Source organism: Okeania hirsuta, from assembly GCF_003838195.1.
GTDB classification, from domain to species: Bacteria; Cyanobacteriota; Cyanobacteriia; order Cyanobacteriales; family Microcoleaceae; genus Okeania; species Okeania hirsuta.
Window position 1 is genome coordinate 1 of the sequence record NZ_RCBY01000023.1, and the last position, 55349, is coordinate 55349.

34 protein-coding genes are annotated in these 55349 nt (G+C 36.8%); 20 read left to right on the forward strand and 14 right to left on the reverse strand.

Annotated features, from left to right (window positions below):
- The 3 genes from D5R40_RS37475 to D5R40_RS06255 form a co-directional block, all read left to right on the forward strand.
- Positions 1-281: hypothetical protein (locus D5R40_RS37475; protein WP_205127612.1), on the forward strand; the 281-nt coding region annotated here is incomplete at its 5' end.
- Positions 282-784: 503 nt separating this feature from the next.
- Positions 785-1012 (forward strand): hypothetical protein, encoded by a 228-nt coding sequence (locus D5R40_RS06250; protein WP_124144119.1) that lies wholly within the window; start codon positions 785-787, stop codon positions 1010-1012.
- A gap of 552 nt (positions 1013-1564) precedes the next feature.
- The gene (locus tag D5R40_RS06255; RefSeq protein ID WP_124144120.1) at positions 1565-3616 is read left to right on the forward strand and encodes a potassium channel family protein; all 2052 of its coding nucleotides are present in this window, start codon (positions 1565-1567) and stop codon (positions 3614-3616) included.
- A gap of 100 nt (positions 3617-3716) precedes the next feature.
- Here the strand turns inward: D5R40_RS06255 and D5R40_RS06260 are convergent, their stop codons facing one another.
- Positions 3717-3992, reverse strand: coding sequence for a hypothetical protein (locus D5R40_RS06260; protein ID WP_205127613.1), 276 nt, complete (start codon positions 3990-3992; stop codon positions 3717-3719).
- Positions 3993-4674: 682 nt separating this feature from the next.
- Here D5R40_RS06260 and D5R40_RS06265 point away from each other — a divergent pair.
- The 5 genes from D5R40_RS06265 (at position 4675) to D5R40_RS06290 (ending at position 11555) form a co-directional block, all read left to right on the forward strand.
- Positions 4675-4860, forward strand: a complete 186-nt coding sequence (locus D5R40_RS06265; protein ID WP_124154374.1) for a hypothetical protein — start codon at positions 4675-4677, stop codon at positions 4858-4860.
- A gap of 130 nt (positions 4861-4990) precedes the next feature.
- Positions 4991-5248 (forward strand): transposase family protein, encoded by a 258-nt coding sequence (locus D5R40_RS06275; protein ID WP_124154375.1) that lies wholly within the window; start codon positions 4991-4993, stop codon positions 5246-5248.
- A 250-nt stretch (positions 5249-5498) separates the two neighbouring features.
- Positions 5499-5738, forward strand: coding sequence for a transposase family protein (locus tag D5R40_RS06280; RefSeq protein ID WP_161564942.1), 240 nt, complete (start codon positions 5499-5501; stop codon positions 5736-5738).
- A 154-nt stretch (positions 5739-5892) separates the two neighbouring features.
- Complete coding sequence (locus D5R40_RS06285; RefSeq protein ID WP_124154377.1) at positions 5893-8217, forward strand: slr1591 family oxidoreductase; 2325 nt, start codon at positions 5893-5895, stop codon at positions 8215-8217.
- Positions 8218-8705: 488 nt separating this feature from the next.
- Positions 8706-11555, forward strand: coding sequence for an NACHT domain-containing protein (locus D5R40_RS06290; protein WP_124154378.1), 2850 nt, complete (start codon positions 8706-8708; stop codon positions 11553-11555).
- Between the two features lie 173 nt (positions 11556-11728).
- On the opposite strand, the gene D5R40_RS06295 is transcribed toward D5R40_RS06290, so the two are convergent.
- The 3 genes from D5R40_RS06295 to D5R40_RS06305 form a co-directional block, all read right to left on the reverse strand.
- Complete coding sequence (locus tag D5R40_RS06295) at positions 11729-13987, reverse strand: WD40 repeat domain-containing protein (protein WP_124154379.1); 2259 nt, start codon at positions 13985-13987, stop codon at positions 11729-11731.
- Positions 13988-14860: 873 nt separating this feature from the next.
- On the reverse strand, positions 14861-16201 hold the full coding sequence (opcA, locus tag D5R40_RS06300; RefSeq protein ID WP_124154380.1) for a glucose-6-phosphate dehydrogenase assembly protein OpcA: 1341 nt from the start codon (positions 16199-16201) through the stop codon (positions 14861-14863).
- Positions 16202-17175: 974 nt separating this feature from the next.
- Positions 17176-17802 carry a TetR/AcrR family transcriptional regulator gene (locus D5R40_RS06305; RefSeq protein ID WP_124154381.1) on the reverse strand — a complete coding sequence of 209 codons (627 nt, stop codon included), beginning with the start codon at positions 17800-17802 and terminating at the stop codon, positions 17176-17178.
- Between the two features lie 99 nt (positions 17803-17901).
- On the opposite strand from D5R40_RS06305, the gene D5R40_RS34710 reads away from it, so the two are divergent.
- The gene (locus D5R40_RS34710; protein WP_161564943.1) at positions 17902-18060 is read left to right on the forward strand and encodes a hypothetical protein; all 159 of its coding nucleotides are present in this window, start codon (positions 17902-17904) and stop codon (positions 18058-18060) included.
- A gap of 363 nt (positions 18061-18423) precedes the next feature.
- Here D5R40_RS34710 and D5R40_RS06310 read toward each other — a convergent pair whose 3' ends face one another.
- From D5R40_RS06310 to D5R40_RS06330, 5 genes are all read right to left on the reverse strand, one after another.
- Complete coding sequence (locus tag D5R40_RS06310; RefSeq protein WP_124154382.1) at positions 18424-18630, reverse strand: hypothetical protein; 207 nt, start codon at positions 18628-18630, stop codon at positions 18424-18426.
- A gap of 147 nt (positions 18631-18777) precedes the next feature.
- Positions 18778-19914, reverse strand: coding sequence for a saccharopine dehydrogenase family protein (locus tag D5R40_RS06315; RefSeq protein WP_124154383.1), 1137 nt, complete (start codon positions 19912-19914; stop codon positions 18778-18780).
- Positions 19915-20913: 999 nt separating this feature from the next.
- The gene (locus D5R40_RS06320) at positions 20914-21363 is read right to left on the reverse strand and encodes a hypothetical protein (protein ID WP_124154384.1); all 450 of its coding nucleotides are present in this window, start codon (positions 21361-21363) and stop codon (positions 20914-20916) included.
- Positions 21364-21375: 12 nt separating this feature from the next.
- Positions 21376-21843 carry a class II glutamine amidotransferase gene (locus D5R40_RS06325; protein ID WP_124154385.1) on the reverse strand — a complete coding sequence of 156 codons (468 nt, stop codon included), beginning with the start codon at positions 21841-21843 and terminating at the stop codon, positions 21376-21378.
- Positions 21844-21996: 153 nt separating this feature from the next.
- The gene (locus D5R40_RS06330; RefSeq protein ID WP_124154386.1) at positions 21997-22635 is read right to left on the reverse strand and encodes a class I SAM-dependent methyltransferase; all 639 of its coding nucleotides are present in this window, start codon (positions 22633-22635) and stop codon (positions 21997-21999) included.
- 186 nt (positions 22636-22821) lie between these two features.
- Here D5R40_RS06330 and hemH point away from each other — a divergent pair, with 186 nt between their 5' ends.
- Complete coding sequence (gene hemH / locus D5R40_RS06335) at positions 22822-23985, forward strand: ferrochelatase (RefSeq protein WP_124154387.1); 1164 nt, start codon at positions 22822-22824, stop codon at positions 23983-23985.
- A 530-nt stretch (positions 23986-24515) separates the two neighbouring features.
- On the opposite strand, the gene D5R40_RS06340 is transcribed toward hemH, so the two are convergent.
- The gene (locus D5R40_RS06340; protein ID WP_124144130.1) at positions 24516-25058 is read right to left on the reverse strand and encodes a DUF4126 domain-containing protein; all 543 of its coding nucleotides are present in this window, start codon (positions 25056-25058) and stop codon (positions 24516-24518) included.
- 1042 nt (positions 25059-26100) lie between these two features.
- Here D5R40_RS06340 and D5R40_RS06345 point away from each other — a divergent pair.
- Positions 26101-27222, forward strand: coding sequence for a TauD/TfdA family dioxygenase (locus D5R40_RS06345; protein ID WP_124154388.1), 1122 nt, complete (start codon positions 26101-26103; stop codon positions 27220-27222).
- 872 nt (positions 27223-28094) lie between these two features.
- Positions 28095-29381, forward strand: a complete 1287-nt coding sequence (locus D5R40_RS06350; protein ID WP_124144133.1) for a Glu/Leu/Phe/Val family dehydrogenase — start codon at positions 28095-28097, stop codon at positions 29379-29381.
- A gap of 166 nt (positions 29382-29547) precedes the next feature.
- Here the strand turns inward: D5R40_RS06350 and D5R40_RS06355 are convergent, their stop codons facing one another.
- Positions 29548-29739, reverse strand: coding sequence for a hypothetical protein (locus D5R40_RS06355; protein WP_124144134.1), 192 nt, complete (start codon positions 29737-29739; stop codon positions 29548-29550).
- A 903-nt stretch (positions 29740-30642) separates the two neighbouring features.
- Here D5R40_RS06355 and D5R40_RS06360 point away from each other — a divergent pair.
- Positions 30643-31563 carry a sulfite exporter TauE/SafE family protein gene (locus D5R40_RS06360; protein ID WP_124154389.1) on the forward strand — a complete coding sequence of 307 codons (921 nt, stop codon included), beginning with the start codon at positions 30643-30645 and terminating at the stop codon, positions 31561-31563.
- 601 nt (positions 31564-32164) lie between these two features.
- Here the strand turns inward: D5R40_RS06360 and D5R40_RS06365 are convergent.
- Positions 32165-33841, reverse strand: coding sequence for an FAD-dependent oxidoreductase (locus D5R40_RS06365; protein WP_124144136.1), 1677 nt, complete (start codon positions 33839-33841; stop codon positions 32165-32167).
- 965 nt (positions 33842-34806) lie between these two features.
- Positions 34807-36957, reverse strand: a complete 2151-nt coding sequence (locus D5R40_RS06375; RefSeq protein WP_124144137.1) for a polyribonucleotide nucleotidyltransferase — start codon at positions 36955-36957, stop codon at positions 34807-34809.
- A gap of 861 nt (positions 36958-37818) precedes the next feature.
- Between D5R40_RS06375 and D5R40_RS06380 the strand changes: the two genes are divergently transcribed.
- The 4 genes from D5R40_RS06380 (at position 37819) to D5R40_RS06395 (ending at position 45853) form a co-directional block, all read left to right on the forward strand.
- Positions 37819-41001, forward strand: coding sequence for a sll1366 family intein-prone helicase (locus D5R40_RS06380; RefSeq protein ID WP_124154391.1), 3183 nt, complete (start codon positions 37819-37821; stop codon positions 40999-41001).
- 559 nt (positions 41002-41560) lie between these two features.
- Positions 41561-42397 (forward strand): SWIM zinc finger family protein, encoded by an 837-nt coding sequence (locus tag D5R40_RS06385; protein ID WP_124144139.1) that lies wholly within the window; start codon positions 41561-41563, stop codon positions 42395-42397.
- A 372-nt stretch (positions 42398-42769) separates the two neighbouring features.
- Complete coding sequence (locus D5R40_RS06390; RefSeq protein WP_124144140.1) at positions 42770-43531, forward strand: DUF928 domain-containing protein; 762 nt, start codon at positions 42770-42772, stop codon at positions 43529-43531.
- Positions 43532-43537: 6 nt separating this feature from the next.
- The gene (locus D5R40_RS06395) at positions 43538-45853 is read left to right on the forward strand and encodes a CHASE2 domain-containing protein (RefSeq protein ID WP_338043146.1); all 2316 of its coding nucleotides are present in this window, start codon (positions 43538-43540) and stop codon (positions 45851-45853) included.
- Positions 45854-46230: 377 nt separating this feature from the next.
- On the opposite strand, the gene D5R40_RS34720 is transcribed toward D5R40_RS06395, so the two are convergent.
- The gene (locus D5R40_RS34720; protein WP_161564944.1) at positions 46231-46374 is read right to left on the reverse strand and encodes a hypothetical protein; all 144 of its coding nucleotides are present in this window, start codon (positions 46372-46374) and stop codon (positions 46231-46233) included.
- A gap of 1037 nt (positions 46375-47411) precedes the next feature.
- Here D5R40_RS34720 and D5R40_RS06400 point away from each other — a divergent pair.
- The 3 genes from D5R40_RS06400 (at position 47412) to D5R40_RS41880 (ending at position 55265) form a co-directional block, all read left to right on the forward strand.
- A complete protein-coding gene (locus tag D5R40_RS06400; RefSeq protein ID WP_124154392.1) occupies positions 47412-50438 on the forward strand; it encodes a two-partner secretion domain-containing protein in 3027 nt (1008 codons plus the stop codon).
- A gap of 295 nt (positions 50439-50733) precedes the next feature.
- Positions 50734-54747 carry a two-partner secretion domain-containing protein gene (locus D5R40_RS06405; protein ID WP_124154393.1) on the forward strand — a complete coding sequence of 1338 codons (4014 nt, stop codon included), beginning with the start codon at positions 50734-50736 and terminating at the stop codon, positions 54745-54747.
- Positions 54748-55094: 347 nt separating this feature from the next.
- On the forward strand, positions 55095-55265 hold the full coding sequence (locus D5R40_RS41880; protein WP_339379448.1) for a two-partner secretion domain-containing protein: 171 nt from the start codon (positions 55095-55097) through the stop codon (positions 55263-55265).
- Positions 55266-55349 lie beyond the last annotated feature (84 nt).

Below are 55349 nucleotides of genomic sequence, written 5' to 3' on the forward strand. Positions count from 1 at the left end.
TGGCGTTGCTGAGTGGTAATGATTTTGAGATTAACTTTGGGCGCAAAACATCAGTTTTTCAATTTTACCTTCAGCTAATAGACATCTCCAAGAATCAAAAATCAATATCTATATCCCAAAGAAATTATCAATTCTTCCCCTCCTGGGAGGGGCGAGGGGTGGGTTCCCTACTGCCTACAGCAAAGCTGCCTACTCCCTATGGGTGGACTAGATGTCTAATTATCATTACATTTAAGCAACGCCGATATTATTTCTGTTCTTTACCAGACAAAGATGAATAAAGACTATATTTAAAGGTAGAACTTTCTGACAAGCGATCGCTCACTCTTAGTTATAGCGCTGCGCGCAGGCAACAGGCAACAGGTAACAGGCAATAGGGAACCCACCCCTCGCCCCTCCCCTTCCCAGGAGGGGAATAAAAAGCTTATAATATAAAATTTTTAGCTATTGGATAATTCCTGCAATTTGTAAATATGCCAGCGCACATTGCTATACAACATTACAGTAGTAATTGTATATACAAATTTTATCGGTGCAGTTACTAAGTTAGTTGCTATCCTTAAATCTAGCGAAAGATGGAGTTAATCATTAAAAAAAATTAAATACTTGACTAAGTTTAAATTAAAGCTATAATATTTGAGAAATAAATTTGCTTTATTGCTGATAGATAGTAAGAATAAAAATAGTATAAAATTATTCGATTCTCTTTAAATTGTTGATCTAAGTATTAAAGCAGATTTGATATATTCTAACTAAGAAAGATGACTTTTAGGAGCTGTATATAATGACAGATGTAATCATCAATCATGCTCAAAAATTTGGATTTTTTTGTAATCATGATTTACTCGGTTCTTGGCAGATAGTATCCCATCCCAGAACACCTATATGGAAACTACTCCAGCAAAAAGAAGACTGGTTGCTATTAATCTCGGATGAACCTCATCTAATTTTGTTACCAGAAGAAGTTATTGCTTTTTTAAGATGGCGTTGGTCAACCAAAAAAAATAATTAGCATCTACAAATTATTAATCAATTTATGTGTAGTGGATAATACCAATAAACATGATATAGCCACTGCCAGAGCAGTTAATGTATAGAGCGATGATGAATTTTAGAAGGGGAAAAATTTTTCCCACTGTTGCTTGTTGCCTGCTATATGAATAATTTATACCAGTTTAATAAATGTTTGCTATAAATAGCTAGAATCTTTCTAGGAGTCACCTAGTCAGAATAAATAGCTTAAATATCATTTCTTACTTTTAATATCCCTTTTTTATCTAAAGAAATATCTGACCAAAAATATTTTAATTCCTGTTATGATTAATCACATTTTTTTTTCACCCTTGGTATTATACCATTTATCAAAAATAATGGTATACTTATACAAGACTTGAATGACTAAATAATTAGCAGGATTCCATAACGTTAAGAGCAATTATTAGCCAGTGAGTGTATATTATTCTTATGTTTACTACTGTCTAGGGACTTTGCATGCAACGTCCCTACCCACCCCTCTGCTCAAGGAAACATAGAAAAGTGTTTGAAATTTGGTATTAGATACCCAATGTCCTCATCAACTCCTAACAATCAATATCACAATACAAATTCAACAACTAATACTTTATTCTCACCATCAATAGATAGGTTTTTAATATGTGGGTTAGGTAGTTTAGGACAACATTGTGTAGCTGCTCTAAAAAAGTTTGGTGTAGTTGTTAACGCCATCGATCTTATACAACCTCAACATTGGGAAGTTTCAGACTTATTTTCACAGTTGAACCAATTAATTATTGGAGATGCAAGAGAACCTAGTATTTTGACACAAGGTCAAGTTCAACAGTGTCGAGCAATACTTATTGTTACAAGTAACGAACGAATAAATTTAGCGATCGCTCTAGCAGCAAGATTAATTAATCCTCAAATTCGTCTTGTAGTCCGTTCTGCAAAAGAAAATCTCAATCAACTATTAGGTCAACAACTAGGAAATTATGTAGCATTTGAACCTACGGAATTACCTGCACCAGCTTTTGCCGTTGCTGCTTTAGATTCAGAAATTATCGGTTTTTTTTACCTAGAAAAATATCAAATAAAGATAGTCAAACGTAAAATAAAACCAGATATGCCTTGGTATAATCGTCATGTTTATCAGCTCAATAATCGTCATCGAAAAGTCATTAGTTACGCGACTAATTATACTCAATTATTATCAGAATTTTATGATTGGGATAGTGATGAATTAATTCAAGCAAACGACCGAATAATTTATATTGAAAAACCAGATTTTTTGACTACTACAAGTAATCAAAAAAAATCTCAGAAAAACCAGTTTAAATTATGGGAAAGATTTCACTCAATTTTAAAAATTCAACCAACGGATGTTAAAAATCTAGTCATTAACTATTGGAATTGGATTCACGAAAACCCAATTCGTAACTTAGTTTTTTCTAGTGCCTTAATTTTAGTAATTTTCTTATTCAGTGGTACATTACTATTTTTGCTTTACTATCCAGAGGCAACTTTAAGAGAAGCTTTTTATGGTACAGCAGTTTTATTACTAGGAGGATTTGGAGATATTTTTGGTGGTATTAAACTAGAGCAGGACTTTCCTTGGTGGCTGCAATTGTTTAGTTTGATCGTAACATTAGTAGGAATTATTTTTGTAGCTTTGTTAAATGGTTTAATTACAGAAAGATTATTAAGTACAAGATTTAAGTTTGCCAGAAAAAATCCTATTCCGACTCAAGACCATGTTGTGATAATTGGTTTAGGAAGGGTTGGTCAGCGAGTAGCTAGTTTATTACAAGGATTTAAACAGAAATTAGTAGCAATTAGTTCTACAGCAACTGAATCAGATATAACCCCTCAAATTCCTCTAGTTGTAGGTAATATAATTAAATCTCTAGAAAAAGTAAATTTAACTACTGCCAAAGGAATTATTGCTGTTACAAATGATGAAATGTTAAATCTAGAAGTAGCATTAATGGGTTACGCTGTTAATCCAAATATTCGTTTAGTAATTCGTACTTCTGAACAACGTTTTAGCAATAACTTAGCCAAACTTTTACCATATTCTACATTTATTTGTACTTCCGCTGTTGTAGCAGAAGCTTTTGCCGGAGCAGCATTTGGAGAAAATATATTAAGTTTATTTAGGATAGACCATCAAACAGTATTAGTAACTGAATATAATATTGAGCCAGGAGATACCTTAAATGGATTAATATTAGCTGAAATAGCTTATGGTTATGGAGTAGTAACAATATTATATCAAAAGCCACCAAATGAATCAAAATTAATGCCTTCAGATGATATTAGATTGACCGTAGGCGATCGCCTAATTGTTTTAGCAACAATTAATGGTTTAAAAAGAATTGAAAATGGCGAAATAAAACAACCTACTTGGCAAGTTATGATTGAATCTGCTCCATCAGAATATGCCATATTTCAAGGAGCAAATGAAATTATTGGTATTTCTGGATGTAGCATTAATCAAGCTAGAGAATTAATGAATAATTTGCCAGGAATATTACCTAAACCACTTTATAAACATCAAGCTCAAAGATTAGTTAGAACTTTGAAAAAAGCTTTTGTGAAAGCCAGATTAATCTCAGTATAGAACCAATTTGGGAGCCATTAAAAATCAGAAGATAGCTCTTATAAGTTGATATTTAACTGTAACGATTTGCAAACATTTATTTTTCAGTTCTACATCTCAATCATTTTGCTAATTGCTCATCTTGTTGGTAGTTTTCATTGTTGAGATGAACACGAAATTGACTTAACAAACTATAGACCAAAGGAGATAAAAGAATTCCCATCGCTATGACAAAAACCAAACCACTAAAGAGTGCATAGACAGAAGCAAATACTTTCGCGCTAGTAGTTGAGAGGGGACTAATTGGTCCCATACCACTAAGAATCATCGAAGCTTCTACTAGAGAATCTATCCAACTCAAACCCGCTACCCAATGATAGCCAATAATGCCCATCATAAGTCCTAGAGAGATAAAAAGTGCAGACAGGCCCATGTAGCTAAGAAACTTCCATAGAAAGAGGAAAATTGACCTTGTTCGCTCTGATGAAGTCCAAGTTTTCGGTTCTTGAATCACATTTAAACTAGAGGAACGGATGAGAAATATTATAATTACTAAAATTAATAGTCCATATATGAGCATATTTCTAAAATCCACTTCACGATTATCTTAATATATAGGGCTAAAACTAGAGAAACTGCTGTAAGCGTTCCCACCAATTTTGTAATCTTTTTATGGTAAGCTTTTTAAGCTCTTGGTTTCGAGCGTGGCATAGTCCAAAGCCTTGAGTAGCGTGAGGCTGACTACAACTAATATGCAGCGTGAGTTGTTAGAAAACCATTATAAGTAGGATAGATTTGTAGATTTGTTAATACGACAGCGCTTTCAATAATGGATAATTGATAATTGATAATTGATAATTGATGATTACCTCTCCCTAAAAGGAAGAGGATTGAATAAAAGCAAAATTAATTCATTGTTTCTCCTTTAAAGGAGAGGATTTTTACCTTAATTATTCGGTAATTGTTAATTATTAGACTTGTCGCTTTATAAGGTAAAGTATAGAGTTAGTAGGGTGTTTGAAATGGGACAATGTTAGATATCAATCGGGTGCTAAAAGAAGACCGCCTCAGTGCGGGCATTGACTGGACTAAACCGTAAGGCATTGGATGAATTATTACAAGCTTTTTGTGTCCAACTTGACTCGGAAGCGATACGGCGCTCCGCCACGCTCCGCGAACGCTCTTTTGCCAAAAATCAAGACTCCGACCTCTGGGAGGAGGAAGAAAAGCGCCATTGCTACAAGCTTCATACAAGTTATTTTTGATCTGGTTCTACTTTAAGTGCTACCCTACCTTTGATGTGCCAGGAGTGTTGTTTGACTTGCACCGCAGCAGAGCACACCGGATGGATGTTAAGACTACAGCCATTGCGCTTAGAGTGCTTTAGGGCAGAAAATGGCCTTGCCAAAACGTAAGTTACAGAGCATTGAAGAATTGATTACCAGGTTTCCATCTGCCACAGAGGTGATGATCGATGGTACAGAACGGCCAATCCAGGGTCTAAAAGACCACCAAAAGCAGAAAAATCATTACTCAGGTAAAAAAAAGTGCCATAGGAGTCAACATCTGGTCATGACTGACCTTGATCAAAGAGTCCTCGTCCGCTCGAAAGCAAGAGAGGGAAAAGTTGATGGGCATTCGGCAGTTATATAGAATCCGGGTAATTAGTTATCGTATCGCTCTAGGAGTCAGGAGTCAGTCCTCAGGAGTCAGGAGAAAGAAAAGATTGAAATAGCATGAATTTTTAAATTTGTATTCAGTAGAACATCTGTATTAAGAGAAAGTAATTTTGCAATTACTGTATAACCGGATTCTATATTAGATGAAGAAAAATTGGTAGATTTTGTACCTGATGAAGTGAAAATTCATGTAGATTTGGGTTTCCAGGGATGACAGAAGGAATTTGTCAACATCAATCCGACCCACGAAAAAACCTCGATCTCAGGAATTAACTGACCAACAAAAACATCTCAATCAAGAAAAAAGTAGCGACCGCGTCAAAAGTGAACAGACAATATCTGGCGTAAAGAGATATAATGCAGCGAGAGGATTGTATCGAAATCACATTAAAGATGCGCGACGATCGCTTCATGTTCACTGCGGTTGGACTCTGGAATTTCTACTTAATGGCAGGATAATTTAATGATTGAAAGCCAGAATTTTCCCATTTCACTTTAAGGTTTTATTTCGCGACAAGTCTAATATACCTATTTAGATTGTTTTTCCTTTTTTTCTGATTTGTTTATTACTTCTTCCTTCTTCCTTACTGATACTATAACTAAATATTATTAATAACAATGAAATCATCCATAGCAACAGAAACAGACCTTGTACTAATAGGGGGCGGTCATAGCCACGTGATCGCCATTAAAAATTTTGCGATGAACCCCATGCCAGGAGTAAGATTAACCCTAATTACAGATGTATATCATACTCCCTATTCTGGGATGCTACCTGGATATGTGGCAGGTTTATATACCTTCGACCAATGTCATATTGACCTGCATCCCCTCGCAAAATTTGCCGGAGCTAGGATATTTGTAGACCGCGCCATTGGTCTAAACCTGGAAAAAAATCAGGTAATTTGTGCTAACCGTCCACCCGTAACTTTTGATGTACTATCCATCGATATTGGCAGTACTCCCGCTAGCTTAACTGTACCGGGAGCAAGAGAATATAGTATTCCTGTCAAACCCATATCAAAATTTCTCACCTATTGGCATCAGATAACAGCAACAGTTGCTCAGTTACCAGAACAAAAAATCTGTATCGGAATAGTTGGAGGTGGTGTCGGGGGTGTGGAGTTAGCATTTGCTGTACAAAGTCATCTCCACAACATTTATCAGAATGCTAGACAACCGACTAATAACCTGGAGTTGCATCTGTTTCATCGAGGTACAAGACTATTACCCGGACGCCATCGTTGGGTGGGAAAGCAAGTTGAGAAAATTCTGAAAAGTCGCGGTGTGGTATTGCATTTAGAAGAAAATGTGACTGGGGTGAAGAGTAAGGATGGGCAAGACAGTGATTTTGCCACGGATGCACGGATGAGTGAGCGGAAAATTCTAGACTTTGCACCCAAAATTATTGAGTGTAATTCGGGATTACAAATAGAATGCGATATCCTATTTTGGGTAACTCAAGCATCTGCTGCACCTTGGTTACAAACAGCGGGGTTAGCAACAGACGCCAGTGGCTTTATTTTAGTCAATGACAAACTACAGTCAATTTCTCATCCGCAAGTGTTTGCTGCTGGAGATGTGGCAACAATGGTTAACCATTCACGGCCAAAAGCTGGAGTTTTTGCAGTACGACAAGGAAAACCCTTATTGGAAAATTTACAACGCGCTCTCCAGAGAAAACCTCTGAAGTCATTTATACCTCAGAAAAAATTCCTGATTTTAATTGGCACTGGAGACCAACGAGCGATCGCTTCTCGTGGCCAAATTGGATTTGGTCCTGAGTCTTTACTCTGGCGTTGGAAAGACCACATTGACCGCAAATTTATGGATAAGTTTACTAACCTGAAGATGGAAGGTAGAAGTTATCCCTCCTCTGGGAAAGGGAAGAGTAGAAAGAGGAAAGATTCCGAAATTATGCACTGTGCTGGTTGTGGAGCAAAAGTAGGTAGTAAGGTTTTGGAGAAAGTACTGCACCGTATTCAACAGCAAATACAGAGGGATGATATTTTGATTGGTATGAATACTCCTGATGATGCTGCAGTAGTTAGGGTGCCAACAGATAAGGTGATGGTGCAGACTATTGATTATTTTCCGGCATTGGTAGATGACCCCTATTTATTGGGAAAGATTGCGACTAATCATTGTTTGAGCGATTTATTTGCCATGGGAGCAACACCTCAAAGTGCTTTGGCGATCGCTACTATTCCTTATGCTTCATCTACTAAACAAGAGGATGATTTATATCAATTGTTATTAGGAGCAACGGAAATTCTTAATCAAGCAGGTGCTGTTTTGATGGGGGGTCATACAACTGAGGGAGCAGAATTAGCTTTTGGTCTTACCTGCAATGGTTTAGCATTTTCGGAGAAACTATTGTACAACAGTGGGATGCAGTCGGGAGATGTGTTGATCTTGACGAAAGCGTTGGGTACGGGAGTGTTATTTGCTGCGGATATGCGTCTACGAGCAAAGGGACGTTGGATTGAAAGTGCGATAAAATCAATGTTGGTTTCAAATCAGAATGCTGCCAAATTGTTATTGGAATACGGTGCGACTGCTTGTACGGATGTGACGGGATTTGGATTAGTAGGACATTTGCTGGAAATGGTGAAAGCTTCTCAAGTTGCTGTGGAATTGGAAATGGAGGCGATTTCTGTGTTGCCTGGAGTGGCAGAAATTTTGCAGCAAGGTATTTTTAGTTCGCTGTATCCGGAAAATCTGCGGATGTCTGCATCAATTCAAAATTCGGAGCAGGTAAGTACCCATGTTCTTTATCCATTGTTGTTTGATCCACAGACTTCTGGTGGATTGCTTGCTACTGTACCTGCGGAGTCAGCAAGTGCTTGTTTGCAGGCGTTACAGCAGGAATATTCTGAAAGTAGAATTATTGGCAGAGTAGTAATGTTGGATACGGGAGTACTGCCAATAAGAATTTGTTAGTAAGGGAGTGAGGGAGTAGGGGAGTGGGGGAGTAGGGAAGTGTGGGAAGTGTGGGAGGCAAGTAAACATACAATAGTAGGGGCGAGTTCCGCCTTAAGTTAATGGTGTCACCCACGACTGGGTAAACTCGCCCCCACCTCAATAATCTAATGCATAAAATTAGATGTGTCAGTCCACTACTGGACTACAATTTTTGGCGTTGCTGAATTGAAGTATGAATGCGCGATTGTTTGGTTCTAGTCAAGCCCCCTAAATCCCCCGTTCAACAAAAAGCGCAGCAACATCTGGCTTCCCCCTTTCCAAGGGGGACGGGAGGGGGATCACGAGGGACTTTTAGAGTTTTATTCCCCCCAAAATTGGGGGGTTAGGGGGGCAAAATCAGACCCATAATCAGCAACGCCCAATTTTTTTAACATCGGGAATTTACAGAAATCAAACTGTAGATATCCAAATATATTGAGCAAAAATTAAAGGAGGAAATATTAACTATGGCAAGTAAACTCTGGCGGAATATTTGGCAATTTCTCAACACAGAAATAGAATTGAATTTATCTGAAACTGTTAAAGGTGGAGTTGAGTCTGGTAAGGCGGTTTTGGAAATAGCAAAAGCTCTACAAGAAAATAAGGATGCTAAAGAGTTAAAACCTTTTATTGAAAATATTGATTCTGTTTTGGATGTACTAAATTCTCCCCTGGGAAAAGTTGTTGGAGCAGGTTTACCTTTTTTGCCTATTGCAACTGGAATTATTACTTTTATTATTGAAAAAACTCGTCAGGAGCCTACTTTAGAAGATGAAGTACAATTGGTGGCTCAGGTGGCTTATTTAGAAAGTTTACGAAGATTTTTAATAGACCATCCTGAAATATCGGAAAAGCTGACAGAAACTGAGGCATCGGAAGCGGTACAAAAACAGATTAAAAATTTGGATGAAGAAATAGATTTTAATGACCGAGATGCTAGGGATACTTTAATTTGTTTCTATGATTCGCCTTTGAGGGAAAAGTTTGATGAAATTTTGGTGAAACGTCTACAAGAATCTGGTTTAGATGAAAATACTGCAAAAATAGTCGCTGAAAGAATCTCTCGCAGTACCCACCGTTATCTGAAAGAAGCAGTGGCAGTGGTGAAAGACAATGCTAAAAAATTAGCCGGAATTTATGGAGATGGTTGGCAGAAAGATTTGGAAATTTATGGCAGTATCGATAAATATTTAGAGAAGAATATTGCTACTAAACCAGACGAACAAGTATTTGATGAAAAATTCACTTTTCGACAAATTTATGTACCACTTGAAGTAAAAACTGTTAACTCTAATGGAGAAATTGAACAAACAGCAACACCTCAGAATATTGAGGAGTGGGCAAAAACAATTTTGTTGGATGAAAAGAAACGCAAACAGGTGTTATTTATTCAAGCAGGACCGGGAAGAGGAAAAAGTGTATTTTGCCGAATGTTTGCCGACTGGGTGCGCCAGGAATTACATCCTATATATACACCTATTTTGATTCGGTTGCGGGATGTGAGAAATTTTGCAGCAAATATTGATGAGACTTTAGCTGATGCAGTAGGTTGGGATTTTGTTAAGACTGATAGTGGTTGGTTGACAGACCACAATACTCGATTTCTGTTTTTGCTGGATGGGTTTGATGAATTGTTGTTGGAGCGTGGTGCAAGTAATGAGTTGAAAGTATTTTTAGACCAGGTGGAACAGTTTCAGAAACAGGCCGCAGAAAATAACGAGCGCGGTCATCGGGTTTTAATTACAGGTAGACCGTTGGCGCTTTATGGAATTGAAAGGTTGATGCCACCAAATTTAGAGCGGGTGAGTATTTTGCCGATGGATGACGAAATTCAGCAACGGTGGTTTGACAAGTGGCAGACTATTGTTGCGGAGGAGGAAACAAAAAAATTTCGGGAATTTTTGCAGAGTGAGGAATGTCCGGAGCAGGTTCAGGAATTGGCGCGGGAACCACTTTTGTTGTATTTGCTTGCTGCAATGCACCGGGATAAGCAGTTAAAAGTAGAGATGTTTGCTAATGCTGATGTTGGTGGGGCGAAAGTCTCGGTCTATGAGCAAGCGTTGAAGTGGGTGCTGGAGAAGCAGCGAGTAGAAGATGGCAGAAATCTTAATCCTGAAATTACGAAGTTGGAGCCAGAAGATTTAGAAATTTTGTTGGCAGAAGCAGGGTTGTGTGTGGTGCAGTCTGGTGGAGAATATGCTGCAATAAAAATGATTGAAGACCGACTGGTGAAACAGGGATATAAAGATTTGCAAGATTTAATTGAGAATGCTCGGCAAAATAAGCGAGAGGATGGATTGAAAAATGCTTTAGCTGCTTTTTATTTGAAATCAGCAGCAGCGGCAGAAAATTCGGTGGAGTTTTTTCATAAGAGTTTTGGTGAGTTTCTCTGTGCAAAGCGGATGGCAGAAAGTCTGAAATATTTAACGGAGAAAACTGAGAAACGACGTAAAATTACTTATTCTGTATCTGATGAAGAGTTGGAATGGCAGGTTTACGATCTGTTTGGTTATGGGAGTTTGACAGCGGAAGTTGTGGAATATTTGATGGCGTTGTTGGTGAAAAGTCAGGTTGAGTTGGTGGTGTTGTTTGAGCGGTTGCATGGGTTTTATCTAGACTGGAGTGATGGGAAGTTTATTGAGGAGAGGGAGGAAGTTTTACCTCAGAAAAAGACGAGGCAGTTGTGGCAGTGGGGTATTGAGTCTGGGCAACGTCGGGTGGATATTTATACGGGGTTGAATGTGATGATTTTGTTGTTTGAGTTGCATCGTTATGGGCAGTCTCAGGAGGAGTTGCGAGAGCAGTTGCATTTTTATCCTTGTGGTAAACGTGGTAGTGAAGATTTTGAGGAAACAAGACTATTGGGGATTATTGGTTATAGTCAATGTCTTGGGAAGAATGCTTTTGTGGAAATAGTAGGTAACTTTCTCAGATATGCCGACCTTAGTTATGCTGACCTTAGTTATGCTGACTTTGAGAATGCCGACCTTGAGAATGCCGACCTTAGTTATGCTGACCTTAGTTATAGCGATTTTTTTGATGCCAAATTCAAAGGTGCCAACCTCAGACATGCCGACATCGGTTATGCCAGCCTTAGAGGTGCTGACCTTAGTAATGCCGATCTCAGTGGTGCCGACTCCTTTCTTACCGACCTCAGAGGTGCTGACCTCAATAATATCACATGGGATAATCAAACCAACTGGTCAAATACTATCGGTTTAGATGAAGCAAGAGAAGTTCCAGAAGACCTACAACAAAATCCAGAATTTGCCGCAGCAGTTGCTCAGTCGGAAGCAGCAAGTCAACAACAACAGTAAATTTTAAAGTAGTGCAATCAATGTAGGTTGGGTTGAGGGACGAAACCCAACATTAGACGAAACCCAACAGTAGTAAGATTTTGTTGGGTTTCACTGCCGTTCAACCCAACCTACATTTTTAGCAATATTTTTCCTTCTTCCCTCTTCCTTCTTCCCTCTTCCCTCTTCCTTCATTAACCTTCTAAATATAAAAAATGTAATCTCCCAAAATAATCACCAGCAACAATAGTTCTCCCATCCGGTGCAACTGCGCAACGTTTGAATCCACTACTTCCGATAAAAGTAGCGATCGCCTTCTTAGCTTTTAAATCCCACAATTTCAAAGTATTATCTTCCGAAGCAGAGATAGCTCGACCATTTGCTAATCCTACAACATCTAATACAATTGCTTCATGACCTCTAAACACACCAACTTTATCCCCTGTTTCCAAATTCCAAACTCTCACATCATGATCATAAGAACCTGAAATAACATACTTACCATCGGGAGTCACTGCAACAGAATTAACGAAGTCATCATGACCAGTCAAAACCAAAACTCTTTCTTCTGTTTCTAAATCCCAAACCATAACATTTGTATCGTGAGCACCTGAAATAACATACTTACCATCAGGACTTATTGCTATACAAGATACCTCCTCTTCATGACCTCCTAAATAGCCAACTTCTTGCTTTAATTCTAAATCCCAAATCTTCATTCCACGGTGTTCCCAATATCCAGAAATAAGAGCTTCACCTTCTGGAGTTACTACCATGAAATTGCCTAAATGTAAAGGGGATAAAAAACAAAATGTTTCTTGTTGAGTTCTGGGATTACGACATTTCATTTTTCTGATTTCAGTACTAGGTTCTGAACTACTAAAACCAATAAATATCTGTTTACTATCTGGAGTAATTGCAAAACAATGTACTACTCTAAAGCCTTCTATTTCTATAGTACAAACTTCAGAAAAATTTGTTAAATCCCAGACTTTTAATTTAAAGTCACAAGCAGCAGAAATTGCCCATTTACCATTAGGAGCAATAGCAACAGCATTAATCTCTTCTATATGACCAATAGGAGTATAATTTACCCGATTATTTTCCCAAACTTTTGTTAAATCCCAAACTTTTATACTGGGGTCAGAACCACAAGAAATTGCTAGTTTACCATCCCTTGTAATGACAATATCATTTACATAACGACGATGGTCTCTAAAAGTAGCAATTTCTTTTCCTGTTTCTAAATCCCAAACTTTAATTGTTGAATCACCGGATGCAGAAACTAAGTGTTTACCATCAGGAGTTACTGCTACAGATTCAACCACACTATCATGACCAGATAATTGAAATATTTGTTCTCCTGTTTTTATATCCCAAACATAAATCCAACCGAAAAGGAAATCCCATTCTCCATCAAGGTCGTACCCAATAATTCGTTTTCCATCTGGCGTAACAGCAGCTCCTTCAACTTCTGCAGTATGACCTTTAAGTGTCTTAATTAATTTCCTTGTTTTTCGACTCCAAACTTTGATAGTTTTATCAAAGGAAGCTGAAATTATTTTTTTTCCATCCTGTGTAATTGTGACAGATTTTACTTCTGCTTTATGAGCTTTAATAGAGTGAAGAAGTTCCCCTGTTTCTAGATTCCAGATTTTAATAGTACCATCATCAGAACTAGAAATAAATTCTTTTTCGTCTGGTGTAATAACTACTGAAGTTACTGGTGCATCATGTCTATTTAGGGTAATTATTGGTTTTTTTTCGATTAAATCCCAAATTTTTATTGTTTCATCTGCTGAGGCTGAAATAAGTAGTTTTCCATCAGATGTTACTGCTAATGATGTGACTTCTTTTTTATGACCAGTGAGAGTAAATATTTCTTTTCCTGTTTCCAGATTCCAAACTTTAATTTGATTATCTCTAGCACCGGAAATTATGTATTGATTATCCGTTGTAACTACTACAGCATTGATAACTGCGGTATGACCTTTGATAGTACGAATTAATTCTGTATCGGGGGGTGGGAAAGTAGGAACTAAAGGACGCAACCAAGCAGTTCTTCTACTTTTTTTTGCCCGATCTAATAAGTTTTGAATATCTGGATTTTCAATACCAACTAAACGACTCCAAAGTTGTTCTATTAGTTGTTTTTTATCTTGTTTTATAATATCTTCTGAGAGACGAAATACTCCTTGAATTAATCTCAAAGTCTCTATTTGTTGAGCAGTTATATCTGAGGGTTTTGAAGGGTGTAATACTGAGTTATAATCTTCTATTAATACCTGTAGGTCATCAACAGCAATTTTAGCCTTAATAAAATCAAAATCTATTAAATATTGATATAACTGTTGAAAATTTCCAGCTTCTAATAACTCCCCAACTTTCATTTGAACAGCAGTTTTTTTGTCTTGAGCAGGAATACTTTTCAACCAGTTACGGACTTCACTCATTCATTACACTCCTCTAGAAAAGTTATCAGTTATCAGTTATCAGTTACAGCGTTTCCCGTTGTTATGAGGTACAAAATTTTAGGTTTGAGGGAACAGGGAACAGCGGTGCGACCCCGCGTCGGCGTCAGACGCAAGCGGTCAGACCCCGCGACGACGCCAGCTCGCTTGCGGAATGCTGACCAAGAGAGGGAACGCGCACCAAGAGAGGGAACAGGGAACAGAAAAGAATAAAAACAACTGTACCTCATAGCTTCGGAAACTGCTATATCAGTTATCAGTCAAAATTAAAAAATCAGGCGTTGGTGAATTTAGCTATGATTTTCGTCCTTAGGGGGTAGGAAATAGGTAGGGACGTTGTATGCAACGTCCCTACAGATTAGTTTGCTCCTTCCTTTTAAACAAATTTCCTCCTCATCTCCTATTACCGAATAATTAAGGTTTAAAACCTCTCCTTTAAAGGAGAAAAAAGCGGTCGTTTTGCTAGCGCACAACTCCGTTAACGCTGCGCGACATGTTTGCGTTTGCGCAGCATCCTGTAGGGAAGCATTCCGTAGGAAAAAGCGGAGCTTCCCGTAGGGTGGGATGGATGGGTTTCCTAACCATATCCAATCGACCAAGAGAAGAAAAAATTATCCTTTTAGTCAATCCTCTCCTTGAAAAGAAGAGGTAATTATTAATTATTAATTATTAATTATTAATTATTCATTATTCATTATTAATTGTTGAACCATTACCCATTACCTATTTTCCGTTTAACAGCTTTGAGCATATCTGGGTTGAAACCCCCGGTTTATAGAAACCGGAAGGTGCGCGGAGGGGTTGAAATCTCCTTTAAAAATTTACTCCTGACTCCTGACTCCTGACTCCTGACTCCTATTTTCCGTTTAACTTCAGTATCTGTGCTGTCATTTCTAAACTTTCCTCATATAAAACATCCCTTCCCCAACGTTGTAACTGTTGCGCCATCAAAGCTTCTGCCTTCTGATCAGTTAATGCTGTTACCTGCTCCGTCAGACAAGACTGCGCCTTACCGCCAGATTCCAAACGCATACAACCAGTAGTTTCAGAACACAAAATTGTACAACAATTAATATCAGCATTAGGATTAGTCGAACCCAAACGCACACCGACTAAATCTCCAGGAATCTCACCAAAGTCAGCAGTAGGAATAGCTGCTAATTCGGCAACAATTTCTTGATTATTTTGCCCATGAAATTTTATATGAGTAAGATCATAGTCACCACCCACTTCTGCATAAGAAACTGGTTTCCAATCAAGACGACTAGCAAACCAACCTAAAAACATTAGTGCTTGAGCAGCATTTCCTTTTTCATAGTCAAGTGTAATAGTATCAACTTCCCATAAAGCTGCTCTTCGTTGGGGAGGGTCAAAAGTAGCAGCAGTTAACTCTTGCCAAGCTGAAAGACGGTGCCAGTTGAGATCGGCAATATAGGTTTCATTATCAATCAACTCCTGCATCTTTAAAAACTCTGATTCTGGATCGGAAAAGTAACAGGAATCCATAATTATGCAATTACTGCTCTCACACAAACTCTGAAATAGTTCCTGGTCTGTGTTGGGAGTTGCTTTCCACCATACAAATTTAGGTAGATCGGGAATCATTAATGATGTTACCGTTTCACCTACCCTTTCCATTGCTGATTTTGTTCCCCGTAGGGTTACATATTCACTACAAACTAGATTTGAGGTGCTTTTCTTCTGAATTGGGCAGTAGGCAGATACTTGAGCTGTTACCCCTGTATCTTCTTCCCCAATATTTGGGCACAGAGTAACTATACGACAGGGGTTTTGAGCTGCGATCGCGTCTGCTAGACTAAATCCTCTAACATTAATGTTTGCGATTTGTTGTCGGTCTTCTGGTTGTTTGGCAAATTCCTCGCGCAATTTGGCTAGGGTGTTGGGGTCTACTCTACCCGTGATTGGCAGTTGATATGTCTTTTGTGCATTTCTAATTCCATCCCTGGTTTGTGGCCCATGAATCCCATCAATGGGGCCTTCATAGAATCCTAATCCCCCTAGCAATTGTTGAAATTCTTCTGGTTCGTAAATTACCATGCTAAAGGTAGCAGCTCTGGTAGCAATGGGTGCTGCTTTTCCTCCATTTTGACTAAGCCAAATTTTACTTAATTCTTCTTCTATTTCTCCTAGAGAAATATCTTTTGGTTGTTGTAAGGCAACAATGGGTGTAGTCATTTTTTTGCTTGTCCTTAGTATAGTATTAGTTTTTCTTGATTTAATCGTTGATGCTAACTAGACTTGGTAATCTTGTCCTGATTTTAGCGCTTGTCCTTAGTCTTCGAGACTGATTTGAGTATTTATGCCATACTTTCTTGACTAACTATTACTAAGTAGATTTTTGATATATAGAGTAGCGTAAATTGGCAAGTTATACCTAGTTACTAATTATAAATTATTTTCTATTGTCCAGTGATTTAAACTTTTTTTAATAAATTTTACCCCTAAATTTTTAATAACTAATCATATATGTTGATTTTCAATAGTGTTTAAATATCTCTCAATCTATAGCAATATGATTTTAGTTGTGAGATATTGGAGACTTTTGTTCTAGGGAATAGGGAATAGGGAATAGGGAAGAAACGAATACATAAGAATAAGAAAACTGCTATAGCAATATGATTTAAAGGAACACCTCAATTCTCACATCTGATTCCTGATTGCTATAGTTAATAATTATTACTCTGATTTTGATTTAATTTGATTTAAGTTACTTTTCCTCAAACCTAACACCTTATTCTGTATCCTCAACTACACTCCCCAATTTTTTGATTTTTGGTTACCGAATAATTAAGGTTTAAAACCTCTCCTTTAAAGGAGAACCAAGAAAAAATTTTCCTTTGAGTCAATCCTATTCGCTTTCAAGGAGAGGAGAGTTCATTAATTGATAATTGATAATGGATAATTGATAATGGATAATTGATAATTACCTCTGGTTAAAACCGTTACATAATTGAATATAAGGAAATATTATTTCTTCTCTTGGTCGATTGGATATGGCGAGGAGACCTCGCCATCCCATCCTACGGAATGCTCCGCAAACGACCGCTTTTTTTTCCTTAAAAGGGGAGGCTTTAAACCCGAATCATTTAATTATTAATTATTAATTATTAATTATTAATTGTTGAATAACCTAACACCTAAAACCTTCTTCAAATCGTTTTGTTTTTGATTTTAATAGAAATTAAACCTACTAAATTATCAATATAACGCCCAGCTTCCATTGGCATTACTTCCATACCATGGAGTACTTTTTGATTCAGAATAAAGTATACTAAAGAGCCAACAAAAATTCTAGCAGTTGCTTCTGGATCGTCAAGGTTTAATTCTTGATGTTCTTGCAAATATTTTGTCAGAATTTCCACTGCTGGTTTTGCTATTTGAGTTAAAAATAACTTGGATAAATCTGGATATTTTCCTGACTCAGCAATAATTAATCTGACAAATTCTAAATATTCAGTATCGTTGATGTTTTCTGTGAGTAATCTATCAGCTAAATTGCGCAATACTTGTTCCGGTTCTCCTTCAAGTGGTTGTGACCAGACAAAATTAAATTTCTTGGTAGCTATTCGCTTGACTAAAGCTGTGAATAATCCTTCTTTATCTGTGAAATGACTATATAGTGTCTGTTTAGATACCCCTGCTGCTTTAGCTACTTTGTCCATACTGGTACAAGCATAACCATTCTTCAGAAATTCTGGTATTGCTCCTCTTAATATTTGTTCTGCTTTACAGACAGCACCCTGGCCTTGTTTTTTCAACCTCTTGATTTTGGTCATTAGCTTTTTTTCTTTCTGAGTTGACATTATCAAACTTGTAGTTATATATTGTAATTATAATCAAACTATACGGTCTAGTCTAAGTATAGAATTAGTAATATGAGTATAATTTGTATCTCCATATTGGCAACCACAATCATCTTGTCTGACACAATTATTAACGGTAAGCTACAAGTCTCAAAGCGGTTATTCAACTGGATAGAAAAAGTTAGCGATCGCTCTCACAAAGAAGGAAATTTTACTGCTAAGTCAGAATAATTTTGCTAGTAGTATTTGAGTATCAAAATTTTCACTACTAATGGCTAATATTAGTCAGGACTTACACAAATTGACTGTTAAACCACTATCTGTAGGGGCGAATGGCATTCGCCCTCATTGGATTTAGTGTCTGTGCGTAAGTCCTGATTAGTAAAGGAAGATTAATTAGCCATTAGTATGTTTATTGGAAAAAACTTCCCAAAGAGTTTTCTAAAGGTAAAATACAGATATACAATGTCAAGATGAAAAAATTATGTTTGAAAATTCTTCCATAATTAGTACATCTCCTGAAATTATGGGAGGCACTCTTTCAGTTATCAGTTATCAGTTATCAGTTATCAGTTGTCAACATGGAGTATAAGATTATAAACTAAGGAGTTGTCTTGCCTTATTTTTATAATCTTCTGGACATTTATCTAACAATTTTTGCTTAATACGATCGCTAAGATTTTTTACCTCAACCCACTCTTCGTTATTCAATGACCATTGGTTTCGATCATAAAACCTTTTAACTTGTCCGTCTTCATAAAGAGTATAGTCATCATCAAGCATTGAGTTTCCTAGGTACACAGTGCAAATTTCTTTGATTTCTGACATAAATTTCATCTTTGAGCTTAGTAAATTATGCGAGGAAGTCTTACTTTTTTAAACATTATGGAGAATTATACACTTATTTAAAGTAATAAAACCCTCAACATTAATTATACCGAAATAGCCCTAACTTTTCAGTTGATAAACCACAGATTTCTTACCACATATTTTCACAAAACCACGATTCTTCATTACTTGTTCAAATAATTCAGTAGACAAACTATTTTCCACAGACCAAACACCTGGTTTATTCAACTTTCCAGACAATATTAATTCGGCAATACCACCAGCACCAATGCCCGTAACAGTTGCAGTATCTTTATGTATAATTGACGAGCAAAAATTAGCTTTTTTCCCTGACTTTTTACCAATAACTTTCGCTTGAATTGCTACACCAGTACCACTATATTTATCTGTAACTTGAGTCATTTTATAACTAACTTGAGATAAAAATTCTACTACCCCTGAATTCTTTAACCAACTAACAGGAAATAAATGAGCAGTCATCCAAGTCAGATGATTATAAAAGTCTGGAAAAGAACCAAACTTTGTAGTTACAGTTTTCACGGGAAAAGAGGTCGGCAAAGTCAAACATTCTGGCAGATCAAACCAGTAAACTCCAATTTTTCCGTAGGGTTTGGGGAAATCAATAATTTGGCGATCGCTATAAGGTTTAACAAATTCCCACTTGTTATTTTTCCACACCTCAAAATGATTTTGTAAACCTAAAAAAGTAGTCCGCATAACTGTTACTCCCGCTCCACCGGAACCACCTACGACATAACTTAAATGAATTTCTTCTGGTTCATCAAATTGTTCTACTGATTGACGAGCCAAACTATTAGAAATTCCTGGAAAAATACCTGTATTAATAATTGCTGTAACTCTAGCTTGTTTGGCAGCTTCAGAATATTCTAAAGCTTTAGAAGTAAAACCTCGATAGTCACTAACATCAACATAATTAACACCTACTTCAATGCAAGTTTTCAGAACATTAGTATCGCGATGATGAAATGGACCTGCACAATGAATAACTAAATTTTCAGAAGATTTACTATAAGAATGAATAATATTTTTGACTCTTTCTTTATCTGTTAAATCTAGAGCTAAATATTTAACTCCAGGAATAGGAATTTCTTTGATATTTGCCTCTGGTTTACGTCCGGTAATAGTAATTTCTGAGTTTGTATAAGTAGCTAAATCTCTGGCAACACTACTGCCAATTCTGCCATATCCACCGATGATTAAAACTTGGTTTTTCATTTCGGTTATCAGTTATTAGTTAATAATACCTCTAGCTGTTTGCGTAGCATTCCATAGGAAAGCCAGAAGTGAGTTTTTCTAAATCAGACTTGCTATGAAGCCTGATTTTTTATTCATAATTAATATTAAATTATAAGAAACATCAAGACGTACATTAGAGGATATCTGAAAAGTTGTTTAATACTGAATTTTACCCCCAAACGCCCCCAATTATGGGGGGAACAAGAATCCATTAGCTGGTAAAAGTTCCCCAATTTTGGGGGATGCGCGGGGGCTATGAAGCCTGATTTTTTATTCATAATTAATATTAAATTATAAGAAACATCAAGACGTACATTAGAGGATATCTGAAAAGTTGTTTAATACTGAATTTTACCCCCAAACGCCCCCAATTATGGGGGGAACAAGAATCCATTAGCTGGTAAAAGTTCCCCAATTTTGGGGGATGCGCGGGGGCTATGAAGCCTGATTTTTTATTCATAATTAATATTAAATTATAAGAAACATCAAGACGTACATTAGAGGATATCTGAAAAGTTGTTTAATACTGAATTTTGCCCCCCTAGTACCCCAATTATGGGGGGAACAAGAATCCATTAGCTGGTATAAAGTCCCCCAAAATTGGGGGATGCGCGGGGGCGCGTGATGTAGCAAATGAGACTTCTCAGACAACCTCTTAAAAAGTGCGAATTTTGTTTCCTTCCCTACTTCCTTTTATTCCTATTATTAAAGATGGCAGGGAAAAGGAAGCAGTAACAATAAATTTTGCTTTCTTTGCCCACTCTAAGATTATTAAATACCTTTCACAGGGATTGATAATAGCCGCCTAAAACACCCTACACGAATCGATTTTAATTATCAAAAATAACTTTTAACAATTAATTAGTAAATTTAAAAGTATAAATTGTCCTTGATTGAATCAATCTGAGAAAAAGCAAACTTGAGTGAAGCAACTTTACAAACCTCACCCAAGTCTTACCGTTGTATTAAACTTAATTTTTAATCAATATCAAAAGGTTTAATCTCAACTTTTGGTTTTCCCCCGTTATGATTGAAAAAGCAAAGATTTTGAAACGGAATCATTGACCAATTTCCGATTTCTTCTGTCAATGGTTCAGATGAAATAATTACAGAACTAATATCTTCATTTCCATTACTAGAAGGTTCCATCTGATATCCTTCATAATTACCAAATTTTTTCCCTTTCAATGACCAAACTGGACCTTTTAACCGAGACAAAGAAAATTCTTTTGTTCCTCTAGGATATTCTTTTAAATCTTCCCAGTTTCCTTCCACATTTAGTTCTCGATTATAGCCAATTCCAACATTAGCTACAAGTACATCATTACTATCTGCTAAAAATAGTTTGAGAGTACTTAGTCCCGTACAATTATGTTGAGTTTGAACATCAAGAATAACTTTAATTGTTTTCTTAATAGCTTCAATCATCTCATCAACTTTTCAATCTTTAGTTGGTTCATCTAACTGAGACATTAGCAGTGCATAAACAACCTCAGAATCTGTGCTACCTTCTACATATTTGACAATCTCTGGTTTACACCTATTTAATAAATCTAGACGAATTTCCTTGAATCCATTTACCCCACCATTATGAGCCATAGCTAACCGAAATCCTGGAAAAATAAAAGGATGGCAATTATTTTCATTAACAACAGCTTCATAATTAAGGCTATCATAGCCACTAGCACGAATATGACACAGAAGGACATTTGTTTCGTGACGCTCACATAGGGAGCCTAAATTGCGGTCATAAAATGGAGGTTTGATACCCTTATAAATAAAAGGATAATCTTCACTAAGAGTCCCTTTACTCCAGGTAGCTAAACCAAAGCCAGCTAATTGAATCATATCATGATCTTCTGGATCGAAGCTTTGATTCACTATAGAATTATCAGGTCTCAGAAGCAATTGATAAATTTGTAGTGGTTCACCAATATATGCTAAAACTCTACACAGATTTTTTCCTGTGGGTAATTATTAATTATTCGGTCAACTTTAAACATAATTATCAAATTATCATATAACTCACAGGTTAAACAGATTTTTAAGCAACTTTATTTTTTATTTTTTAACTTGAACTATCTGAAGACTACCACCAGCATATAAAAGGGGTTTAGGTGAGTCAGTATCAACTAAATAAAACCCTACTTCTTGTAATAATTCCAAGATATTTGTATTAATAAAATTCCAAGAAGTTTCAGTTTCAAATAACCATAAAAATATGGCAAACCCCGGCCAAAAAAGAATATTTACCGGACGATGAAAGTCAACAAAAGTAAAAATTCCGCCAGGCTTCAGAATGCGATAAACCTCTTGGATAATTTGCTTTAATTGTTCAGAGTTCATCTCATGTAAAGCAGCGCTCGTATGTACTAAATCAAATTGATTATTTGAGAATGGCATATCCTCAGCAAATGCCTCTACATATTTAGCCGATGGTACATTTTTTTTCGCTCTATTAATTGATAGTGGTGAAGCATCTAATCCTGTAACATTTTGGGAGTATTTAACCAGAAAATTAGTTGCTTGACCACTACCACAACAAAGGTCAAGTATTTGAGTATTTTGCTCAATGGTTAAACCTTGTAAAGCTAGTTGACGAAAGTTACTTTCTCCGCCAACACTAAGAGCTGCTAAACGGGAAATACCGTCATATAACCATTGATATTTATAGCTCCAGTCTCTTAAAATTGTTGCCATGAGATTAATAAGTCAAAAGTCAAAAGTTAAAAGTCAAAAGTGTATAAATTTTATTTATAGTCGATCGCTCAATTGGAATAGATTTGGGGTAGTAGTTGACTCTAAATTTATTAGAAAATATACTTAAGAAAATATTAATATGTTAAATTTAGTAACAAATATTAAAATTGGAGCCTGATTAATATTATGAGTCGTGTTGGAGTTTTATTACTTAATTTAGGTGGGCCAGAACAACTAGAAGATGTCCGTCCCTTTCTATTCAACTTATTTTCTGACCCAGAAATTATTCGTTTGCCCTTTCCTTGGCTACAGAAACCTTTAGCATGGCTAATATCCACCCTACGTTTTCAAAAGTCTCAAGAAAATTATAAAGAAATTGGCGGTGGTTCTCCATTAAGGTCCATTACCGAACAGCAAGCTTTGGCGATCGAAAAACAGTTAGAAGAAAAAGGATTAACAGCTCAAACTTATATAGGAATGCGTTACTGGCATCCTTTTACAGAAGAAGCTCTCACTAGAATTAAGCGCGACCAAATAGAAAGGTTAGTAATTCTACCACTTTATCCTCAATATTCTATCAGCACTAGCGGTTCTAGCTTTAGATTACTTGATCAACTCTGGCAAAAAGACCCAGAATTACAGAACACTGATTATACCGTTATTCCCTCTTGGTATCAACGACCAGGATATATTCAGGCCATGGCAGAATTAATTGCTCAAGAATTAGATAACTGTCCAAACTCAGAACAAGTGCATATCTTTTTCAGTGCCCATGGTGTACCAGTTAGCTACGTTGAAGAAGCAGGAGACCCTTATCAGGCAGAAATTGAAGACTGTGTCGATAAGATTATGAAGGCTTTGAATCGTTCTAACTCTCATACCTTAGCTTATCAGAGTCGGGTAGGTCCGGTGGAATGGTTGAAACCTTACACTGAAGAGGCCATTCAAGAATTGGCCAGTGATGGGGTTAAAGATTTATTAGTAGTTCCCATTAGCTTTGTTTCCGAACATATTGAAACTCTGCAAGAAATTGATATGGAATATCGTGAGGTGGCAGAAGAAGCTGGAATTAGTAATTTTTACCGAGTGCCTGCTCTAAATACCCATCCAGTATTTATCAACGATTTAGCAGATTTAGTTGTTGAAGCTCTGGATGCTCCTACTCGTCTTTTTTCCGATGCTATCCAGATGAAAAAAATTATCAAAATGTATCCCCAAGAAAAATGGCAATGGGGTTTGACTACCACCGCAGAAGTATGGAATGGACGGTTAGCAATGCTTGGGTTTATGGCTTTGTTGTTGGAATTAATTACTGGTTATGGCCCATTACACTTGGCTGGTTTACTTTAGAATAGGGACATTTGGCATCTAGCGATGCCCTTTCTAAAATTAATCTATATAGCTATCAGCTATCAGCTATCAGCTATCAGCTAAAGTCAAAACATTACAGTGAAGAGTTTTGAAGTTTCTTACTTGTCCTCATCTTCATGGGTAGTGCTATATCCTTAAACCCACATTTTGTAACATGAAAATTAGTATAAAATCCTTAGCTTGTTTAAGTATTTATACTATATAAATTATCTTCATTTACCTCGATCAGGAGTCAAATTCTCAGTGAAATATTAAGCATAAATACTTACTTAATCGTTGATTTCTATTGACCACTATAATTTACTTCTAACTTCTAACTTTTGACTTTTGACTTCTTACTTGATCTACCTCGATCAGGAGTCAAATTCTCAGTGAAATATTAAGCATAAATACTTACTTAATTGTTGACTTGATCGCGGCAGCTATGATTTTCTTCTAAATTCTGTCTCCTGTCTCTTGTCTCCTGACTCCTTCTTCTATGCTACATTTTGTCGTGCGGAACGTAGGTTCTAAAGTCCTTTATAACACCGATACCAATCCTGATAGCTACGAATTGCTAGCCACAACAATAGTAAGGCAATTAATCCTCCTTGTTGTGGTGCGTCAAAGGCAAAAATTACCAGGCAAATACACAGAACATCTTGCACTAACAGCATCCAGAGAGGCAAACCACGCCATCGATAAAACCATCCGACCTGAACAAGTTGCAGCACTAAGGCAAGTAAACCACCAACTACTCCCATCACGATCGTTAACCAGTCTTCTAAATGAGTGGCCTTGGCGATCGCCATACTCATAATTGCTCCTACTATTGGACTGAATAAAAGTTGAATTAAATTTAGAATGCGTTGGCCTAACAGCCGTTTTGAGGCAAATATTTCAAATAAAGACCAACTAACTAAAACTCCCACTACTATTTGTGGGGAAATATTGGACAGCAGAGGTACTTTCGACCATAAATCATTTTGCCATAAACCGATTAACAGTAACGGTAAGGCTATTCTGATACCTGCTGCTGCTGATGCAGACAAAGCTGCTAGGACTTCTACCATAAACGACAACACAGAGTATTACTACTATTACTATCTATTTTAGTATTTAGTTGCTGATGTCCGGGAGGAATCTCTAGACTCAGGTATTTCACCCCTTTAAAGTAATATTTAAGGATAATTTTTCTGATATTTTTGACTGATAGATAATAGACATCTCCTCCGAAAGAGGGAGTAGGGAGTAGGGAGTAGGGGGAAAGAATCCATAGTCTCTGTGGGATAATTGATTTGATTTTTTATTCTTGGAGATGTCTAATATAGGGCTTGCTGATTAAATATCAAAGCATTGACTGATATTGGTTTTAGGCTTTTTATGTCTTGAAAAAGTATGAGCTTTTCAGTTGCTCAGGTTCATGCTTATGAGCATTTTCGGGAAGCAAAAGCCGAAAAATCACTCTTAATATTATTTTGGCCACTTACTCTGTAATTCCCATTTCTTCTACGTCCTAACTACTCCCTACTCCCTTTTTCCCCTCCTGGGAGGGGGAGGGGCGAGGGGTGGGTCTCTACTCCCTACCTCAGCAAAAAGACTTTACTCCGCAAACCCTAATTATAGATATCCGCGCAGGATTTTGGAAAAAAAACTGAAGTAACAGAAATTGATGAACTGATCGCTTATATCATGTCCGGATAAGAGCGTGATCAAAAAAACTTTCTCCTCTTTGATTCTTTCTTCCCTCCTGACTCATGACTCCTGACTCCTGACTCCTCAGTCGTTTATTTATAAGTATTCAACCGGACATGATGTTATCTGGGAAAAAAAATAAAAAGTGGCGATCAATAATGGTCAACCATTTTCAACCAGGAATTATCGGATGGGTTACGGCGAGACCGTTGAGGAAAAACTTTTAAGCAATTATGGTCTCGTATTCCAGGTGGGAAATGCTTTTTTTTTCTGTTATTGAATACCAGCAATTAGATTTATTCTATCAGCCTATGTAGCCAAAATTAATATAAATTTTCGTCTAAGAATGTCAAAAACTTAATAAAATTTAATTTAATTTGTATTCCTTAGTTTTGAGCTACCAAAAAGTAGGAGTTTTGAATGAACAGTACAACAATTTTAAATGAAAGTTTTATTAAAGTCAGAGGCAAAGGTTTCCACTATATCTGGTTGCGTGATAATTGCTTGAATCCTCAGTCTCGTAATCCAGATACTTTTCGGAGAATTTATGATTATACTGAGAATCCACAACCAAAGCCATTATATGTGGAATTAAATGAAGAAGAATTGATTATTGATTGGGATGAAAAGCCTTCTCATCGCAGTATATATCCTATTTCCTGGCTGATGAAATATGCCTACGACCCAGATCCAAAGCAAATCTGCAACGAACCAAAACTTGTATTATGGGATCGATTTTGGTTCGATAAGCATCCTATAGAGCGACACGACATTCATTCATGTCCACAATCACTGTGGATGGACGAACTTTGTGCCTTGGGATTTACGTTACTCAGTAATATGAGTATTGAGGAAATGGAATCTTTTCTCACAAAATCTATTGGACCAATCAATGCTACATTTGAGATAGTGAGTGATGTTAAACCTACTCCAGATGCTAAAGATTTGGGCGATTTAATGACAGGTCCAGAGGTATTGCCTCACAATGCTCATAACTATAAATTGAGCAAGTTCTTGATGCCGTTTTTCTATTGCGTCGAACATAATGCTAAAGGTGGCGAATCAATACTGGTTGATAGTTTTCGGGTTTGTGAAGACTTTCGTCAAAAATATCCTGAATACTTCAAAATTTTGAGCGACACTCCGATTGTTTTTCATAAATTTGACCCCCAGAATAATTATTACTTTTCTGATACTGCTCCGATTATTCAATTAGATACACAAGGTAATATATATCGCATCTGCTTTAACGAAAAAAACTGCGAACGAACTATCCCATTTGAGAAGACAGAAAGTTTTTATGAAGCTTACTCAATCTTCTATCACTATATGAAAAATCCAGCATATCAGTACCGCTTCCGTCTCAATAATGGGGACTGTTTGCTAATACATAATGTGAGGGTAATGCATGGACGGACAACATTCGATCCTAGATCGGGAATTAGACATCTGAAAGCAGGATTTGTGGATTGGGACTACTTTACAGCGCGACGTAACTTCTATCAAAGCAAGCATTTTTACTTACAGCAGTTTTCTAGTTGATGAGGTACAAAGTTTTATTGCTCTAGGGAACAGGGAATAGGAAATATAAGAATAGTCCTATAAGTAGGGCTTGCTGATTAATTCTAAAAGTATTGACAGATAAAGGTTGTAGCGTTTTAGAGTTGAAAAAAGTACCAGCTTTTCGGCAGAAAAAGCTCAAAAAGCTAGTATCTTAGGATGATTATGGCAGGCAGAAAAATTGAGAGACAATTCTTACTCCTACCTCTTCTAAATTCCCATTTCTCCTGTCTCCTGTCTCCTGTCTCCTGTCTCCTACCCCAGCAAAAAGACTTTCCATACGCAAACCCTAAGTGTACCTCACTATCCTCAAAAGTGCTGTAAGTTAATAGAAATCTTCAGAAAAGAGGGAGTAGGGAGTAGGGGGAAATAATTGATAATTGCTGTGCCATAATTGATATTAAATCCGGTAGCATCAGTGTTATTCAGTACTTAAAGATAAGAGTCCATATTGTAGGGGCAAATGGCATTCTCCCTTAACCACTATATGACGACAATAGAACTATATTACTCCGAAGCCAACGGATTTGATATGATTTTATTTTTTGGCGTTGGTGAAAAGAGGTATGATATCTGTCCGGATAAGAGCGCTATAGAACGACCTTCCGCTTACCTGACCAAAAAACTTTCTCCTTATACTCGGGATTTCTTCTTCTTTCTTCCCTCCTGACTCAGTCCGACTGAATTCCCCTCCTGGGAGGGGCAGGGGTGGGTTGACTCCTAAGTAATTAAGATTAATATCATACACGCGCTTCAGCAACGCCGTTATTCTTTATTTTTCTTAATCATTACAGTGAATCAAGAGATTTATGATCTAAATACCAACATAATTTTATTCATCAAAATAGGTATTTATGTCAGATTCTTTATTTGCTGATGCTAGTCTCAGGTTAGAAAAAGCATTAAAATATGTCTCTCTTTCTGAAGATACAAAAGAGCGTCTCAAACATCCAAAAGCTAGTTTAATAGTTTCAATTCCTGTCCGAATGGATGATGGTTCATTACGAGTTTTTCAAGGTTATCGAGTTCGTTATGATGATACTAGAGGACCGACAAAAGGTGGTATTCGTTATCATCCAAATGTTTCTATTGATGAGGTAAAATCTTTAGCTTTTTGGATGACTTTTAAATGTGCAGTTGTGAGTTTACCTTTTGGTGGAGCGAAGGGTGGAATTACTGTTAACCCGAAAGAGTTATCTCGGATGGAATTAGAACGTTTGAGTCGTGGATATATTGATGCGATCGCTGATTTTATCGGTCCAGATGTGGATATTCCGGCACCTGATATGTACACTAACCCAATGATTATGGGTTGGATGATGGATGAGTATAGTATTATTCGCAGACAATTAATTCCGGCAGTTATTACAGGTAAACCTGTTACTATTGGTGGTAGTTTGGGCAGAAATACGGCAACATCAATGGGTGCTTTTTTTACTATTGAAACTATCATGTCCAAGTTTGGATATATTCCGGAAAAAACTACAGTTGCAGTACAAGGTTTTGGTAATGTAGGAGCATTTTTGGCAGAGTTACTTTGTCAAGCTGGTTATAAGGTAGTTGCTGTTAGTGATTCTCAGGGTGGTATTTATTATTCAAAGGGTTTAGATATTCCTAGTATTCGACAATATAAGGAGTCTAATAAAGGTATTCAAGCTGTTTACTGTAAAGGCAGTGTTTGTAATATTGTTGAGCATCAAATTTTGACTAATAAAGAACTTTTAGCTTTAGATGTTGATATATTAATTCCTGCTGCTTTGGAGAATCAAATTACTGAGGAAAGTGTCAAAGATATTAAAGCAAAATTTATCTTTGAAGCTGCAAATGGTCCGACTACTTCTGCTGCAGATATAATTTTAGAAGACCGTGGAATTTATGTATTTCCTGATATTTTAGTTAATGCTGGTGGAGTGACTGTAAGTTATTTTGAGTGGGTACAAAATCGCAGTGGTTTGTATTGGACTTTGGATGAGATTCATCAACGCTTGAAAGAAAAAATGTTGGCAGAAACAGAGCAAATTTGGCAAATATCTCAAGAGTTGTCTGTTTCGATGCGAACTGCTGCTTATGTGCATGGGTTAAATAGATTGGGAGAGGCAATAAATGCTAAAGGAACTAGGGCATATTATATGAAGGATTAATGTATACCGAGAGTTTTAGACCATTCTTTGAAAATCATCATTATTAAAGAATTAAGAGTGGGAACTTTACAATCTGTTATTCGTAATTCAGGTTTACCTCATTCCTTGTTTGAGGTTGATGAATGAAGAAGCGATCGCCCCTGGCAGCTATAAAGTTACCCACTTATCAACAGATATCACGAAGATGTTTGGCAAATTGTCTGAGAATACTTACTGCTAAAAATTCTGGAGATTCTAGCTTTTCATTTATGCGGTTGTCATCTTTATCAGTCTTTTTCCCCGTAATTATTTCGCCTTCCCCTTCTTTAAAGTCTAAAAACTTAAAAGGTTTTCCTCTTTGCGATCTTCTCCACCGCAACAATTCTTCAGTAATATAAGGACTTTTTATTCTTTCAGGAATGGCAAGATGATATGTAATGCCAGTTTAATAAATGTTTGCTACGAAAGTTAGGCTATTTCTTAGGAGTCAACCCACCCCTCGCCCCTCCCCCTCCGGTGGAGGGTGACTCAGTCGGACCTAATCATATCAAATCCGGTAGCATCGGTGTAATTAGATAGTTAATCTAGGAGGACCGAGTCAACCCACCCCTCGCCCCTCCCCCTCCGGTGGAGGGGAAGGACCTCCTCAGGAGGGAAGAGAATGCGCGAAACATTTGCTCTTGGATGAAGATGAAAATTTTTTTTATACCGAACCCGAGCGGATTTGATATCACACGGGAATTGCTTCAATACCAGTTTTAACGGTCGTAAATTCTCTTTTTCTCTTGGTGCGCTACCAGATGCGACTAGTGTCGTCGAGGGGTCGCACCGCTCTCTTGGTCAATGGTCAACCAGCGAGGTTCCCTCGCCATCCCACCCTAGGGGAAGTTCCGAAGATCGACCGCTTTGTCAAAGTTACATTTCCTGCAAAATCTTTTGATCGCACTTATTATTCAAACACATTATTTTTTCACGCTTGGTATAATTAAAGGCGATTTTTTTTCTTTATATTTGAGTTCAAATACTATATTTCCTTGAGTATTTCTAGTTCGTAGTTATCGAAATTTACCTCTTTTTTTCCAAGCTTTTCTCAGCCCATCTGGGGATAATATTCATCAGGATTGAATATCTGTTATAGTTATGGAATTTCTCAGATATATATTTTGGCAATAAATTTTGAGCAAGAAGAAAGAATTAGGATACAATGACTGGAGTTTTCTAAAAAGAACTTATTTAGATAACTTAGATTGCCTACTATAAAAAATTGAAAATTTTAAATAAAATGACTTTTATAGAATTATTTATTCTGGCTGTTTCTGGATTATTTGCTGGTGTATTGGCTGGATTTTTAGGTATTGGTGGTGGTACTATTCTCGTACCTTTATTAGTGACATTAGGATATGAACCTATACAAGCAGTTGCTACTAGCACTTTATCAATTATAATTACGGCTACTTCTGGTAGTATTCAAAACTGGAAAATGGGATATTTAAGTATTAGTCGAGTGCTAGGAATAGGGTTTCCGGCTTTGATTACTGCTCAGTTGGGGGTATATTTTGCCAATTTATTTGCTTCTCGTTGGTTGTTATTTGCTTTTGGATTATTTCTAGCTTTGAATATCTATTTAGTGGAGTTTCGTAAACAAATAACAATGAAGAAAAAGCAAGACGAAGAATTACAAAATAATCAGCAGGAAAATCTTAAAGTCAAAGCAGAAAATACTAATAATCAAGATTTTGTAGTGGAATTTATTTTGCCATTTACTCCCCATCCTTTACCATTAATGTTTGAGAAAATAGTCAAAGAAATAAATTATCAATTTCCAGATAAATATATCAAGGTTATTGCTAGAGTTATTACTGGTAGTTTAGCTGGATTATTAGCAGGTGTATTTGGTGTGGGAGGTGGTGTAATTATAGTACCTTTGCAAATATTATTATTAGGTGAAAGTATTAAGGTAGCTATTCAAACTAGCTTAGGAGTGATTGTAATTACAGCTTTTTCTGCTTGTATAGGTCATGGGATTAGAGGTAATGTTTTATGGGAACCTGGAGCATTATTAGGATTTGGTGGTTTATTAGGTGTTCAATTTAGTACGAGATTTCTGCCTAAATTACCAGACAAAGTTATCAGTTTAGCTTTTCGTGGATTATTAGCAATTCTATCAATTTATATTTTTGGGCAAGCTATTATGAAAGATTAGGGTTTGCGTATGGAAAGTCTTTTTGCTGGGGTAGGAGACAACCCACCCCTCGCCCCTCCCCCTCCCAGGAGGGGATAAATGGGAATTTAGAGGAGGTAGGAGTAAGAATTGTCCCTTGATTTTTCTGCCCAACTCTTGCCTAAAATACTAACTTTTTGAGCCTTTTAGACTGAAAACCATGCACTTTTTTCGACCCCAAAAAGGCTAAAGTCTTTATATGTCAATGCTTTTAGATTTAATCAGCAAGCCCTAATTAGATTTTATAGCAGAAGGAAGAAGGAAGAAAGAAGAAGGAAAAACCTTGCTTTGTTTGAGTTTTAAGCTTTTTATCTGTCCTAACCTTTGCTTCGACTACTATATATGAAATACCAAAAATAATGCTATGCTTATTGATGACTTTATTATATTAAATAATAAGTTAAATTCGGTAATGCGAGTGAAGAATTATAGCTATGAACTTACAGGAGATTCGGTCGTATATGAAGTCAAATATTAGTGTTTAAATCTCTGTAGTGCGGGCATATTGCCCGCTAGTACTGTACCTAACTGAGATGAAATTTTCTATAAGATATATTACCCCCTACTCCCTATTCCCTTTAGGTTATTTTACATGACTATAATCTCTACTTCCAGTTCGATTTTCACCTCTTAATTTTGTCTTTTTACCAGTTAATTGTTCTAATTTTTCCCGAACTTCAGCAGAAGTGATTTGATTTAAGGGTATACCTTTTTGATTTGCCATAGCTGCTGCTACTCCTATTGCTTGTCCTTGATAAATACTCATAGTTTGAATTCTTGCTACTGCTACAGCAATTCCTATATATCCAGATGAGCGTCCGACAACTGCTAAATTATTCACATTTTTAGCTAAAGCACTTTCAATTCCAAAGTTATATATCGGTAGAGGTAAATAATTAATACCTAAACCTTTAACACCACCCCTAAAATCAAATTCATAAGAAAAAGTACCAATAGAATTTTCTGCTGAAGTACCCCCTTGAAGAATTTCTTTTCCTGTCAATGGATCAACAACATCCGTAATATTTAAACTATGTCTAATATAAACTTCAGAAGGTAAAATTACTTTGACATCTTTCCCTGACATTTTTCTCAACCAAGCTTCAAGTTCCTGCATCTCTGTAATCATGTCTTGAGTTGGTTGAAAGTTATTATTTTCTATTTCTCTCACTTTTTGACTGTTATATTTAAACAAAAATCCATTCAAAGATAATTCCCGTTGACCCACACGACAAATATTCAGCTTATCAAATAAAAATACTGATGATAAATCTAGATTAAAAGAGTGTTTTCTATGAATATGATAAGCCCCTGCTAAAGCAATACTTCTGTTAATATAGCCATCTTTATATGTTTTAATTATTGGCAATCTAAATTTTTTTAGGGTAAATTTAGCATCTGTTGGTGCTTGGTCTGCTTGAATTTTTGTCTTAATTTTTGCCATTTTTTGACGGTTAAACAGTATTTTTGATTCTATTTTTTTGAATTCGTAAATACTTAAACCAGTCACTGTGGGAACAATAGAAGTTGCGATAGTTTCATCCCATAGTTGTGGGTTTTGTGATGCAAATCCTAAATAGTAAGGTACACCAGCTTTTCTTGCTAGTTCTGCATCTTGAGTGCTGTCTATAAAAGCAGCAGCTTTGACTCTAATATTTGTGTCGTCGATCTGTACAAATTTAATTTTTCTATTCTCGACATAAGGTGTAAGAGAAGCATTAGAAATAACTACAATTCCCGCCGCTTCTAACATTTCTTTCATTGCTTTTGTTGCTTTGTCTGGAGCAACACAAGCTTCGACAACTTTTGCTTTTTTCAAAAAGTTAAGAAAGCACTGAGAATATGGTCGATATTGCCAATCTGGTGTTTTATCATAGTCAAGATAAGCTAATCCACTTCGTGTGAGTAAACCACCTAGAGCTGCATTTTCAGAATTGGAACGTATTAGTACAACTTTACCTGTCTTTCCTAATGTTTTTTTAGCCGAAATAGCAGCACATATTCCTTGAAGTTCATCTCCATAAATTACGATGTCGAAGTTTTTATAAGTTGCTAGTGGAGGTTTTGGTAGTTTAGATACTGAAGGGGAAGGAGCTGCAGTAGTAAGTGAATTATTGCTAGTATTTGCTGTTGTTAATTTCTGCCAAAATGTAGAGATAAAATTATTACTAACTTGAGGTAAGTATTGAGCAGTGCTTAATGGAATTAATGATAGAAGTGCTGTAATTAAAATTAATTTTTTGGGGAAATTAGAAGACATAATATTTTGAGTATTTAGAGAAAATAATACTTTTCAATATTGATTGACAAATTTTTATTTGTCAGGTGGGCAAATTTTATCAAAATTACTATTTTCATAAATAAATATGGAATCTTTGTGTAAGTTTTTGTCCGTTTTTCTACCCGACTGCTAATTTCTTTTTGGAGCTGATTAACAATTTCATTAACTGCTGTTTGGCTATGAACTAATGACAACCATCCTAGTATGCTAATAAAAGCGCATATTTGTCATACTACTGGTAAGGTCTGAACCAAACGTAATGGCAGTTGTTTTTTAATTCTGGGGTGAAATAGTTTCTTAAATTTTGCCATGATCTCTTTTTTCTTCAGATATTATAGCGCTGTGCGCAGGCAACAGCTCATCTGGCAACCCACCCCTAACCCCTCCCAGGAGGGGAATAAATTGCCGATAATATAAGACTTTTAGCTATCATCGTTATTTATAAGTATTCAACCGAACATGAGAACAGTGGTTATAAATAAATATAAAACTTTAAGAGGTAGATTTCAGGTAAAGTGAAATACTTTTTAATCAAAATTTCCTGTTTTCTGTTCCCTCTTATAAGCATTTTATATTTAATTTTACCAACCTACTTACCAAGTCAAAAGTGTGCCAGTTAATGGGATATTTCCAAAGAAAAACTTAAATTTTCTATCGGCACAATGACAACAGAATGATTATTACCCATTTCTGAGGTTTTACTTTTGACTTGTAACTATCCTTAACTAGCTATTAGCTTTTAGCATTCAGTTAGCCTCTTGCAGAGGAACTGCCTCTTTTCCTACGGAATGCTGCGTAAACAGAGGATCTTTCCTATCGGAATGCTGCGCAAACGCTAATGTTAACAGCTTTTTGCAGCTCTGGGTTTAAATCCTCATTTCCATTCCGGAATGCTCCGCAAACGCACACATTTACTGCTGACTTCTGATTGCTAATTTAAGAACTCATTGCATTGCATTTAGTTTAGCAGCAGCAGCTTCATCTGGATGAATATTCAAACGAGTTAAATTCACCCGACCCTTAGCATCAATTTCTCGTACCTTAACAATTACTTCATCTCCAACTGCTAACTCATCTTCAACTTTACCAACACGATAATCTGCAATTTGAGATATATGAACCATTCCTTCCTTTCCTGGAAACACTTCCACAAAAGCACCAATAGGAATAATTCGAGTCACACGACCAACATAAACATCCCCAGCATTCAGTTTCTTGGTCATACCTTGGATAATATTGCAAGCTTGTTTCGCCTTTTCGCCATCAGTCGCTGCAATAGTCACTGTGCCATCATCATCAATATCAATTTTGACACCCGTTTCCTCAGTAATACCCTTAATAGTTTTACCACCAGGTCCAATCACTAAACCAATCATGTCTGGACTAATCTTAAATGTTAATAGTCGTGGTGCATAAGGTGACATATCTGGACGAGCTCGATCGATAGTACTAAGCATTTTCTCCAAAATATGTAACCGTGCAGGTTTAGCTTGATGAATTGCATCAGAAATCACTGTTAGAGGTAAACCTGTAATTTTCATATCCATCTGCAAAGCTGTGATACCACTATCAGTACCAGCAACTTTGAAGTCCATATCACCCAAGAAGTCTTCTATACCTTGAATATCTGTGAGGATACGAACTTCATCATCTTCTTTAATTAAACCCATAGCTGCTCCACTCACAGGTTTCGTAATGGGAACACCAGCATCCATTAAACCCAAGGTGGAAGCACAAACGGAACCCATAGAAGTTGAACCATTTGAAGAAAGCACTTCTGAAACCACTCGAATAACATAGGGAAAAATCTCTGCTGTTGGTATGACTGGGTTCAATGCACGTTCAGCTAGAGCACCGTGACCTATTTCACGACGACCAGGCGATCGTAATGGTTTAGTTTCCCCTACAGAAAAAGGAGGGAAATTATAGTGGTGCAGATAACGTTTTTCGTCCTGTGGATGTAAGTCGTCTGCTAATTCTTGAGCATCACCAGGTGTTCCCAGAGTTACAGCAGACATTACTTGAGTCAAACCTCGATTAAATAGAGAGCTACCGTGGACTCGTGGTGGCAAAACTCCTACCCGACAAGAAACAGGACGGACTTCATCCAATTTACGACCGTCAACCCGGATACCTTCATCAATAATTTGTTTACGCATCAGTTTTTTGGTGACACCCTTAAAGACATTCCCTAATGCCATACTATCTGATTCAATGAATACCTTTACAGGTTCCTCTTCAGGTAGTTCAGCGATCGCTTCTGCAATAGACTCTTTAATTGCATCAAGTTTTTCATCGCGCTGATTTTTATCCAAATCGTATTCAGATAATACCTGTTTGATCGACTCTGTTGCTTTGTCTTTGATATAATCTTCTAAAGTGGGGTCTACTTCCGGAGGTTCCGATTCAACAAGTTCAATACCCATTTCAGCAATAATTTCTCGTTGAGCTTGAATGAGGTCACAAACTGCTTCATAACCAAAATCAATTGCCTCAATAATATCTTGTTCCGGTAACTGATTTGCCCCTGCTTCTACCATAATCACCCCTTGAGGAGACCCAGCGACAACCAAATCTAAATCGCCATTTTTGACTTCACGGTAAGTTGGATTGATAATAAAATCGTCTCCTACCAAACCTACCCGCACTGCTGCCATTGGGCCATAAAATGGTAATTGAGCTAGTAATACTGCCACAGAAGCACCCGTCACAGCTAGCACATCTGGTGGCACCTCTTCATCCATGGACAAAGTTGTGGCCACAATTTGAATATCATTACGCAACCAGCTTGGAAATAAAGGGCGTAGCGGCCTATCAATCAAACGACCAGTAAGTGTCACCTTTTCTGGTGGGCGACCTTCCCTACGCAAAAAACCACCTGGAATTTTACCACCAGCGTAGAGTCTTTCTTCGTAGTCCACCAAAAGAGGTAGGAAATCTATTCCTTCTCTACCTTTGGAGGTGGTGGCCGTCACTAACACTGCTGTGTCTCCTGACTCTATCATCACGGCACCACCAGCTTGAGGCGCAAATAAACCAACTTTTAGTCTAATATCCCGTCCATCAAAGGATATGGATTTGTCTATCTCTTCCATCCAGTTTTTTTTCCTTCTCTAATCATATTATTCTTTCGCTTCTGTGGAAATCGTAACATTGTTAATGGGGCAATTGTAAGGAAGAAGGAAGAAGGAAGAAGGAAGAAGGAAGAAGTTAAGAAGGAAGAAGTTAAGAAGTAAGAGGGAATAAGTAAGAAGGAAGAAGGGTTTAGTTATCTACCAGAGTCAAGAAAAATCTGGCATTGTCTAAGTTTTAAGCTTTTGATATATCTGCGTCCTTTCCTTTACACATCTCCAAAAATTAAAAAAAAATTAAAAATAAAATGGAAGAAGCAGCAAGGGGTTTAGTTATCTACCACAGAAGGAACAATCTGGTATTTCCCTATTTTCTAGAGATGTCTATTAATTTCTACTACCTCTCGTAGAATTTTGATGAACAGAAACCGCTATAATACTTTTATTTTATAACCTTCTATATTCAATTACGGAGGCTGCATCCAGTTATTTTAACTAGGATGCCATTTTTGATTTCTATAGTTAAGGAACGAGTTGGTTAGGACTTATGTTGATGATGAATCGGATACAGAGAAAAGCTTTTGCCACGATTCACTATTCCCTGCTATAAAGTTTGATTATTCAACAATTTTTATTAGAAAATATTAGTAATCAAAATATAACCTTAAGCATTCAGCCGTCAGCTATTAGCTATCAGCTATTAATTTTGAGGGAAGGTAAAATAATTGAGAAATTGAAGCAGAATAAAAATTACTGTTACAGTCTCCTTCCTAAACCTTAGAAGTAATAATTCATTACTAATTGCTGATAGCTGACTGCTAATAGCTGTTTGCGCGGCATTCCGCAGGAAATGCTTACATATAACCTTTTTGATAGATATTTAATATGGCGATTTTACATGGTTTTTGGTTTGCTCAGTCTGAACAAGATAGTTATTTCTTTATTTGGGGAGAAACTTGGCGCAGAATTACAGAAGAGGATGCTGGTGAAACAGGAAAAATTACTAATAATCCTTATGCAATAAATGTAAATGAACTGTTAAATGTATGTCAGGATAAAATTAATTTATCTTTAAAAAACCAGAAAATCACAACAAACCAAACTTTAGCTATTCCCACAAAATCATTAGAATCTAGCCAAAAACTATACCCACTTCATTCTGCCAGTAATTTCTCAGAAACCACAGAAAAGTTATATCTTTATCCCTGGCAAATAGAAGGAATTTGCCTAAACCCTATACAAACAATAGAATTTTTACGCTCTTTTCCTCTGGGCAACATCACGGAATCTTTCATTGGGGCAGATTTAAGGTTTTGGTCTCATGTTGCAAGATGGAATCTTGACTTATTAGCAAGATGTAAATTTTTACCAACTATTGAACAACAATCAAATGAACAAATTTTTGCTATTTGGCAACCCTTACTTGATAGTGCTACAGACCAAAATCGACTGAAAAATTTTACTCTACAAATGCCTCTTGTTTGTCGCACATATCAACTAGATTGGCAGTCGCCTATTTCCTTAGAAAATCTACAAATAATCCCCCAAAATAACACTTCAAAATTACCAAACCTCAGAGCAAGTCAAGAACTACTCCAAGATTTCTTGCAAAAAACAATAGACACACAAATTAGACAAATATCATCCGAAATATCTCAAACAGAAATTTCCTCATTAAATCCGGTAATTAAACAATGGTTAAAATCCTTATTAGCCAAATCAGCTTTAAAATTACCTGCCACTAAAGAAACACAGCAAATTAGCAAAATACTTGAGAATTGGCAATCTCCCCTACAACAATATCAAACTACAGAAAATCAATTTATTACCTGTTTTCATCTTCATTCACCATCCAACAATTCCAAAGATTGGATTCTAGAATATTGTCTTCAGGCAATAGACGATCCAGAATTTTTAGTCGATGCCAAGACAATTTGGAAAAATCCTGTAGCAAGTTTCAACTATCAAGGAAGAACAATTAAATTTCCTCAAGAAACACTGCTAAGTGGCTTAGGTTTAGCATCAAGAATTTATCCAACTATTGAACCTAGTTTACAACAAGCAACTCCCCAAAGTTGCCAATTCACTCCACACCAAGCTTATGAATTTATTAAAAGTGGGAGTTGGCGGTTTACAGACAGTGGTTTAGGAGTGATTTTACCACCTAGTTTAGCTAATAGAGAAGGATGGGCTTCCCGCTTAGGTCTAAGTATTCGTGCCCAAGCTCCAAAAATTAAAAAAACTGAAAGACTAGGCTTAAAAAGTCTCCTCAATTTTCAGTGGGAATTGTCCATTGGAGGTCAGAAATTAACCAAAGCCGAATTTAATAGATTAGTTGCAAAAGATAGTCCCTTAGTAGAAATTAACGGCGAGTGGGTCGAACTACAACCCCAAGATGTGCGGGCAGCCCAAAATTTCTTTGCTAGTCGTCAAGACGAAATGGCCTTATCTTTAGAAGACGCTTTGCGATTGGCCACAGGAGACACTCAAGTTATGGAAAAGTTACCCGTCGTTAATTTTGAAGCTGGCGGTCAACTCCAAGAACTTCTGGACACTTTAACAAATAATCGTTCCTTAGAGGAAATTCCGACTCCAAAGAATTTTCGGGGCGAACTACGGCCTTATCAAGCACGGGGCGTAAGTTGGTTAACATTTTTGGAACGTTGGGGTTTGGGTGCTTGTTTGGCAGATGATATGGGTCTCGGTAAGACTATCCAAACAATAGCATTTCTTCTCAATCAACAAGAACAAGAATTACTAGAAGCACCCACATTATTAGTATGCCCAACTTCAGTATTAGGGAACTGGGAACGGGAAGTTAAAAAATTCGGACCAACCTTAAAAGTAATAGTACATCATGGTGATAAACGTGCCAAAGGTAAAGAGTTTCTCAAAGTAATTAAAGACAAACATTTAGCAATAACCAGTTACGCTTTATTGTATCGAGATGAAAAAACATTACAGACAATAAAATGGCAAGCAGTAATAGTTGATGAAGCTCAAAATATCAAAAATCCAGAGGCAAAACAATCTCAAGCTGTGAGAAAATTAGAAGCATCCTTTAGAATTGGTTTAACAGGAACTCCCGTAGAAAATCGCCTTTCAGAATTATGGTCAATTTTAGATTTTTTGAATCCTGGATATTTAGGAAAAAAACAATTTTTCCAACGTCGCTTTGCTATTCCTATTGAAAAATATGGAGATACAAATTCATTACAAACTTTGCGTTCTCTGGTGCAACCATTTATTCTACGTAGGCTCAAAACTGATAAAGATATTATTCAAGACTTGCCAGAAAAACAAGAAAATACTATCTTTTGCCCACTAGCAAATGAGCAAGCAAAACTTTATCAAGACATAGTTGAAACTTCCTTAGCAGAAATTGAAGCTGCTGATGGGATTCAGCGGAAAGGTAAAGTTTTAGCCCTATTAGTAAAACTCAAACAACTTTGTAATCATCCCGTACTTCTGCAGATTAAAAAAGGTAGTAGGAAAAAAGTAGAAATTAGCCATAAAAACTCAGGAAAGCTACAACGTTTATCTGCCATGTTAGAAGAAATAATTTCAGAAACAGAAAGAGCTATTATTTTTACTCAATTTGCCGAATGGGGAAAAGTTTTACAACCTTATTTGCAAGAAAAATTAGGTAGAGAAGTATCATTTTTATATGGAGCAACTCGCAAAAATCAAAGAGAAGAAATGGTAGACAGATTCCAACAAGACCCTCAAGGTCCACCAGTAATGATTCTTTCTTTAAAAGCGGGAGGTACTGGTTTAAATTTAACTCGTGCTAATCATGTTTTTCACTTTGATAGATGGTGGAATCCAGCAGTAGAAAATCAGGCTACAGACCGGGTATTTAGAATTGGTCAAACCCGGAATGTTCAGGTACATAAATTTGTCTGTACTGGAACTTTAGAAGAAAAAATACACGACTTAATTGAAAGTAAAAAAGAACTAGCAGAACAAGTAGTAGGTGCAGGAGAACAATGGTTAACTGAACTAGATACAGACCAGTTGAGAAACTTATTAATACTTGATAGAAATAAAGTAATTGAAGAAGAGTAAATTTGAGTTATTGAAAAATCAGGAGTCAGGAGTCAGGAGTCAGGAGTCAGGAGTCAGGAGAAAGAAAAGTGCTTTTCGGTCTTCAATAATTAATAATTAATAATTAATAATTAGGGTTTGCTGAAAAAGTCTTTTAGTAAGGGAAGACCCACCCCTAACCCCTCCCAGGAGGGGAGGGGAAGACAGGATAAATGGGAATGAGCGAGAAGGTAGGAGTAAGAATGGTCCCAAAATTTTTCTGCCCAACTATAAGCCTAAAATACGCTCCTTTTTGAGCATTAAGAGCTGAAAACCAGGTACTTTTTTCGACCCCAAAAAGGCACTTGTCTTTATCTGTCAATACTTTTCCTAATTAATAATTACCTCTCCTTAACTTAAAACTCAGACAACGCAAGATTTTTCCTTTTTACTTCTTACTTCCTCATCAAATTTGAGACTTAATTTCTTCCTTCTTCCTTCTTCCTTCTTCCTTCCTACTTACTCATCAAATTGGAGACTTAATTTCTTCCTTCTTCCTTCTTCCTTCTTACTTCTTCCTTCTTCCTTCTTAATAAAAAAAATGACTAACTATAACAACTCACAAAACGACAAAGAATGGTGGACTCAACAATGGATAGACTTGTTAAATTCTTATCGGTTTAAAAAACGATTAGAACGGGCAAGAAATTATGCCAGACAAGGAAACGTTCTGAGTCTAGAATTTAAAGACAAAGAAATTATTTCCCAAGTTCAAGGGACAGCTCCAGAACCTTATAAACAATCATTATGGTTAGATACTTTTAGTGATGAAGACTGGAATTATGTCATTGAAACAATGTCACAAAGAGCAATTTTTACTGCCAAATTATTAGCAGGAGAAATGCCTCAAAATATAGAAGAAGTTTTTGCTACTAATGGTTTAAGACTATTTCCATTTACCTTAGATGATATCCATGCTAAATGTGACTGCCCTGACAAAGCTAGAGTTTGTAAACATATTGCAGCAGTTTATTATATCTTAGGCGATCGCTTTAGTGAAGATCCATTTTTATTATTTCAATTACGCGGTCGTACCAAAGAACAAATATTAGAAGTTCTCCGGCAAAAACGCGGTCAAAGTGAAGAAGAAAATTCCACAATTAAAGAAAAAATTACAACAGAAAAAAACCAAAAAGCTCTAACTTCAGCAAATAAAGAATATGTAAATTTTGAGGATTTTTGGAAATACGATCGACAGCTAGATTCTTCCCTAGTAGTGATTACACCACCCCCAAGTAATGAGACAGTTTTAGATGTTTTAGGACCTCTTCCTTTGGGTACATCTGCTGATATTATTAAGGATAATTTTAAGAAGGTTTATCAAAATATTAGTCATCACGCAGTAATAACAGCCTTAAACCAGGGAGAAGATGGGTAAAAAAATCTACAATATGTTTAGATTAGAGTGAATATAAGCTAGCATTTACAAATGATGAAATATGAACAAATGATCGTGAATAGTCGAAGGTAATAAGATAGTTTTTGCTAAAATAAAAAAATAAAAATTATAGTTTGATAACTAAGAAGAAAACTCTGTATAGCAATGCTAAAAGTCTAAATATATTAATTACTATCCCTAAATAATTAGCAGTTCCCTTTTTTTCTAAATCATTCTATACAAACTTAATTGTAAGTTCGTTTTTCTATTAATTATCGACAATGAAAAAAAACTATATGTTATAATAAGATATAGTAGCTAAAAATAGCAATAGCTATATAACTTGAGTTTATACGGAGGTGATTTTTTATCATGTTTGTACGAAACTTTTTAGGACTTTCTTTAGTAGGTCTTTTAGTTTCAGCTCCTCCAGTCAATCACCCTCAAACTGCAAAAACTAAGGTGGAATCAAGGCCACAATTACAGGCAGTAACATTTCCACCAACAACTTCAAGAGGTGCGCCATCGAGAACTAGAGGAGCTGGGTCTCGCGGTCCTTGTAATCCAATAATTAAGCAAGAATTAAGCAACCTCACTGCTGTAGTACCAGAAAATAATATTGGTACAACAGTTAGTCCTAACCCAACTGTTTACCTTTATGTTCCTCAAAGTAGTAAACGAAAGGCAGAATTTGCTTTATTTGATTGGACAAATAGAGTCAGAGAACCAATATATAAAGTAGGTGTATCTCTGCCTCAGTCCGCTGGAATTATCAAAGTAAGTTTGCCAAAAACAGTTGAATTAGAAACTAATAACACTTATATTTGGCACTTTGGCATAATTTGCGATCCAGAGGAGCGTGCTTTAGATTATTATATTAATGGATGGCTAAGACGTACCCCTCTCAAGCCAGAAATAGAAGCTAAATTAAAAGAACTGCAGGAAAAACCACTAGAACTAGCTAAACTCTATGCTGAATCATCAGTTTGGAGCGAAACAATTACAACTTTAGAAAAATCTCGTGTTGCTTATCCTAATGCGTGGAAAGAACTGTTAAAATCAGTTGGGTTAGAGGACTATGCTGATAGTAAAATATTTGACTGTTGTCAGGAAATACAACCTGCTCAAAGATAATATAAATTGTTAGATTACCTAAAAGTTAAACATATTGAGAAACCATTAGTGAAATCTCATTATGATTCTCGTGGATCAACAGCTACATCATTAATTTGGCAGTGGCGCGGGGTGTGGATAACTACTCCCTGCGTAACTATATTGGTAATATTACTACGCTTAACTGGAATATTACAGCTATGGGAGTGGGGTACATACGACTTCTATATGAGAAATAGACCTTTACCTCCAAGGGACAAACGTATCGTAATTGTTGGTATTGATGAAGCGGATATAAGCAGAGTAGGTCAGGGAATAATTCCTGATTCAACTCTTGCCAAGTTGCTCAAAAAACTCAAAGCAATGGAACCCAGAGCTATTGGTTTAGATATTTACCGAAATTTACCTGTACCTCCTGGTTATCAAGAATTAGTTAAAGTATTTCAAAACACTCCTAATCTAGTTGGGATCCAAAAAGTAGTAGAGGATGATAGAGGAGAAGGAGTAGCACCACCATATGCTTTACAAGAAAAAGGACAAGTAGGAGCAAATGATACGCCTATCGATGCAGATAATAGATCTCGGCGAGGCTTATTTTATTTAGATAATCAAGATGGGGAAATTATTTATAGTTTTAGCCTGCATTTAGCATTACTTTATTTAGAAAAGGAAAATATTAAAGCAGATACAGTAGAGGGGACCGATCACTGGCGCGTAGGAAATCAGGTATTCCCTCCTTTTCAAAAAAATGAAGGTGGTTATGTCAGAACCGATGCTCGTGGGTATCAATTATTAATTAACTATAGAGGGCCGAGCGGTCATTTTGAAACTGTTTCTCTGACAGATCTACTTGATGGACAAGTCCCTCCAGACTGGGGACGCGATCGCATAATTCTGATTGGAGCAGTAGGAGAAAGCTTCAACGATCTATTCTATACACCCTATAGTAGTCATTTGTTAGCTCCACCAAGACCAATGACAGGAGTAGAACTACAAGCAAATTTTATTAGTCAAATTATTAGTGCTGCTCTAAATGAACGCCCCTTAATCAAAACTTGGTCTGAACCCCAGGAATGGTTATGGATTTTTATCTGGTCTGGAGTTGGAACCACAGTTACATGGCAGTGGCGAAATCAAACAAAAAAATTCTTGTCACTAACTTTATTGAAGAACCTAATCCTAGAAGCTGGAATCATTTTTCTTAGCACTTATATTATGTTTCTTTGGGGATGGTGGCTTCCTGTAGTGCCTCCTTTATTAGCAATAGTAGTTTCTTCATTTGTCATTACAGGTTATGTTGCTGGCACTGCTAGTCTGATTAGAAAAACTTTTGCTCGTTATCACTCCAATGAAATAGTCAAGAATTTATTGGAAAGTAAAGAGGGTTTAAAAATAGGAGGTAAGAGGCAATGTATAACTGTATTAACTTCTGATTTAAGAGGGTTTACGGCCTTTTCTGAGCAACTATCCCCAGAAAGTGTTGTAGAAATTATTAATATTTATCTCAAAGATATATTAAAAATCATCACTCAATATGGTGGTAGTATTGACAAGCTACTTGGCGATGGAATAATGGTTTTATTCGGCGCTCCCATAGTTAGGGAAGATGATGCACAGAGAGCTGTGGCCTGTGCATTGGCAATGCAGTTAGAAATGAAATCTATTAATCAAAAAATCAAAGCTCTAGGGTGGCCAACTTTAGAAATGGGTATTGGTATTCATACAGGGGATGCTGTAGTAGGAAATATTGGCTCTGAAGAACATACTGAATATACTGCTATTGGTTGGGAAGTTAATTTGGCTTTTCGCATAGAAAGCTATGCCACTGGAAATCAAATTCTGATTTCTAATGCTACTAGGGCAGCGGTCGGTACCTCACAATTAAGGATAGATAGTACGAAGGAAATTAAGCCTAAAGGTATTAGTAATCCAATTAATATTTATGAAGTGGGAGGAATTAGTGGTAAATATAATCTATTTTTGCCGAAAGAAGAGGAAATTCTATTACCGATAGAACAACCAATTCCTATCTTTTATTTAATTGTAGAAGGCAAACATATTAGTAATACTGTGTTTAAGGGAAAGTTAGTTAAGCTTTCTCAAAGAGGATCAGAGATAGAGATTAACAGATATGCTTCAGAAGATTCACTACCATTAATTCACAGTAATATCCAACTTAATTTATTAAATCCTAGCAATAAATCGTTTATGAGCGAGCATATTTATGGAAAGGTCTTAAAAGTAAAAGAAGCATCAAAGACTTTTTATATCCGTTTTACTTTCAAACCTCAGTCTGTTATAGAACAACTTGATAATTTATATCAATCTTCTTTACAGCGATAGAATTTAGTGTTAGACTGGGAGAGCGTAAATCAGGAGTAGGTTGGCTTGAAGAATGACAGGCAAAATTGACAAAAGTAGAGCTATAATTTGAGTTACCACACATAAAACAGGCTAGAGAAAAATTTTCAACTCTAGCTGTAGTAGTTATTATTAAACTATGAAATTATCAAAAGATAGCTGATTACATTAGGTCTAGATCTTCTAGTTAGTAATCGCTATCTTTAAAAAGATGAGATTTTTTTAGGTAGAAGAAGATGGTATGTCAATTTTTTATTCTTGGTGGTATACCTAAAGTTAAGACTAAATGTCTGTAATCAATAGCACTACTACTGTCATTACTTAATTACCACACACAGGGATCGTAGCCACTACATTAATTAACGACGACGACGACGACGGCCACCAGCTACAGAATCTAAATCCTTGTCAGTTAGCTTTTCCAATGTTGGCGGCTTGTCAGCAGTAGGCTTTTTCCAGATACTTTCTCGTTTTGGGTTTGGTTTTTGTTGTCTATGTGTCATTGTCTTTCTCCTAAGTAACTCTTTTAACTTAATCTAGGTTGGTATACTGTTGTATACTAACTTAGATAGAATTTAACTACATATCATATCTTATATTTTAACTTATAATTTACCCTTACCTCTATCGTATCCCACCAATAATTGGTTGAACCCCTGATCTAGTGAGTATTAAAAAAAAATTCATATTCTTAGTAATATTAACTAGGTACTGACAATCTGTATGTAAGTGGGTAAATATTGGCCATCCCGAATTAATTGAACTCATTTATAACTACGATACTATATGCAATCTATCCGGAACAGATAAATATTTTACAACAATATATATCCCTCTTTTTTGATCGCTCTTGCTGGAAAAAAATTTGAAAGGACAACTATTTATTAATTGAGGTTGCGATCGCTAAATCTAATACCAAATCTCAAAACGTTTGCTGTATATCATCTTCTTGAGTAATAAGGGAGATGGGCAGGTAGGGAGATGGTAATCAAATATAGCTAGGACTTATATTATGTCCAGTTGAATAGTTATAAGTTAGAAGCTCTCGTAGTTGGGCTTAAGTAAGAAGATAGATTAGGACTTACACACCTGCAACGTATTTTCGTAATGGCGACCGGACTGACAGAGAAGCAATCTCAAATCCTAGTTTTTCATACCTCATGGGTAAGTCTTGTAGATACTTCAAGGGCTAAAGTCTAACTACAAACAAAAATTTTTTGATCGCGTCAGCGGAACGGAGTTCTATCGTTAATTATCCGGACATGATATTACACACCTGCAACGTATTTTTGTCATTGCGACCGAGAGGGTTTGCGCAGGAGTCCGGAACGGATAGCAATCTCAAATCCTAGTTTTTCCTACCTCATGGGTAAGTCCTGATAGTATTATTCTTCAGAAATGGTACGAAGCTATCAGAAATTGGACATATTGTTTTTGGGTTGTGCTGCGCTTTACTCAACCTACTGAAATTTTAGATAGTATTAGATACTATAGGTTTTGTCTACAAAATAATAAATCTTAATTAAATTGGTAATTAGTTGTGAAATCCCATTCGTCCCTCTTCGTAGTATCACTAACTTTTTTCTTATGGAATTTTTTCAGTAACTGGAAAACTCAAGCAAATGCTCAGATAGTTCCAGATAACACCCTTGGTGAAGAAAGTTCTGTTGTCAATTCCATTGATGAACTGAAAGACCAAATTGAAGGAGGAGCTATTCGTGGCTCAAATTTATTCCATAGTTTTCAAGAATTTAATATCAGAGAAGGTAGAAGCGTTTATTTTATCAACCCTAACGGCATAGAAAATATTCTGACTAGAATTACAGGTAACAACCCCAGTAGTATTTTAGGCAAATTGGGAGTAGATGGCGGGGCAAATTTATTTTTAGTGAATCCCCAAGGCATTTTCTTTGGGCCTAATGCCAGTTTAGATATTCGGGGTTCATTTATTGCCACAACTGCTAACGAAATTAGACTGGGACAAAATGGACTCTTCAGTGCCACAGCACCTCATACAAGTAATTTATTATCAGTAGAACCCTCAGCCTTATTCTCAAATCAACTGGAGACTCAAGCTAGAGGAGCAATTATTAATCAATCGACACATATTAATCAATCAACACAGGAAGAAGTGGGTTTAGAATTGCCAGGGGAGCAGACCCTAGCTTTGGTAGGAGGAGATATAGAAATAGATGGGGGAAGAATCACAGTACCCCAAGGAAGAATAGAGCTAGGGAGTATAGGGAATAACTCTGTTGTCAGGTTAAATCCAAGAAACAAAGGTTATGATTTGGATTATTCAGAGGTCGATAATTTTCAAGATGTCAATATAGCTTCTGCTTTTATTGATACTCAAGGAAGTGAGGGTGGTGGTGATATTTCAATTCAAGGCAGACGTATTATTGTTACAGAACTTTCTGAAATTACAGGAGATACGAATGGATCGGAACCAGGAGGAAATATAGAAATTACTGCTTCGCAAGTAGTGGAAGTAGTTAGTAGTGAAATTTTTAGTGATGTCAGGGAAGAAGCTACAGCAAATGGAGGTAACATTGATATTGAAACTCAGCGTTTGATTCTCAGGGATGGCTCAGTAATTGCAGCAGAAACTTTTGGTGAAGGTAATGCTGGAAACTTAACAATACACGCAACATATATTGAAGCTAGAGATTTTCGAGTAGATGAAGAAGGTTTTCCTGTAACCAATTTTATAGCTAGTGGTGTTCAATTACCAGAGGTAGAAGGAAGAGTAGCAACAGGAGAAGGAGGAACTTTAACTATTGAGACTCAACGCCTCAGCTTACGAGATGGATCTCAAATAGATTCATCAACTGCTTCGGAAGGTAAAGCAGGAAGCTTAATAGTACGAGCAAAGGAAATTGAACTTATCGGTGTAGAGGATGTGTTCAGCAGCGGATTATTTGCCTCAGTTCAAGAAGATACGATTGGGGATGGAGGCGATCTCATTGTTGAAACTCAGAGCTTAAGTATACAGGATGGAGCATTAGTAGGCGTTTTTACTTTTGGTGCAGGTGATGCTGGAGAACTTAATATTAAGGCTAACGAAATTGAGGTAATTGGCCGTTCTGAGGATGGTAATTTCCCTAGCACTATATCTGCCACAGTAAGAGATGATGGCGAATTTAGATCCAGTGGTAATGGTGGAGAAATATCCATTGAGACTAATAGTTTAACAATCCGAGATGGAGCTACAGTTGAAGCTCGAACTGAGGCAGATGGAACAGCAGGAAGCATTGCTATTCGAGCCAATAATAACATTACTGTATCTGGGTTTAGTTCCATTTCTGGTGATTCTAGCGCCATTACTGCTGGTACAGAGTCAGGTGCAACTGGAAAGGGTGGTAGTATAGAAATTACTACTCCTATCCTGAATATTGACAATGGAGCATTAATTACGGCAAGAAGTAAAAGTGATTTTGACGGAGGTAATATTTCTCTGAATATCAGCACTTTAAATCTCACGGCAGGCGGCCAAGTTATTACCTCTAGTTTTGGCAGTGGCAATGCAGGTACAATAGAAGTAAGTGCCAGTGATCGTGTCTTGATATCAGGTATAGATCCCAATGTTAATGAAAGAGAAGAATTGGGAATGATGACAACTGATAGAGAAATAGAAATCGGCGGTAGTCCAGAAAGCGCGATCGCTTCTCGTGCAACAGATAGTGGTGATGCGGGTTCAGTTACACTCAATACACCCCTACTCAGAGTGGAAGACCAGGGTATAGTGACTGTTAGTAGTTCCGGTGCAGGTGTAGCAGGTTCGCTGAATATTAATGCTCCATCAATTGAATTGAACAATGGTACTCTGGCAGCAGAAACTAACGCTGGAGACGAAGGTAATATGACGATCAACTCCTCAAATATCAGTTTAGAAAACAAAAGTTCGATTACTACCAGTGCTGGGGGGAGTGCTACGGGAGGTAATATTACTATTGATACTACGTTTATTATCGCTAGAGATGGTAGCCAAATTAATGCTAATGCTGTTGAAGGGCAAGGTGGTAATATTAATATTACAGCTGAGGGATTATTTTTTGACAACAGCAGCAGTTTGACTGCTAGTTCAGCATTAGGAATTGATGGCACAATTGATGTCAACACTCAAGTGGACCCCACTCAAGGGGTGGTGACATTATCTCCTGAAGTTGTGGATGCGGAGTCTGTGGTAGCACAAAACCTATGTTTACCAAATCAAGATCGAATAGCAGGCAGTAGCTTTGTCATTACAGGTCGAGGGGGTCTACCACCAAATCCTACTCAACCTTTAACAGTATTGAGAGGGGTAGTAGATTGGGAAACTGGCGCGAAAAAAACGACATCATCAGAGATAAAGCAACAAACTGTATTAGTTTACCAGAGACAACAGAGTAAAAAATTACCAGAAATTCTTCAAGCTCAAGGTTGGGTCATGAATACATCCGGTAATATTATCCTGACAGCTACTTCCCCCACTGTAAATACAGGTAGTTTACAATTAATTCACCCAGGTTGTTATCTGTTAGAGGGAACAGGGAACAGGGAACAGGGAATAGGGAGGAATAGTTGACAGTTTCTGGATAATAATTGATTTGATTTTTGATTGTGGGAGATATCTATTAATTATGTAATTAAATATAAATATCCTAACTTATTGGCAAAAAAACCCTACCTTCCTACCTTTGCAGAGATACGGTTAGGACTTCTATATAGCAAGGAAAGAGTTGGCGTTTGACAGAGATTGATGATGAACCTGAGACGCCAGAAATGCTTTTACCACTGTTCCCTGTTCCCTATTCCCTGTTCCCTATTCCCTATTCCCTATTCCCTATTCCCTATTCCCTATTCCCTGTTTAATAATAATTATGAAATTAAAATCTCTACCAATTTTGCTCAGTTCAACATCAGGAATATGGCTAATTTTATCTAGTTTATTTTGCCAAAATCAGGGAAATACTCAAATAATTCCCGATCAAACATTAGGGAAAGAAAATTCAGTTATTAATTCCATAGATAGATTAAAAGAGCAGATAGAAGGTGGAGCAATTAGAGGTTCAAATTTATTTCATAGTTTCCAAGAATTTAATGTTGGAGAAAATCGAAGTGTTTACTTCACAAATCCAGCAGGAATTGAAAATATATTAACAAGAATAACAGGTAATAATGCCAGCAATATATTAGGAAAATTAGGAGTATTAGGAGCAGCAAATTTATTTTTAGTGAATCCTAATGGTATATTATTCGGACCTAATTCTAGTCTAGATATTAGCGGTTCATTTATTGCTACAACAGCCGACGAAATTAGATTAGGAGAAAATGGTTTATTTAGTGCTACTAATTTTCAAAATAGTAACTTATTATCAATAAAACCTTCAGCTCTATTTTTTAATCAAATAGCCAGTCAAACTCAAGGAAATATTGTCAGTAAATCAACTGCAGAAGAAATTGGTCTACAAGTACCATCTGGAGAAATTTTAGGATTAATAGGAAGGGAGGTAATTATTGACAGTGGAAAACTGACAACAGAACAAGGAAGAATAGAAATAGGCAGCGTTGGAGATAACAGTTTAGTCAGATTAGAAAACACCAATAATTATACTCTTAATTATTCAGAAGTAGAAAACTTTGAGAATATACAAATCAAGAATGGTGCTGTTGTGGATGTAAGTGGAGAAGGTAGTGGTGATATTCAACTCCAAGGTAGACAAGTAAGCATCACAGGAGGTTCAACTATTGTAGCTAATACTTTAGGTAGTGAACCAGGAGGCAGCATTTCATTAATATCTTCCGAATTATTGGAAGTAACAGAAAGCTTTGTGAATGCTGATGTAGGATTTGCTGCAACTGGCAGTGGGGCAACCATTACAACTAATGCTCCACGTTTAATACTCACAAGTGGAGGACAGATAAGTACAGCTACATTTGGCACAGGTACAAGCGGAGAACTGACAATAAACGCCAATGAAATAGAAGTTATGGATATATCAGCAGATGGTCAAAATCTCAGTGGCATATTTACAGATGTATTACCAGGAGCAACAGGTAGAGGTGGAGACATAACAATTAATACTCAAAACCTCAAGCTTTTCAATGGGGGACAACTGGGAGCCAACATTTTTGGTGCAGGACAAGGAGGAAATTTAACTGTTAACGCCACTGAAATAGAAGCCTCTGGTACTATTGTTTTTGAAACAACTGTTCCTCAGCAAGAACTCCTGTTAGAATCTCTCAATGGTCAATTTCCCAGTGCAATTTTAGCTCTAGTTATACCGGAAGCTACAGGAAATAGTGGCAAATTAACAATTAATAGCGATCGCATAGTATTACGCAAGGGAGCGCAAATAGGAACTGGTACATTTGGTGCCGGAGATAGTGGAGAACTAGCAGTTAAGGCAAGGGAAATAGAAGTCAGCGGTACTTCTGAAGATGGTTTTCTGCCAAGTAGCTTTTTTACTTCAGTTTTATTAGGTGCCACAGGTAAAGGTGGAAATCTTACTATTGATACTCAGTCTCTAACTCTACAAAACGGAGGACAAGTAAGAGCTGGTACATCTGGTGTAGGAGATAGTGGAGATGTAACCATAACAGCAAAAGAAATTAACTTACAAGGTAGTTTTGCCAACGATCTTTTTATCTTACCTAGCATTATTCAAGCTGCAGTTGAAGATTTATCACCTATAGATCCATTGGGTATTGGTAGTGGTGACGGTGGTCAAATATTGATTACAACAGACCGTCTGACTCTTGAAGGTGGAGCTACAATTAGCGCTCGTACTGAAGGAGAAGGTAAAGGTGGAAATATAGAAATTAATGCCACCGATATTGAGGTAAATAACAGTTCCATTACTGCTGATAGCAATGAGAGTGCAGCAATAATTAGAAATGGAGATGGAGGAAATTTAACAATTAATACTCAAAATCTAATGTTGACAAATGGAGGCTCAATTTTAGCATCTACTTCCAGTGAAGGTAAGGGAGGAAATATAGAAATTAATGCCACTGAAATAGAAGCAGTAGGTATTTCACCAGATGGTCAGTTTCTCAGCGGTATAAATAGTCAAGTTGCATTAGGATCTACAGGGGATGGTGGCAACTTAACTATTTCACCAGATGGTCAGTTTCTCAGCGGTATAAATAGTCAAGTTGCATTAGGATCTACAGGGGATGGTGGCAACTTAACAATAGATACCCAACGTCTAATACTACGAGACGGAGCAATAATTCAAGCAGCAGTCTTCAGCTCCGGTCAAGGAGGAAGCATTACAGTAAATGCAAAGGAAGTAGAGCTATCAGGTAATGCTACCAGTGAAAATTTATTCCCAGAAATATCATCTCTAATTCAAAGTATAAATGGCCAAGTTCCTAGTGGTTTGTTGACAACTGTTTTACCCGGAGCAACAGGAAATGGTGGAAATTTAGCAATTAATACTCAAAGTCTACGGTTAAAAGATGGAGGGTCAATAGGTACTGGAACATTTGCTCAAGGTCAAAGTGGAGATTTAACAGTACGAGCAACAGAAATTAACATGAGTGGTACTATTCTTAGCGGTCAACTCCCTAGTAGCTTGTTTACTTCAGTCTTTGATGAAGCTACAGGCAATGGCGGAAATTTAACTGTTGACACTGAACGCTTGAGTTTAAGAAATGGTGCTCAAGTCAGAGCAGGTACATCTGGTGTAGGAGATAGTGGAGACTTAAAAGTAAGAGCAACAGAAATTGAACTCGTTGGTCGTGCTGAAAATGGTGAACTTCCTAGCAGTATTCTTGCTAGTGTAGAAGACTTAAGAAATTTGTCTCTGGGAGTAGGTAGTGGAGATGGAGGCAACGCATTCATAGAAACAGAACACTTGACAATTCTAGATGGAGCTGAAGTCAGCGCTAGTACCTTTGGAGACGGCAAAGCAGGAAATTTGACGGTCAGTGCCACAGAAAATATTACTCTATCTGGAGTAAATTCAATTTCTGGTGACTCCAGCACTATTACTGCTCGCACCCTTGGTAATGGCAATGCTGGGTCTATCAATATTAATACACCGAATTTAAGAGTGGAAGACCAAGCGATCGTTACCGTTAGTAGTTCTGGTAATGGGGTGGCAGGTTCCCTCAATATTAATGCTCCATCCATTGAACTCAACAATGGTACTCTGAGTGCGGAAACTACAGCTGGAAACCAGGGTAACATTACTATACAAGTTTCAGATATTAACCTAGAAAATAATAGTGCAATTACTACCAACGCTACAGAGTCTGCCACAGGTGGAGATATTAATATTGATGCACAATTTATTGTTAGTTCGGACAATAGTAATATTAGCGCCAATGCCATAGAGGGTCGAGGTGGTAATATTTCTATTAATGCAGAAGGGGTGTTTCTTGACGCTAGTAGCAAAATTACTGCCACCTCAACTTTGGGCATTGACGGCACAGTAGATATTAATACTCAAGTAGACCCCACTCAAGGAATGATCAGATTATCTGCTACAGTCATAGACCCTCAATCATTAGTGGCCAACAATATATGTGCCCCAACTCAAGCTCAAAAAGAAGGTAGTTCCTTTGTAATTACAGGTCGAGGTGGTCTACCACCAGATCCAACTCAACCATTAACAGTATTAAGAGGAATGGTCGAATGGGAAACAGAAACATCCGGGTATACAAGTGGTGTGATCAGAGATGATAAACAACCTGTTGTAGTCTACCATCGCTCAGAAGTCGAGAAGTTGCCAGAAATTCGTCAAGCTCAGGGTTGGGTCATGACTAAAAGTGGTACTATTATACTCACTACTACTGTAACTACTGTCAACTCAGGTGGTTTACAGTTAATTCATCCTAGTTGTTATCTATTTTCACCTGTGGCATTTGGAACTTTTTCTGATTAATTATTTGCTCTTATTTTTGATAGCGAATATGAACTTAAATTTTTCTGATAATATCAAATCCGGTAGCATCGGTGTAATTAGATAGTTAATCTAGGAGTCAGGAGTCAGGAGTCAGGAGTCAGGGGGGAAGAGAATGCGCGAAACATTTGCTCTTGGATGAAGATGAAAAATTTTTTTATACCGAACCCGAGCGGATTTGATATAACTGGATAAATACTACCTCTAGTACCATTCTATTTCTGGCTATATTTTTTTCTCAAAAATCTGTTAATTCTCAAATCATTCCAGATCAAACATTAGGCAAAGAAAATTAAGTTATTAACAGTATCGATCAATTAAAAGAACAGATAGAAGGTGGAGTAATTAGAGGTGCAAATTTATTTCATAGTTTTCAGGAATTTAATGTTGGGGAAGGTCGCAGCGTCTACTTCACAAATCCAACAGGCATTGAAAATATATTACTCCCTTCCCGCCAAAAGATTACCTATTTGATCATCATCAAAACTACATTATTTTAATTCAGGGTTGATGATGACTAATATCATGTCCGGTTGAACAGTTATAAATAAACGACGAAGGAGTCAGGAGACAGGAGACAGGAG

Bases quoted from the DNA above. Each gene is read 5' to 3' on its own strand.
- D5R40_RS06250 (WP_124144119.1), top strand. From the start codon at position 785: ATGACAGATGTAATCATCAATCATGCTCAAAAATTTGGATTTTTTTGT.
- D5R40_RS06255 (WP_124144120.1), top strand. From the start codon at position 1,565: ATGTCCTCATCAACTCCTAACAATCAATATCACAATACAAATTCAACA.
- D5R40_RS06260 (WP_205127613.1), bottom strand. From the start codon at position 3,992: ATGATGGGCATTATTGGCTATCATTGGGTAGCGGGTTTGAGTTGGATA.
- D5R40_RS06275 (WP_124154375.1), top strand. From the start codon at position 4,991: ATGGCCTTGCCAAAACGTAAGTTACAGAGCATTGAAGAATTGATTACC.
- D5R40_RS06285 (WP_124154377.1), top strand. From the start codon at position 5,893: ATGAAATCATCCATAGCAACAGAAACAGACCTTGTACTAATAGGGGGC.
- D5R40_RS06290 (WP_124154378.1), top strand. From the start codon at position 8,706: ATGGCAAGTAAACTCTGGCGGAATATTTGGCAATTTCTCAACACAGAA.
- D5R40_RS06295 (WP_124154379.1), bottom strand. From the start codon at position 13,987: ATGAGTGAAGTCCGTAACTGGTTGAAAAGTATTCCTGCTCAAGACAAA.
- opcA (WP_124154380.1), bottom strand. From the start codon at position 16,201: ATGACTACACCCATTGTTGCCTTACAACAACCAAAAGATATTTCTCTA.
- D5R40_RS06305 (WP_124154381.1), bottom strand. From the start codon at position 17,802: ATGACCAAAATCAAGAGGTTGAAAAAACAAGGCCAGGGTGCTGTCTGT.
- D5R40_RS34710 (WP_161564943.1), top strand. From the start codon at position 17,902: ATGAGTATAATTTGTATCTCCATATTGGCAACCACAATCATCTTGTCT.
- D5R40_RS06315 (WP_124154383.1), bottom strand. From the start codon at position 19,914: ATGAAAAACCAAGTTTTAATCATCGGTGGATATGGCAGAATTGGCAGT.
- D5R40_RS06320 (WP_124154384.1), bottom strand. From the start codon at position 21,363: ATGATTGAAGCTATTAAGAAAACAATTAAAGTTATTCTTGATGTTCAA.
- D5R40_RS06330 (WP_124154386.1), bottom strand. From the start codon at position 22,635: ATGGCAACAATTTTAAGAGACTGGAGCTATAAATATCAATGGTTATAT.
- hemH (WP_124154387.1), top strand. From the start codon at position 22,822: ATGAGTCGTGTTGGAGTTTTATTACTTAATTTAGGTGGGCCAGAACAA.
- D5R40_RS06340 (WP_124144130.1), bottom strand. From the start codon at position 25,058: ATGGTAGAAGTCCTAGCAGCTTTGTCTGCATCAGCAGCAGCAGGTATC.
- D5R40_RS06345 (WP_124154388.1), top strand. From the start codon at position 26,101: ATGAACAGTACAACAATTTTAAATGAAAGTTTTATTAAAGTCAGAGGC.
- D5R40_RS06350 (WP_124144133.1), top strand. From the start codon at position 28,095: ATGTCAGATTCTTTATTTGCTGATGCTAGTCTCAGGTTAGAAAAAGCA.
- D5R40_RS06360 (WP_124154389.1), top strand. From the start codon at position 30,643: ATGACTTTTATAGAATTATTTATTCTGGCTGTTTCTGGATTATTTGCT.
- D5R40_RS06365 (WP_124144136.1), bottom strand. From the start codon at position 33,841: ATGTCTTCTAATTTCCCCAAAAAATTAATTTTAATTACAGCACTTCTA.
- D5R40_RS06375 (WP_124144137.1), bottom strand. From the start codon at position 36,957: ATGGAAGAGATAGACAAATCCATATCCTTTGATGGACGGGATATTAGA.
- D5R40_RS06380 (WP_124154391.1), top strand. From the start codon at position 37,819: ATGGCGATTTTACATGGTTTTTGGTTTGCTCAGTCTGAACAAGATAGT.
- D5R40_RS06385 (WP_124144139.1), top strand. From the start codon at position 41,561: ATGACTAACTATAACAACTCACAAAACGACAAAGAATGGTGGACTCAA.
- D5R40_RS06390 (WP_124144140.1), top strand. From the start codon at position 42,770: ATGTTTGTACGAAACTTTTTAGGACTTTCTTTAGTAGGTCTTTTAGTT.
- D5R40_RS34720 (WP_161564944.1), bottom strand. From the start codon at position 46,374: ATGACACATAGACAACAAAAACCAAACCCAAAACGAGAAAGTATCTGG.
- D5R40_RS06405 (WP_124154393.1), top strand. From the start codon at position 50,734: ATGAAATTAAAATCTCTACCAATTTTGCTCAGTTCAACATCAGGAATA.